The organism is Lysinibacillus sp. NPDC097279 (genome assembly GCF_044761745.1).
In the GTDB taxonomy this organism is placed as follows: domain Bacteria; phylum Bacillota; class Bacilli; order Bacillales_A; family Planococcaceae; genus Lysinibacillus.
Window position 1 is genome coordinate 567025 of the sequence record NZ_JBIWDA010000001.1, and the last position, 57671, is coordinate 624695.

65 protein-coding genes, 1 riboswitch and 1 other annotated feature (2 of these 67 only partly in view) are annotated in these 57671 nt (G+C 36.0%); of the genes, 47 read left to right on the forward strand and 18 right to left on the reverse strand.

Translation table 11 applies throughout. The features are described from left to right. From ACIQ1H_RS02675 to ACIQ1H_RS02700, 6 genes are all read left to right on the forward strand, one after another. Nucleotides 1-416: the 3' portion of a thioredoxin family protein gene (locus tag ACIQ1H_RS02675; protein ID WP_402886327.1), read on the forward strand. Its footprint begins 64 nt before the window's first position; 416 of the gene's 480 nt are visible here — the last part of the coding sequence; its start codon lies off the left edge, out of view; its stop codon occupies nt 414-416. A gap of 152 nt (nt 417-568) precedes the next feature. Continuing rightward, nucleotides 569-1270, forward strand: coding sequence for a tetratricopeptide repeat protein (locus ACIQ1H_RS02680; protein ID WP_402886329.1), 702 nt, complete (start codon nt 569-571; stop codon nt 1268-1270). Between the two features lie 283 nt (nt 1271-1553). Next, complete coding sequence (locus tag ACIQ1H_RS02685; protein ID WP_402886330.1) at nt 1554-3725, forward strand: bifunctional diguanylate cyclase/phosphodiesterase; 2172 nt, start codon at nt 1554-1556, stop codon at nt 3723-3725. A gap of 241 nt (nt 3726-3966) precedes the next feature. Then, complete coding sequence (locus tag ACIQ1H_RS02690; RefSeq protein WP_402886331.1) at nt 3967-5148, forward strand: NAD(P)-dependent malic enzyme; 1182 nt, start codon at nt 3967-3969, stop codon at nt 5146-5148. A 99-nt stretch (nt 5149-5247) separates the two neighbouring features. Continuing rightward, nucleotides 5248-5805: a hypothetical protein gene (locus ACIQ1H_RS02695; protein WP_402886333.1), complete on the forward strand. Its 558-nt coding sequence runs from the start codon at nt 5248-5250 to the stop codon at nt 5803-5805. A 258-nt stretch (nt 5806-6063) separates the two neighbouring features. Next, nucleotides 6064-6717, forward strand: a complete 654-nt coding sequence (locus ACIQ1H_RS02700) for an alpha/beta hydrolase (protein WP_402886335.1) — start codon at nt 6064-6066, stop codon at nt 6715-6717. A gap of 60 nt (nt 6718-6777) precedes the next feature. Here ACIQ1H_RS02700 and proC read toward each other — a convergent pair whose 3' ends face one another. Then, nucleotides 6778-7578 carry a pyrroline-5-carboxylate reductase gene (gene proC / locus ACIQ1H_RS02705; protein ID WP_402886337.1) on the reverse strand — a complete coding sequence of 267 codons (801 nt, stop codon included), beginning with the start codon at nt 7576-7578 and terminating at the stop codon, nt 6778-6780. Nucleotides 7579-7884: 306 nt separating this feature from the next. Between proC and cyoE the strand changes: the two genes are divergently transcribed. Then, nucleotides 7885-8835: a heme o synthase gene (gene cyoE / locus ACIQ1H_RS02710; RefSeq protein ID WP_172772025.1), complete on the forward strand. Its 951-nt coding sequence runs from the start codon at nt 7885-7887 to the stop codon at nt 8833-8835. Between the two features lie 38 nt (nt 8836-8873). Here cyoE and ACIQ1H_RS02715 read toward each other — a convergent pair whose 3' ends face one another. The 6 genes from ACIQ1H_RS02715 to ACIQ1H_RS02740 form a co-directional block, all read right to left on the reverse strand. Continuing rightward, complete coding sequence (locus tag ACIQ1H_RS02715) at nt 8874-9608, reverse strand: metallophosphoesterase (protein WP_402886339.1); 735 nt, start codon at nt 9606-9608, stop codon at nt 8874-8876. Between the two features lie 318 nt (nt 9609-9926). Beyond that, nucleotides 9927-10379, reverse strand: coding sequence for a helix-turn-helix transcriptional regulator (locus tag ACIQ1H_RS02720; protein ID WP_402886340.1), 453 nt, complete (start codon nt 10377-10379; stop codon nt 9927-9929). Between the two features lie 176 nt (nt 10380-10555). Further along, on the reverse strand, nt 10556-10960 hold the full coding sequence (locus tag ACIQ1H_RS02725; RefSeq protein ID WP_172772022.1) for a hypothetical protein: 405 nt from the start codon (nt 10958-10960) through the stop codon (nt 10556-10558). Nucleotides 10961-11120: 160 nt separating this feature from the next. Next, nucleotides 11121-12449: a hemolysin family protein gene (locus ACIQ1H_RS02730; RefSeq protein WP_402888528.1), complete on the reverse strand. Its 1329-nt coding sequence runs from the start codon at nt 12447-12449 to the stop codon at nt 11121-11123. Nucleotides 12450-12480: 31 nt separating this feature from the next. Continuing rightward, the gene (locus ACIQ1H_RS02735; RefSeq protein WP_402886342.1) at nt 12481-12900 is read right to left on the reverse strand and encodes a MerR family transcriptional regulator; all 420 of its coding nucleotides are present in this window, start codon (nt 12898-12900) and stop codon (nt 12481-12483) included. Nucleotides 12901-13083: 183 nt separating this feature from the next. Beyond that, nucleotides 13084-13569, reverse strand: coding sequence for a hypothetical protein (locus ACIQ1H_RS02740; RefSeq protein WP_402888529.1), 486 nt, complete (start codon nt 13567-13569; stop codon nt 13084-13086). Nucleotides 13570-13768: 199 nt separating this feature from the next. Here ACIQ1H_RS02740 and ACIQ1H_RS02745 point away from each other — a divergent pair, with 199 nt between their 5' ends. Continuing rightward, nucleotides 13769-13897: a hypothetical protein gene (locus tag ACIQ1H_RS02745; RefSeq protein WP_255313805.1), complete on the forward strand. Its 129-nt coding sequence runs from the start codon at nt 13769-13771 to the stop codon at nt 13895-13897. A gap of 120 nt (nt 13898-14017) precedes the next feature. Here the strand turns inward: ACIQ1H_RS02745 and ACIQ1H_RS02750 are convergent, their stop codons facing one another. The 4 genes from ACIQ1H_RS02750 to ACIQ1H_RS02765 all read right to left on the reverse strand — a co-directional run bounded on the left by ACIQ1H_RS02750 (nt 14018) and on the right by ACIQ1H_RS02765 (nt 16722). Beyond that, nucleotides 14018-14590, reverse strand: a complete 573-nt coding sequence (locus ACIQ1H_RS02750; RefSeq protein ID WP_402886344.1) for a 5' nucleotidase, NT5C type — start codon at nt 14588-14590, stop codon at nt 14018-14020. 12 nt (nt 14591-14602) lie between these two features. Then, nucleotides 14603-15718 (reverse strand): flavodoxin-dependent (E)-4-hydroxy-3-methylbut-2-enyl-diphosphate synthase, encoded by a 1116-nt coding sequence (gene ispG, locus ACIQ1H_RS02755; RefSeq protein WP_402886346.1) that lies wholly within the window; start codon nt 15716-15718, stop codon nt 14603-14605. Between the two features lie 96 nt (nt 15719-15814). Beyond that, a complete protein-coding gene (locus ACIQ1H_RS02760) occupies nt 15815-16159 on the reverse strand; it encodes a hypothetical protein (RefSeq protein WP_172772018.1) in 345 nt (114 codons plus the stop codon). Between the two features lie 53 nt (nt 16160-16212). After that, nucleotides 16213-16722 (reverse strand): DUF1189 family protein, encoded by a 510-nt coding sequence (locus tag ACIQ1H_RS02765; RefSeq protein WP_402886348.1) that lies wholly within the window; start codon nt 16720-16722, stop codon nt 16213-16215. Nucleotides 16723-16916: 194 nt separating this feature from the next. On the opposite strand from ACIQ1H_RS02765, the gene ACIQ1H_RS02770 reads away from it, so the two are divergent. The 4 genes from ACIQ1H_RS02770 (at nt 16917) to ACIQ1H_RS02785 (ending at nt 22523) form a co-directional block, all read left to right on the forward strand. Then, nucleotides 16917-18548: a Na/Pi cotransporter family protein gene (locus ACIQ1H_RS02770; RefSeq protein WP_402886350.1), complete on the forward strand. Its 1632-nt coding sequence runs from the start codon at nt 16917-16919 to the stop codon at nt 18546-18548. A 64-nt stretch (nt 18549-18612) separates the two neighbouring features. After that, a complete protein-coding gene (locus ACIQ1H_RS02775) occupies nt 18613-19092 on the forward strand; it encodes a DUF456 domain-containing protein (protein ID WP_173477646.1) in 480 nt (159 codons plus the stop codon). Nucleotides 19093-19288: 196 nt separating this feature from the next. Beyond that, entirely contained in the window at nt 19289-19894 is a 606-nt protein-coding gene (locus ACIQ1H_RS02780; protein ID WP_402886352.1) for a superoxide dismutase, read from the forward strand. 424 nt (nt 19895-20318) lie between these two features. Next, complete coding sequence (locus ACIQ1H_RS02785; RefSeq protein ID WP_402886353.1) at nt 20319-22523, forward strand: peptidoglycan D,D-transpeptidase FtsI family protein; 2205 nt, start codon at nt 20319-20321, stop codon at nt 22521-22523. Nucleotides 22524-22688: 165 nt separating this feature from the next. Here ACIQ1H_RS02785 and ACIQ1H_RS02790 read toward each other — a convergent pair whose 3' ends face one another. Next, entirely contained in the window at nt 22689-22883 is a 195-nt protein-coding gene (locus ACIQ1H_RS02790; RefSeq protein ID WP_217270153.1) for a hypothetical protein, read from the reverse strand. A gap of 232 nt (nt 22884-23115) precedes the next feature. On the opposite strand from ACIQ1H_RS02790, the gene ACIQ1H_RS02795 reads away from it, so the two are divergent. The 9 genes from ACIQ1H_RS02795 (at nt 23116) to ACIQ1H_RS02835 (ending at nt 32286) form a co-directional block, all read left to right on the forward strand. Next, nucleotides 23116-24093, forward strand: a complete 978-nt coding sequence (locus ACIQ1H_RS02795) for a PstS family phosphate ABC transporter substrate-binding protein (RefSeq protein ID WP_172772013.1) — start codon at nt 23116-23118, stop codon at nt 24091-24093. A 64-nt stretch (nt 24094-24157) separates the two neighbouring features. After that, a complete protein-coding gene (pstC, locus tag ACIQ1H_RS02800) occupies nt 24158-25105 on the forward strand; it encodes a phosphate ABC transporter permease subunit PstC (RefSeq protein WP_172772012.1) in 948 nt (315 codons plus the stop codon). 1 nt (nt 25106) lies between these two features. Next, nucleotides 25107-25985 (forward strand): phosphate ABC transporter permease PstA, encoded by an 879-nt coding sequence (gene pstA / locus ACIQ1H_RS02805; protein ID WP_172772011.1) that lies wholly within the window; start codon nt 25107-25109, stop codon nt 25983-25985. A 12-nt stretch (nt 25986-25997) separates the two neighbouring features. Further along, entirely contained in the window at nt 25998-26831 is an 834-nt protein-coding gene (gene pstB, locus ACIQ1H_RS02810) for a phosphate ABC transporter ATP-binding protein PstB (RefSeq protein WP_172772010.1), read from the forward strand. Nucleotides 26832-26849: 18 nt separating this feature from the next. Beyond that, complete coding sequence (gene phoU / locus ACIQ1H_RS02815; protein ID WP_402886357.1) at nt 26850-27509, forward strand: phosphate signaling complex protein PhoU; 660 nt, start codon at nt 26850-26852, stop codon at nt 27507-27509. 425 nt (nt 27510-27934) lie between these two features. Further along, nucleotides 27935-28807 carry a vWA domain-containing protein gene (locus ACIQ1H_RS02820; protein WP_172772008.1) on the forward strand — a complete coding sequence of 291 codons (873 nt, stop codon included), beginning with the start codon at nt 27935-27937 and terminating at the stop codon, nt 28805-28807. 116 nt (nt 28808-28923) lie between these two features. After that, the gene (locus ACIQ1H_RS02825; RefSeq protein ID WP_402886359.1) at nt 28924-29979 is read left to right on the forward strand and encodes a mechanosensitive ion channel family protein; all 1056 of its coding nucleotides are present in this window, start codon (nt 28924-28926) and stop codon (nt 29977-29979) included. 57 nt (nt 29980-30036) lie between these two features. Further along, nucleotides 30037-30248, forward strand: a binding site (T-box leader). A gap of 74 nt (nt 30249-30322) precedes the next feature. Then, nucleotides 30323-31708 carry an anthranilate synthase component I gene (trpE, locus tag ACIQ1H_RS02830; protein ID WP_402886361.1) on the forward strand — a complete coding sequence of 462 codons (1386 nt, stop codon included), beginning with the start codon at nt 30323-30325 and terminating at the stop codon, nt 31706-31708. Next, on the forward strand, nt 31705-32286 hold the full coding sequence (locus tag ACIQ1H_RS02835) for an anthranilate synthase component II (protein ID WP_402886363.1): 582 nt from the start codon (nt 31705-31707) through the stop codon (nt 32284-32286). The genes trpE and ACIQ1H_RS02835 overlap by 4 nt, the downstream gene beginning before the upstream one ends. Before the next feature lie 123 nt (nt 32287-32409). On the opposite strand, the gene ACIQ1H_RS02840 is transcribed toward ACIQ1H_RS02835, so the two are convergent. Beyond that, nucleotides 32410-32913, reverse strand: coding sequence for a hypothetical protein (locus tag ACIQ1H_RS02840; protein ID WP_402886365.1), 504 nt, complete (start codon nt 32911-32913; stop codon nt 32410-32412). Nucleotides 32914-32915: 2 nt separating this feature from the next. Then, entirely contained in the window at nt 32916-33368 is a 453-nt protein-coding gene (locus ACIQ1H_RS02845; RefSeq protein WP_228134114.1) for a hypothetical protein, read from the reverse strand. Between the two features lie 158 nt (nt 33369-33526). On the opposite strand from ACIQ1H_RS02845, the gene rpmG reads away from it, so the two are divergent. From rpmG to ACIQ1H_RS02865, 4 genes are all read left to right on the forward strand, one after another. Further along, nucleotides 33527-33676: a 50S ribosomal protein L33 gene (gene rpmG / locus ACIQ1H_RS02850; protein WP_008408521.1), complete on the forward strand. Its 150-nt coding sequence runs from the start codon at nt 33527-33529 to the stop codon at nt 33674-33676. A 65-nt stretch (nt 33677-33741) separates the two neighbouring features. Beyond that, the gene (locus ACIQ1H_RS02855; protein ID WP_402886368.1) at nt 33742-34326 is read left to right on the forward strand and encodes a 5-formyltetrahydrofolate cyclo-ligase; all 585 of its coding nucleotides are present in this window, start codon (nt 33742-33744) and stop codon (nt 34324-34326) included. Continuing rightward, nucleotides 34327-34536, forward strand: coding sequence for a YqgQ family protein (locus ACIQ1H_RS02860; RefSeq protein ID WP_172772002.1), 210 nt, complete (start codon nt 34327-34329; stop codon nt 34534-34536). It begins immediately after the preceding gene. A 290-nt stretch (nt 34537-34826) separates the two neighbouring features. Continuing rightward, nucleotides 34827-36722 (forward strand): LTA synthase family protein, encoded by a 1896-nt coding sequence (locus ACIQ1H_RS02865; RefSeq protein WP_172772001.1) that lies wholly within the window; start codon nt 34827-34829, stop codon nt 36720-36722. A gap of 517 nt (nt 36723-37239) precedes the next feature. Here ACIQ1H_RS02865 and ACIQ1H_RS02870 read toward each other — a convergent pair. Continuing rightward, complete coding sequence (locus ACIQ1H_RS02870) at nt 37240-37776, reverse strand: TlpA family protein disulfide reductase (protein WP_402886371.1); 537 nt, start codon at nt 37774-37776, stop codon at nt 37240-37242. Nucleotides 37777-37969: 193 nt separating this feature from the next. Continuing rightward, complete coding sequence (locus tag ACIQ1H_RS02875; protein WP_172771999.1) at nt 37970-38149, reverse strand: DUF2759 domain-containing protein; 180 nt, start codon at nt 38147-38149, stop codon at nt 37970-37972. A 168-nt stretch (nt 38150-38317) separates the two neighbouring features. Between ACIQ1H_RS02875 and ACIQ1H_RS02880 the strand changes: the two genes are divergently transcribed. Then, entirely contained in the window at nt 38318-38962 is a 645-nt protein-coding gene (locus ACIQ1H_RS02880; protein ID WP_402886373.1) for an MBL fold metallo-hydrolase, read from the forward strand. A gap of 114 nt (nt 38963-39076) precedes the next feature. Here the strand turns inward: ACIQ1H_RS02880 and ACIQ1H_RS02885 are convergent, their stop codons facing one another. Continuing rightward, nucleotides 39077-39319 (reverse strand): DUF2626 family protein, encoded by a 243-nt coding sequence (locus ACIQ1H_RS02885; RefSeq protein WP_024361272.1) that lies wholly within the window; start codon nt 39317-39319, stop codon nt 39077-39079. A gap of 118 nt (nt 39320-39437) precedes the next feature. Then, nucleotides 39438-40148, reverse strand: coding sequence for a helix-turn-helix transcriptional regulator (locus ACIQ1H_RS02890; protein ID WP_402886374.1), 711 nt, complete (start codon nt 40146-40148; stop codon nt 39438-39440). A gap of 325 nt (nt 40149-40473) precedes the next feature. On the opposite strand from ACIQ1H_RS02890, the gene comGA reads away from it, so the two are divergent. The 21 genes from comGA to ACIQ1H_RS02995 form a co-directional block, all read left to right on the forward strand. Continuing rightward, complete coding sequence (comGA, locus tag ACIQ1H_RS02895; RefSeq protein ID WP_402886376.1) at nt 40474-41496, forward strand: competence type IV pilus ATPase ComGA; 1023 nt, start codon at nt 40474-40476, stop codon at nt 41494-41496. Further along, a complete protein-coding gene (gene comGB, locus ACIQ1H_RS02900) occupies nt 41471-42550 on the forward strand; it encodes a competence type IV pilus assembly protein ComGB (RefSeq protein WP_402886378.1) in 1080 nt (359 codons plus the stop codon). Before comGA ends, comGB begins: the two co-directional genes overlap by 26 nt. Nucleotides 42551-42564: 14 nt before the next feature. Then, complete coding sequence (comGC, locus tag ACIQ1H_RS02905) at nt 42565-42906, forward strand: competence type IV pilus major pilin ComGC (protein WP_402886380.1); 342 nt, start codon at nt 42565-42567, stop codon at nt 42904-42906. Beyond that, complete coding sequence (gene comGD / locus ACIQ1H_RS02910; RefSeq protein ID WP_402886382.1) at nt 42903-43343, forward strand: competence type IV pilus minor pilin ComGD; 441 nt, start codon at nt 42903-42905, stop codon at nt 43341-43343. Before comGC ends, comGD begins: the two co-directional genes overlap by 4 nt. After that, the gene (locus tag ACIQ1H_RS02915; protein ID WP_402886384.1) at nt 43340-43654 is read left to right on the forward strand and encodes a hypothetical protein; all 315 of its coding nucleotides are present in this window, start codon (nt 43340-43342) and stop codon (nt 43652-43654) included. Before comGD ends, ACIQ1H_RS02915 begins: the two co-directional genes overlap by 4 nt. Further along, the gene (gene comGF / locus ACIQ1H_RS02920; RefSeq protein ID WP_402886386.1) at nt 43651-44076 is read left to right on the forward strand and encodes a competence type IV pilus minor pilin ComGF; all 426 of its coding nucleotides are present in this window, start codon (nt 43651-43653) and stop codon (nt 44074-44076) included. Before ACIQ1H_RS02915 ends, comGF begins: the two co-directional genes overlap by 4 nt. Then, complete coding sequence (locus tag ACIQ1H_RS02925; RefSeq protein WP_402886388.1) at nt 44054-44254, forward strand: hypothetical protein; 201 nt, start codon at nt 44054-44056, stop codon at nt 44252-44254. Before comGF ends, ACIQ1H_RS02925 begins: the two co-directional genes overlap by 23 nt. 16 nt (nt 44255-44270) lie before the next feature. After that, the gene (locus ACIQ1H_RS02930; RefSeq protein ID WP_172771989.1) at nt 44271-44789 is read left to right on the forward strand and encodes a shikimate kinase; all 519 of its coding nucleotides are present in this window, start codon (nt 44271-44273) and stop codon (nt 44787-44789) included. A gap of 142 nt (nt 44790-44931) precedes the next feature. Further along, a riboswitch (glycine riboswitch) is annotated at nt 44932-45024 on the forward strand. 280 nt (nt 45025-45304) lie between these two features. Beyond that, nucleotides 45305-46408, forward strand: coding sequence for a glycine cleavage system aminomethyltransferase GcvT (gcvT, locus tag ACIQ1H_RS02935; protein WP_402886389.1), 1104 nt, complete (start codon nt 45305-45307; stop codon nt 46406-46408). 25 nt (nt 46409-46433) lie between these two features. Further along, nucleotides 46434-47780: an aminomethyl-transferring glycine dehydrogenase subunit GcvPA gene (gcvPA, locus tag ACIQ1H_RS02940; RefSeq protein WP_402886391.1), complete on the forward strand. Its 1347-nt coding sequence runs from the start codon at nt 46434-46436 to the stop codon at nt 47778-47780. Next, nucleotides 47773-49236, forward strand: coding sequence for an aminomethyl-transferring glycine dehydrogenase subunit GcvPB (gcvPB, locus tag ACIQ1H_RS02945; protein ID WP_402886392.1), 1464 nt, complete (start codon nt 47773-47775; stop codon nt 49234-49236). The genes gcvPA and gcvPB overlap by 8 nt, the downstream gene beginning before the upstream one ends. Nucleotides 49237-49475: 239 nt before the next feature. Then, nucleotides 49476-50285 (forward strand): hypothetical protein, encoded by an 810-nt coding sequence (locus ACIQ1H_RS02950; protein WP_402886393.1) that lies wholly within the window; start codon nt 49476-49478, stop codon nt 50283-50285. Between the two features lie 17 nt (nt 50286-50302). Beyond that, nucleotides 50303-50779, forward strand: a complete 477-nt coding sequence (locus tag ACIQ1H_RS02955) for a hypothetical protein (RefSeq protein ID WP_402886395.1) — start codon at nt 50303-50305, stop codon at nt 50777-50779. Nucleotides 50780-50799: 20 nt separating this feature from the next. Continuing rightward, nucleotides 50800-51276: a hypothetical protein gene (locus tag ACIQ1H_RS02960; RefSeq protein ID WP_402886397.1), complete on the forward strand. Its 477-nt coding sequence runs from the start codon at nt 50800-50802 to the stop codon at nt 51274-51276. Nucleotides 51277-51335: 59 nt separating this feature from the next. Beyond that, the gene (locus ACIQ1H_RS02965; protein WP_402886399.1) at nt 51336-51824 is read left to right on the forward strand and encodes a hypothetical protein; all 489 of its coding nucleotides are present in this window, start codon (nt 51336-51338) and stop codon (nt 51822-51824) included. 276 nt (nt 51825-52100) lie between these two features. Continuing rightward, on the forward strand, nt 52101-53024 hold the full coding sequence (locus ACIQ1H_RS02970; protein ID WP_402886401.1) for a serine/threonine-protein kinase: 924 nt from the start codon (nt 52101-52103) through the stop codon (nt 53022-53024). A gap of 459 nt (nt 53025-53483) precedes the next feature. Continuing rightward, nucleotides 53484-55652, forward strand: a complete 2169-nt coding sequence (locus ACIQ1H_RS02975; protein WP_402888531.1) for a transcriptional regulator — start codon at nt 53484-53486, stop codon at nt 55650-55652. Nucleotides 55653-55892: 240 nt separating this feature from the next. Further along, nucleotides 55893-56318 (forward strand): hypothetical protein, encoded by a 426-nt coding sequence (locus ACIQ1H_RS02980; protein ID WP_025219974.1) that lies wholly within the window; start codon nt 55893-55895, stop codon nt 56316-56318. Nucleotides 56319-56410: 92 nt separating this feature from the next. Then, nucleotides 56411-56842 carry a DnaJ domain-containing protein gene (locus tag ACIQ1H_RS02985; protein ID WP_402886403.1) on the forward strand — a complete coding sequence of 144 codons (432 nt, stop codon included), beginning with the start codon at nt 56411-56413 and terminating at the stop codon, nt 56840-56842. A 27-nt stretch (nt 56843-56869) separates the two neighbouring features. Continuing rightward, on the forward strand, nt 56870-57448 hold the full coding sequence (locus tag ACIQ1H_RS02990) for an FHA domain-containing protein (RefSeq protein ID WP_337980822.1): 579 nt from the start codon (nt 56870-56872) through the stop codon (nt 57446-57448). Nucleotides 57449-57487: 39 nt separating this feature from the next. Then, nucleotides 57488-57671: the start of an FHA domain-containing protein gene (locus ACIQ1H_RS02995; RefSeq protein ID WP_172771983.1), read on the forward strand. Its footprint extends 341 nt past the window's final position; the window shows 184 of its 525 coding nt (coding positions 1-184); it begins with the start codon at nt 57488-57490; the stop codon falls past the right edge of the window.

Sequence of the window (57671 nt, forward strand, 5' to 3'; positions counted from 1 at the left end):
CAAATGTCTCGAACAAAAACAAACTTGCTAGTGCGAATAATCCGTATGGAGACAAAAAGCTAACACAAGAAACAATCGATCAATTAGATGATGAAAATTACCAAAATATTATGTTACCTGATGAGCTAGAAAAGAAAATTGAAGCAGGCGAAGATGTGAACGCATACTTCTTTAGTCCAGTTTGTGTGCACTGCCAAGCATTTACACCTGTATTAATGCCAATTGCAGATGAACTTGATGTAAACATCGCTCAATTAAACGTATATGAATATGCAGATTTATGGGATAAGTACGGTATTGAAGCAACACCAACTTTTATTCGTTTTGAAGGTGGTAAGGAAGTAGCACGCTTTGTAGGTGCTTTATCTAAACAAGATTTACGCTCTTTCTTAGATAAAGAAGTGTTAAAAAAATAAGCTTATAGGAGACAAGTCCAATGGGAATATTGGACAGTCTCTTTTTTTTGCATAAGATGAGCTCATTTTTTATAAAACATAGTTTGTTTACGATATGGAATATGTATAATGGATACTATAAAGACTGTAGGTTTAAACTGGAGGAAATTTGTATGACAATGGATGATTACTTTTATAATGGAGAGCTAATGAAATGTTATGAAGCAGCTTTGCAAGTAAAAGAAGGACCCGAAAAGGCGTTAGCTATTAAATATCTAACTTTGCTAGAAGAGTACGATTTTGCTACATTGCCAAAGCCAACACTTTTAGTAGAAACACAGCATGCTGAACGCGCGAATGAAAGTTACCCTGAATCCGATGCTGTTGCAGAAATACGTGCGCTAAAAGACGAAGCTGCATTCTCTAAGCGTGTTAAAGAGCTAGAGCACGTTGCTAGAACAGGAACAGCAGATGAAAAAGCACTATCATTTTTTACTCAGGGGGAGCTATTTTTATTTGCACATCATTATAATGAAAGTGTCCATTGCTTCAAACAAGCAGTTAAAGAAAATCCGAACAAGGCTGTATTCTGGGGGATAACAGGACAAACAATGCATCGTTTTGGTTGGATGCCTTTTGATGCACTTGCTTATTTGGAACAAGCGATTAATTTAGATCCAACAAATGCACGCTGGAAGTGGAATAAAGCACTTGTACTCATTCAACTTGCAAAAGATTTACAGATGGCTCCGTTTATGGCCAATGCGGCGATTGTATTAGAAGAAGCGATTGCTGCTTGCGGCGAGCAGCAGCATTCATTAAAAGAGGCTATTCAAAATACAATAGATAATATGGATAGTTATGTATTCTCATAAACGCATACTTAGAAATATTTATTTTAAGGCTGAAGACAACTCATAAAATTCGAGTTGTCTTCAGTTTTTCTGTTTTTATTGGAAAACTACTAATATTGAAGAGAATTTTAATAGGAATTTAGTAATTCTATAAATTTTTCATCCGTGCTCAATAAAGACTATAAACAAAATTTTCTTTTGATTGAAATTTAGGTATATCATGGTAATCTATTAGTAGAATATTAGCTTTAAATTATATATACATAATGAATTACTTATGGGCAAAGAGAAGGTAGGTGTCATCTTGTGGGAATTAAATAAACAATATTCTTTTGTGAGGCAAGGGATTCAATACATTATATACTCCATTGTTATTCTGCTAATTATCGGTTACTGGAGTGAAGAATTTTACGCGATTTTCGGAAAAAACAATTATGTTTCCATTCATTTGCTAATGGAAATTCTTATTATTGTAGTAACAATGACCATTGCCATACAGTCGTGGTTAACGACACCATATATTTTATCGAATAAGACTTTATACATTGGTGCTTTGTTTTTAACCTGTAGTTTTATTGAAGTAGCTCATGCACTTGCCTATAAAGGAATGCCATTTTTTATTACGGAGAGTTCTAGTTATGCCGCAACATGGTTTTATATGATTGGTAGATTAGTATTGTCCTGTGGAATCCTAGGCATTTTTTGTTTAAAGGAAAAACCTATTCAAAAAAATACATATCGATGGTTTATTTATAGTACACCATTATTTGTCATTGCTGCTTTACTTATGCTGATCTACGCGCCGAATCCTGTACTACCACCACTTGTTATTGATGGTGTTGGACCAACAACTTTGAAAACTTCATTGCAGTATGTCGCAATTGTTTGTCACCTCGTCATCATGTACATATTGATAACAAAAATTAACAATGCACCTAAAATCATTTTTTTATTACTAGGAAGTTCTATTTATTTAATCATTAGTGATATTCTTTTTACTATATATCGGGATGTCTACGATATAAAAAATTTTTTAGGGCATATTTTTCAATTAAGTTCATTTTATCTCCTTTTTAAAGCAGTGTATTTCTCCTCCATAGAAAAGCCGTTTCGGGAATTATTAGAAATGCAAAAACATCTGGAAAAATCCAGAGAAAAGATGCATCACATGGCTTATCATAATGAAGTGACAAACTTACCAAATGAACGCTTTTTAATGGAATCACTGCAAAAAAACTTATATAAAACTAAAGGCAATAAGGCTATTTTAGCTTTAGAAATCGAACGGTTTTCAGCGATTAAAGCTTCACTGGGCAGCTCATATGCAGATAAATTGCTTAGTATGGTGGCACAAAGGTTGAAGGATAGCTTACCTGAAAAATATTTACTAAGTATGCAACGAGAAGATTGTTTTATCGTTTTTCTTGATGAGGCGAAAAGTACACAACATATTATGCAGCTTTGTAAACAGCTACAGGTGGCTATGTTGGAGTCATTCCAAATCCAGCATTTTTCACTAAATGGGAATTTAAATATAGGAATATCTTTATTCCCAACAGATGCCTATAAGGAAGAGGAACTTGTAAGGTATGCTGTTTATGCAATGCATGAAGCTAGCAAAGTGCCTTCACGCATATTATTTTATGAAACGTCAATGTCGAGCGAAATTACAGAGAAACTTATTTTAGAAAATGATTTACATCATGCAATTGACAATAATGAATTATTGTTAGAATATCAGCCACAGGTTGATTTACAAACAGGGCAAATTCTCTCTGTCGAGGCATTGGTCCGTTGGCAACACCCTCGTAAGGGGATGATTTCACCAGGCGTCTTTATTCCAATTGCGGAGGAGTCAGGAATAATTATTCCGATTGGGCAATGGGTGTTAGAAACAGCATGTCAGCAAGTGAAGGAATGGGAGAGAGCTGGATTACCGCCCATTAAAGTAGCAGTCAATCTGTCATTAGGTCAACTGTTTCAGCAAAATATAGTTGAGATGATTCAGCATGTCCTTGAGCAAACAGAATTGGATCCTAAATATTTACAACTGGAAATTACAGAAAGTATGACAATCAATATAGATCATATGACGATGATTTTACATCAATTAAAGGCACTTGGTGTAACAATTGCTGTAGACGATTTTGGGACAGGTTACTCATCGTTATCCTATTTAAAGGATTTTCCAATTGATTGTTTAAAAATTGATCGTTCCTTCGTGCAAAAAATTCAAAGCGATGATACGGATAAGGCATTAGTTGATATGATATTATCGATGGCTAAGCATCTCCGTTTAAAGGTAGTTGCCGAAGGAATTGAGGAAGTAGAGCAGCTTAATTACTTATTGGCAGGTCATTGTGAAACAGTTCAAGGCTTTTTATTTAGTAAGCCATTACATCCATCTTCTTTACAAGAAAACTATCAAATGCTCCAGCATAATGCACAAAATATTTTAGAGCAATTACATGTCTAATTGTAATGGAACAAATGAAAAAGTGTTAGATTGATTGCAATTCAATCTAACACTTTTTTGTGCTGGTGATGTCCGCTAGACGCAAGCCTTCGCGAAACATCTACACTGTAAAGTATTCAAGAGCTAATAATACGTTTTGTATTAAATATGTAATTTTGGTTAGTACTATAACGTATGCTATTTGTCATTTTATAGGGGCGTATTTTTGTAGGATAAGGAATGAAAGATAGGAGTTTTGCCGATGGATATTATGCAAAAAGCAATAGAGCTGCACAAAGAAGCACGAGGGAAAATGGAGATTGTTGCAAAGGTGCCAGTACAGGATACATATGATTTAAGTCTTGCTTATTCACCTGGCGTTGCACAACCTTGTATTGAAATCCAAAAAAATCCGCAAGCAGTTTACGATTACACCATTAAAGGAAATTTAGTTGGCGTTGTTACGGATGGGACGGCAGTTCTCGGTTTAGGTGATATCGGCCCAGAAGCGGCATTACCTGTGATGGAAGGAAAGGCAATTTTGCTAAAGCGTTTTGCCAATGTTGATGCTTTTCCTATTTGTCTTGCAACACAGGATGTCGATGAAATTGTTAGAATCGTTAAGGCGATCGCTCCTACTTTTGGTGGTATTAATCTTGAAGATATATCAGCACCAAGATGCTTTGAAATCGAGAATCGTCTTCGTCAGGAATGTAATATTCCAGTATTCCATGACGATCAACATGGAACGGCGATAGTAGTAGGAGCTGGCTTAGTTAATGCAATGAAAATTGTTAACAAAAAGCCAGAGGACATGAAGGTAGTCATTAATGGAGCAGGTGCAGCGGGAATAGCGATTTTACGTATTTTACTACAATTGGGATATAAAAATGTTGTGATGTGTGATACTAAAGGGATTATTTATAGTGGTCGAAAGGAAGGGATGAATAGCATTAAAGACCAAATTGCAAAAATCTCTAACCCGCTAAATTTAAAAGGGACATTAGAGGATGCCATTGCACAAAGTGATGTGTTTATTGGTGTATCAGTTGCCAATTTATTAACAAAAGAGCATATTGAGTCAATGAATAAAAATCCGATTGTTTTTGCTCTAGCAAACCCTAATCCAGAAATCACCTATGACAATGCAAGAGCATGGGGCGTTCGTGTCATGGCAACAGGTCGTTCAGATTATCCTAATCAAGTAAATAACTTATTGGCGTTCCCAGGAATTTTTAGAGGTGCGTTGGATGTTCGCGCCACGGATATAAATGAGGCAATGAAGCTAGCAGCAATAGATGCCATTGCATCATTAGTATCTACCAAAGACTTATCTGAAGAATTCATTATCCCAAAATCGATGGATGAGCGTGTAGCAAACATTGTTGCAAAGGCTGTTGGAGATGCAGCAATTAAGTCAGGTGTATCCGAATTATTTCACTAACCTTATAGCCAAAGCTAAGCGCTGTCCATTTCTTTCTATTCAACAATCATGGTATGATAGGAAAGAAATGATTTGTTGAGATAAGGACGGGTTTTTATCATGGCACAAGAAGTAGCGAATAAATTTATAGAAAAAGTATGTAATCATTTAGTACGTAATATGAATATTGAAAAGGTTGAGCAGCACTTTAATCAGACGATTGCTATGCAACGCCAATCAGCATTATCTGAAACAGAATTTTGGGATATGTTGATGGTGAATATGCTGTATTTCACTGATAATGAGCAAGTTTGGGAAAAAGAACTTATTAATATGCTAGAGAAAAAACAATGGTTAACACCAGCAGTATTGGAAGAGGAATTACTTATGCATCAGATGCGCATTCGCCAGCAAGTAGCTGAACGAATGGAGATGGCGAAAGAGTTGTTCCATCAACAATACGAAACAGATGGCCTAGCAGAAGAAGATATTATTTATGATTATGCTTATAGCTCTGCTGGCCATTCAATGCGTATGGACTTACTGACAGTGCTTGTATCAACACCTGAGCAATCAAACGTATTATTTGAAGCTGACCCACAGGAAACGGTGCGCATCATCAACGGTTATATAGCCTACCATACAGACGGGTTAATTTCGAAAACAAACTTAAAATAGAGTGCCTGGCACCCAAACAATTCTGAATTTTATCCACTTTGAACTTGCGGGAACCCACGCAATGTAAGCTGCCCCAAGCCGCGCGTTCGCGATGGTTGCGGCTTACGTCGTGCCCACAACAAGCAAAGTGGATTTTCCTATCTAAGGGGAGTGCCAGTCACTCAAACAATTCAATGCTATATAAAAAACAACATCTGTGCAGGATAATCGCGCATTATGATAAAATAGGACTGAGTTTACTTGAAAGGAATTATGTCCATGAATACACCATTCACTTTTAAACATACACAGCCAACAAATATGGACCCAACTAAAAAATATCCAGCTATTTTCTTATTGCATGGAATGGGTAGTAATGAGGATGATCTACCGCAATTAGTACAAGAATTTCAAGGCCAATGTCATATAATTAGCTTAAGAGGTCCTATTACGCAAAAGCCTGGTTATGCGTTTTTCACTATTCAGGAAGTTGGAAAACCAGATCGAGCTATTTTTGACAAAGTGTTAATTGCTCTACAACGCTTTATGTTAGAAGCAATTGAAGAGTTCCAAATTGATCCTCACAAAGTTTATGTTCTTGGATTTAGTCAAGGTGCGGTTTTGGCACAGTCATTAGCTTTTGTGATGGGCAATTTAATTACAGGCATTGTCGCATTAAGTGGATACACGCCAAAATTTGTCACTGAGGAATATGCGATCCGTACAGTGAATCATTTACATGCCTTTATTTCTCATGGCGATTATGATTATGTCATTCCTTCGCAATGGGGTGTTGAAAGTAAGGAACTATTTGAGCAATTCGGTGCTTCTGTTACATTCAAACAATATCCAGATGGTCATGGTGTTACACCGGAAAACAGACAGGATTTAGTGATGTTTTTAACACAACAATTACAAGAGAACATTCAGTAAGGTTAGAAAATAAAAGGCATTGGGAAGAAACTTCTCAATGCCTTTTACTATTTTCTTTTATTATTTAGAAAGACTGCGATCCTTATCCGTTACAGCGGCAACTGCATCATGGATTGTCGTTTCGAAATGATTGCTTTGCAAGGAAGAAACACCTTGAATTGTTGTGCCGCCTGGAGAGCAAACTTGATCGACAAGTGCCCATGGGTGTTCTTTTGATTGTAAAATCATTTTCGCACTGCCCAGTACGGCATTCGCTGCAATGTCAAGTGCCATATTTTTAGGCATCCCTTCACGCACAGCTGCTCGCGCTAATGCATCTATATACATATAGGTGAAAGCGGGTGAAGCCCCTCCGATTGTCGTAAAGATGGAGAATAAGTGTTCAGGTACTTCAATAATCGTGCCAATTGTTTCAAATAATGTTGTAATGAGACGGAGTTGTGAATCTGTCACTTGCTCATTTGCAGTGTAGCAACTTGTTGAAGCACCGATTAGAGCATTAATATTTGGCATAACGCGAATAATTGGTGTGGACTCTGAAAGGTAGCCTTGGAAGTAGTTGAGATTTTTACCAGCAGCAATTGATACAATCATGTGCTTTTCTTGTAAATAATTTTTAACTTCTGGCAAAACATCAGGAAGCATTTGTGGTTTTACACCTAAAATAATGACATCACAATTCACCATGAGTTCCTCGATGGAAGTTGTCGGTTGTATGCCATAAGAGGTTGCAAGTTTAGTTGTTTTAGATTTTGTACGATTATAGCCATATATATAAGAGGAATCAAAATCACCGCTATTGCACATTCCTTTTATAATGGCTGTGGTCATATTACCTAGACCAATAAATCCATATTTCACGTGTTAGACACTCCTTCAATTAATTAGAACATACTTCATAGTATAGAGTAGATTGTTTTTCTTGAATAGTATTATGCAGGAAAGAAGGCAATTAGGTTCAAATTCATGCTAGTCGGTGGTATCATAGAAGAAGTTGTGATCTGGCTTAAACCTATTTCATTCATGAAATCATGTACTTTATGTGAACTTTGAGACATAGTCACCCTAAAAGAGGTAAAATAATAATTTGATATGTAGAATGCAAAAAATGTCTCTTTCTATCGAAGGACACATATAGAAATTATAATAGAAAAGGAATTAAGAGGAATGGAACAAAATCTAAAAACGGATCAAAATCCACAGACTGTAGAAAAGACAATAGAGAAACATTCACTCTCTAATGTTTTAGCACAAACAGTTAAAACAGGTATTATTAAATCCAATTTAATTCCTATGTGGGCTGGCTTAACGCTAGGGATGTATAAAAATAAAATGACGCTTTTGGACAATATACCAGAAATCATTTTTGCAACAATAGGTTCAGCGCTTGTAATCGGTGCTGCAGGTGCGTTTAATAATGTGTATGACCGTGATATTGATGCCATTATGCCACGTACGAAAAGTCGTCCTACAGTAACAGGTGAAATGTCAGCAAAAGCAACGTTAATTTTAGCAATTGCTATGCTAATTGTTGGAATAGGTGTACTAGCACTAGCATCACCACTAGCTGCATTATTTGGTTTTATTGGTGTCTTTTTATATGTTGTACCATATACAATGTGGACAAAACGTCGAACAATTTATAATACCGAAGTAGGGAGTATATCAGGCGCTGTACCACCTTTAATTGGTTGGGCGGCTGTATCTTCAGATATTACACACCCAGCTTTAATGGGTCTCTTTTTTGTTATGGTCATCTGGCAAATGCCACACTTTTATGCCATTGCCATTCGTAAGCATGCAGATTATGAAGCGGCCAATGTTCCGATGTTACCTGTCATTAAAGGGATGCGCCGTACTTATTACCAAACGAACTTTTATTTAATTTTGCTCATATTATCAAGCTTTTTATTTGGTTCGTTAAGTAAGGGTATTATGCTTGTAGCACTTATATTAAGTGTCGCATGGCTTGCAATGAGTATTTACGGTTATCATAGCAATAAAAATCAAGAGAAGTGGGCGACTAAAATGTTTGTTTTCTCACTATTGCATATGACGATTCTCTTCTCAACAGTAATTATTTATTCGCTAGCTGGGGTTATATTTAAACTATATTAACTGTAGCTATAGGTGAAATAAAGTGAAAAGCCAACAAGTTATTTTAAGCTTGTTGGCTTTTCACTTTTTACAGAAGTAATATGACGATACGGCCATTCGAGCGCGTGAAGCTTCCCTCCAAAAACAGCACCACCATCTATACCAATAATATTATTATCACCAAAATAAACATCGTAATTTGTTGGATCCTGATGCAACTTGTAGGTAGGGGTATGCCCAAAAATTACGGTTTTCTCTCCATTATAGCCTGTATGAAATTCTTCTCGAATCCAGATAAGTTGTAAAGGATCTGTGTCAGACAATGCTATCCCAGGCACAACACCGCCATGAACAAAAATGGCATCTTCTAACTCTATATACGTTTCAAAAGTTTCTATAAGTTGTAAATGTTCTTCCAGTTTCGGTAATGTTTGAATGTAATTAGGCAATGTATTACTTTCAATAGCGTCTTTGAAATCATCCAAATGATAGCCATAGCTGGCAAGTGTTGCATCTCCACCACAGAGCGATGTCCAATGATGCCAAGCCTTTGGTGTTCCTGAACGACAGGCTTTTAGCATAATAGCTTCATGATTCCCTAGTAGAGCCCTAGCCCCAGTCGCTTGTAGTTCAGCAACAATATTTAAAACGCCGCAAGAAGCTGGACCTCGATCAATATAATCACCAAGTAAAAATAGCTCATCTTCTGTTGCATCGAACTTTACTTTTATCAATAATTCTTCCAAAAGCTCTAGTTCCCCATGTATATCACTAATTGCTAGTATACGTGTCATAAAAAAGCATCCTTTCTAGTATAGCAGGCGTTACTTTTCATTATAGAGAAGAATCTTACAATATTCGACTTTTCTCATTTACTAATGACGGCAAAGGTACCTGAACCTTGTATTAGATAAGTAACTTATCGACATCTTTTATCTTATGTCAGAGCGTTAATGAGCATTTAATCGTTTGTCTATAAATTTGCAAGAAGTGAGGGGAGTTATTATAGTGAAAGCACTAGAGGAGCATAAAAGGAACGGTAGTTTTGTTGGGAAATATAGTATTTGAATATAAACCTCCTTGCCATTAGGGATTTATATTCAAATCAGAATTTAAGTGTTTTTGATTTTGTTCCATTCTTGCTCAGCAATGCTTTCCTCAAAGGTTGAAAGCAGGCGATAGTTGTCGGTATCTAAAATTCGATAATGCTGACTAATCATATTTTGTTGTAAACGATAGCCTTTCCACTCATTTACGTTTTTCCACCATATGTATCCGCCCATCGTTTTTTCCTTAGGTTGTAAAGTGCCATTGTTGGCAATTAGGTCAACAACCTCAAGGGGATCACCGCCTAGCTCATGCTGTAAAATTGAACTTTCACGACATAATGCGCATATTGCAACTGCAGTAGTCCAACCAGTTTGAATTCGACCTTTTTCAATTTGCACGAGTGTTTTTTTGGAAAGTCCTAATAGGTTGCTCATTTGATCTTGCGTTAATGATCTTTCTGTTCGAATTAATTTTAACTTCTCTGAAATGAGTAAAATTAGTTGTTCACGATTCATGCAAACATCCTTTCTATCTAGGTTGTTATGGTTCATTATACATGAAAGTCAAAATAGTAGGGCAAAGATTTGGAGAGCTAGCATACGATCGGTGAATGAATACGGAGCGACAGAAAAAGACTGCTCAAAGAAGATTCTTACTCATTGAACAGTCTGCTGCTTGTGATTATGGGTTATTAATATTCATATTTTTTTGTATCAGAAATAACCCTGAAATGAATTCCTTTAATTTGGGCACTTACTTTATGACGAAGTGTATCAAGATCCACAAGCTCGTCTCCATCATTTACACACTCAGCGATTTCTTGTAATAGTTTCGTAAATGCTTCTTTGAATAATGAACGCATATTATCAAAGTCAAGACTTCTGAAGCTTCCATCAATATCGAATGCTTCAACAGAATTTAACTGCTTAGAAGCCCCAGCAAAGCGGTCATCGTATACTGTATAGTTTTCGTCCGTTACAACGATAATATATAAAATTTCCCCAGTTATTGTTTTTAATTCGATATTTGTCTTGTGTTTTTTGACATCGGTAATAATGTGGATACCGTCAGAATGATATAGTTTAAAAAGTTTCATAGCATTGCCCCCTGAAAAGAATCATTTATATCTTCATTATATATAAATATGGCTAATAATGGAATGAGTCGAAAAGTATATAGAAATACTAGTAGAGCCATATTTATCTTAAGTTTTGATTGCCATTTGATACTTCAAATGAATAAGGAAAAGTGTCCAGTTAGCCTTCTGTTGTAACAGGGGCAGCTTTAACAAGGGGACGAACTTCGATATAGTGAAGCTGATGACCATGTTGTTCAAAGATGCTAAATACATACTGTGCTAGCTCAATATTTTTACTAGCCTTAATGCCATTATTGACAGTTAAGAACCAACCACCGAGTGTTTCAACATCATCTGTATCTAGTGAAATTTGTAGTAGGTTTTCTACATCTTCTACAAGCATTTTAGCATTCAAAATATAGTGATTATCGCCTAATTTTCGAATTTCAGCAACTTCATCATCGTCAAACTCATCACGAATCTCCCCAACGATTTCTTCTAAAATATCTTCAACCGTTACAAGTCCAGAAGTTCCACCGTATTCATCCATTAAAATAGCCATATGAATGCGTTCCTTTTGCATTCGTCCAAGTAATTGTTGAATAGGTGTCGTTTCAATAACTCGAATAACAGGGTTAATAAAATCTTCAAGCACAAATGATTCATCAGTTAATTGTTCTAGTAAACCATGGGTGAATAACTCTTTTGCATTAATAAAGCCCAAAATATTATCTCGGTCGCCATCATAAATAGGGTAGCGAGTATATTTTTCAGAGGCAATAAAATGAATAATATTGGTAAAGGTTTCGTTCTTTTCAATGCCTGCCATTTCTGTGCGGGGAACCATAATTTCACGAGCAATCCGCTCATCAAATTCAAAAACATTATTAACGAATTTTAACTCAGTTTTATTGATTTCACCGCTTTTAAAACTTTCAGATAGCAATGAGCGCAATTCTTCTTCTGTATGCGATATCTCGTGCTCATTTGCTGGCTTCATGCCGAAGAAGCCTAGAAGAATACGTGCTGATCCGTTCAAAAACCAAATGAATGGGTACATCAATTTATAGAAAGCGATAATCGGTTTAGCAAAAAGTAATGCAATCTTTTCCGTCTTTTGGATAGCTGCAGTTTTTGGTGCCAATTCTCCAACGACAACATGTAAAAAAGTAGCGATAGCGAAAGCGGTACCAATTGTGAAAATCGGTATATACTTATCAGAAATTCCGATTATTTCAAAAAATGGGTGCAGCATAAATTCAAAGGTTTTTTCTCCTACCATCCCGATGCCAAGTGCTGTTATCGTTATGCCAAGCTGACAGGCAGATAGGTATTCATCTAAGTGATTGACAACATGCTTCGCGGGAATAGCTTTCTTATTGCCCTCTGCGATTAATTGGTCAAGTCTAGAGGAACGCATTTTAACAATTGAAAATTCCGTTGCGACGAAAAACGCGGTTAACGCTAATAAAATCGTGAAAATTGATAAATTCAGTATGGTCTCCAAATAGTCGTTCTGCAAAACAGAACGTCACCTCCTAGGTATTAATAAGTAGTAATAAAGATTGCATAAGTGCAATGCTTTCAGGTGAAACATTTTTTTTTATTGATTGGATATTTTTATTGTCTTGATTGTTCATTTGTTCAAGTAAAGATGATACATCATGTTCTAAATCTTGCATTTTTAAACGTAGCATTTGAACATCGATTTCTTCATAACTAGGAATATTAAGTGCTTCTTGTATTTCTCCAAGTGAAAGCCCTTCTTGTTTACGCTGTTCAATAAAATAAAGTCGATCAATCATCGCATGGTCGTAATAGCGATAGTTTGATTCGGAACGCTCTGCCTCCAACAGGCCTAAATTTGTATAATAATCAATTGTTCTTTTTGTAATGCCTGTTTTTTGAGCAAGTTCACCAATTTTTAGTTTTTCTGTCCCAATGCAATGACCTCCCAACCGTCACGTGATACTTTGATTATAACGTGATGGTTTACGAGCATTCAAATAAAAAGCTTTAATATTTCTAAATTGTAAGATTACTTTGTGTCAAATGCCTTATTTGAGAGAATGACGTGCAAATGGAGTTACTCTACATAAAAATAGCTTTTCTAACGATAACTGTTAGAAAAGCTATAAAAATTATTTTTTGAAATATGTATCATATAGGTGACGAAGTGCCTCATCGCCACTTAATTGTAGTATCTTCTCTTGATTTAATATAAGCGTTATTTCCGTCTGCGAGCTATCTATTTGGTCATCCTCAATTACACATGTAACGCTTACTAAACCTGATTCAGCAAGCTGTTTTTGCATACGTTCATCCCAAGCCTGCTCAGAGAATAATGGTGCCTGCCATGTGCCTTGTACATGAAGCTCGTTTTTTTTACCGTCATATTCCCAGCGTATGTCACGTAAAATAGTTTTAAAAAGATCATTAATTGTAAAGGATTCGTCGTTGTAGTTAATTGTCAGTGCTCTAATTGCATGCACATCGCGGCTAACTGCGCTAGCTGCTGCATCAGCTGCTGAGTTAATGCCCGAAAAGGCATCTTTAATTTCAGTTAGTCGATCGCCACAGCCAGCAAGCAAAACAGACAGGCTTGTTACGAAAGCTAGTTTTGTCATCCATTTCACAAGGAGTACCCCCAGTTCCACTAGTTGTTACTACTATATTATCGAAAAGAAAATTATGAAGAAAGGGTATGTTAGAGGCAGATTGTGACGTTTTTTCAACGATACGACCTTTTCCAAAGTTTAGAGGATTGTAAAAGATAAATAGATTGAATGTTTAAATAATTGTTATTCGAAAGGGGAGCGTTTTAGGATGAAAATCAATGATGAAATACTCGACCGATTAGGAACATATTTTGTTTATCATGCAGTATATGATAATTATGGGATAACTTTCGAAAATTTTGTGGAGCGTTGGTTACGGGGGATTCTCGAAGTATAAAACGCATATCAAGCTTGTTGCCATAAATGATTTTTAGACAAGTTCTTTATTGTAACTAATAACAAAAGAGTCGTGTTCCATAAAGGAAACACGACTCTTTTGTTATTAATTTCACACAAATTATTTAAAGTAATTCGTAATAAATTGATTTGCTTCTTGCCAATTATAAACACGCACAACATTGTCAGGTACAGTAAGACGATTGTATGGTGTATCAAATAATACTACAGGAATTTTTAATTCTTCAGCGAGCATCACAGCATTATCATGTTTATCCTCAAAGAAAGCTGCTACACTATGCTTTTTCGCTGTAGCGAGTTTATCATGACTACCAATTAGCTCGATATGATCGAATGGGATAGCCTGTGATTTAAACCAGTTCATCGTAATATCTGATACATTTTGCCCGCGTGCAGAAATGTAATAAAGCTCATAAGTATTTTGCCAAGCACTTAAAATTTCTTTGGCATCTTTTGCGGCCTCAGAAACTTCATACATATAGGGCTCATTTTCCTTAAACCACGCGTTGAAAGCTGAGCGATCAACTGGATGGGGGAATGCTGATAAAAAATCATATTCACATACATCATCCAATGTAATATTCACATTATACTGCTTATTAATGTGAGGAATGAGTGTACTAGGACATGTGACTGTTCCATCTATATCGATTCCAAAACGGGGCTTTGTCATGCAAGCACCTCCTTAGGCGTTCGCTTTTGCTGCTTCTTCAGCCGCGCGTTTTTCTACCATTTCGGCAGCTAGCTTATCAATTTCTTTTTTCAACTCTTCTACCATTGTTTCTTCTGGCACTTTACGGACCGTTTTGCCTTTCATGAATAAAAGACCTTCACCTCGCGCACCAGCGATACCGATATCTGCTTCACGCGCTTCACCAGGGCCATTTACGGCACAGCCTAGAACAGCAACTTTTAAAGGAACATTCAATTTAGAAATGTATTCTTCAACTTCGTTTGCAATCGAAATAAGGTCGATTTCAATACGTCCACATGTAGGACATGAAATCAGTGTTGCCATATTTGACGCTAGGCCAAAAGATTTTAATAGCTCACGTGCAACTTTTATTTCCTCCACAGGATCGGCTGAAAGAGAAATACGTAGCGTATTACCAATGCCTTTTGACAAAATCGCGCCAAGCCCAGCAGCTGATTTTACAGTCCCTGCAAAAAGTGTACCTGATTCTGTAATCCCTAAATGTAGAGGATAATCAAATGCTTTTGCAGCTTTTTCGTATGCTTCAATCGCTAAATTGACGTCTGATGCTTTCATTGACACGATAATATCGTGGAAATCTAAGTCTTCCAAAATTTTAATATGGTGTAATGCAGATTCTACCATGCCATCTGCAGTTGGATAGCCGTATTTCTCAAGAATATGACGCTCTAATGAACCAGCATTTACACCAATACGAATAGGAATTCCTTTTGCTTTTGCTGCGGTAACAACCGCTTCAACTTTTTCTTTACGCCCAATGTTACCTGGGTTAATACGAACTTTATCAATACCATTTTCAATTGCTTTTAAAGCTAATTTATAGTCAAAGTGAATATCAGCTACTAATGGAATATGGATACGTTTCTTTATTTCTGCGATTGCATCAGCCGCACGTTCATCTGGGACTGCAACGCGAACGATTTGACAGCCTGCTTCTTCAAGTCGAAGAATTTCTGCTACTGTTGCTTCGACATCATGTGTTTTTGTTGTACACATACTTTGAATGAATAATTCATTACTACCACCAATTGTTAAATTACCGACACGTACTGGACGTGTTTTTGAACGGTGACAAATTTCACTCATTAACTTTCTCTCCTTTTCGGGCCACTACTTTCAGCCGTCACTGACACTTATTTTATCAGTGTAAGAAAATAAGGACAAGGAAGAAACGTTAACTTTTCATTTTCCACATTTATTTTCGAATGCAAAAGAGAGGGGAAGCTTAATATTTTCGCCTGGTACAAGTGCTTGTAATTGTAAATGTGGATTTAATTGATAAAAAAGCTCCAGTCGTTCTGGAAAGGTCATTGGCACTTTTGCAGGGTGTAGTGCAAATAAGCTATGTATCGTATCACCTTGAATAGTTTGTACACTAATGTAAGTAGGCTCGCGCTGGTCTTCACAAAGTGCATTTTGACTTTCTTTCGGATAGAAGGCAGCAAGAGATAGTGTTCCCTCTGTTAAATCTACTTTAACGATAAATGCGATAAGCACGATTGCGACAGTTAATAAGAATGCACGCAAAAAATCCCCTCCTTTTTCTACACTATATTGAGAAGAGAGGGGAATCATGCCTATTATTTTGAAATTGGTTGTTTCGGATATTTTGTAAAGGCTACGATTAATAGAGTTAAAGTTAAAAGCAATGACAAAATAGAGATAATCGTACCTACATTTGGAAGGTATTCTGCTAGCATGCTCAAAATAATGGCCCATGTAATTGCGAATGTTGTTGTGCGCCAAATATGACGGTATTCACCACGGCGTTTCATGATTTTTAATATAAATAATCCTGCTAATGCATAGAGCGCAATTTGTCCAAAAATCAACATGGTCGTCATTACAAACAGCATAATGAATGTAACAGGGTATAAGAGCCACTTTATTTGTTCTATGTATTCGGTTATACCGCTAATATCAATGGTATTGATAGACATATCAGCAGAAAAACGTCCAAAAGAAAATACAGTAACAATCGTAATTAATAGAAAGGTATATTGGATCACTTTTCCGATAGGTAGTAAACGATAGGCTGCTAGTTTTTTAGGGTGTATTAAACTATCGATGAATAATTGTGAGTGTTTCATTTATATCACCTCCAAACGTTATTCTAACATGTTCAGGAATGACTAGATATGGATCTGCGTAACTTTATCTGAGAATACGATGCTAAAATGTTAACATTGTGTAAAGAAGTTAAAGGTTTTCTTTACTTTTTGTACAATTTCATTTAATGATTAGGAATAGAGTAGTAGAGACGTAGGAATTGGAGCGAAAACCATTGACAATAGATTGGCAAAGCATATTATTTCAATTTTTAGGCGGATTAGGGGTCTTTTTATTTTCCATAAAATATATGGGGGAAGGTTTACAAAAATCGGCAGATGATAGACTTCGAGAATGGTTAAATCGATTTACGACAAATCCGCTAATGGGTGTGTTAGTTGGTATTATCGTAACGGTTTGTATCCAGTCGAGCTCAGCAACAACCGTGATTGCTGTTGGCCTAGTGAGTGCAGGCTTCTTAACACTACGTCAAGCGATTGGCGTTATTATGGGAGCTAATATTGGTACAACGATAACGGCATTTATTATTGGTATTAATATTGGTATTTATTTTTATCCACTACTTGCAATTGGTGCAGCGTGTTTGTTTTTCTTTAAAAAAGCAATCTACCATCATATTGGCCAAATATTATTTGGCTTTGGTGGTTTGTTTTTAGGGCTAGAGTTAATGAGTGCAAGTATGCAGTCGTTGCATCAATTAGCGGATTTCGAATCATTAACCATTCATCTAAGTAACCAGCCTGTAATTGGTATATTTCTAGGTACTATTTTTACGTTGCTCGTACAAAGCTCGACAGCGACAGTCGGGGTACTTCAAGGCTTATATGCTGAGAACTTAATTGGCTTAAATGGCGCACTACCGATTTTATTTGGCGAAAATATAGGAACGACAATAACGGCTGTTTTAGCTTCACTAGGTGCTTCAATCTATGCAAAGCGAGCTGCAGCAGCACATGTATTATTTAATGTATTTGGGACAGTTATTTTTATGTTGTTGTTTACGCCATTTATAAACTATGTACAATGGATAAGTGATCTGTTTCACTTGGAGCCTCGCATGCAAATAGCTGTAGCACATGGCTCATTTAATGTTTTTAATATGATGATTCAGCTACCATTTATTGCAGGGCTATCGTTACTAGTAACGAAAATATTACCTGGTCATGATGGCAATATTGATGTTACAACGAAGCATCTAGATCCAGCATTCATTGACTCTTCTCCTGCCATTGCGCTAGGGCAAGCAAAAGAGGAAGTGTTGCGGATGGGAGATCATGCACTTAGAGGCTTAGAAGAAACGTTCCTATACATGAAAACGGGAGAGTCAGCACATATTCCGACTGTATTACAATTAGAAGTTGCTCTCAATCACTTAGATAAAGAAATAACAAATTATTTAGTCATGGTATCAAAGCAGCCACTTTCTCATGCAGATTCGGTTCGGCATCATACGCTGCTAACCAATGTACGCGATATTGAGCGTATTGGGGATCACTTTGAAAATATATTAGAGCTTTTACAATATAAAGATCACCATGAGGTAAGTTTAAGTAAATCAGCGCGACAAGATTTAATCGGTATGTTCAGTCTCGCGATTGAAGCAGTACGTAAAAGCATTGAAGCACTTGATACAGCGAGTCTTAGTTTGGCACAAGAGGTAACAGAACTAGAGAGTTTAATTGATGATATGGAGGATAAACTAAGACAAAAACATATCGCACGTTTAAATACAAATGAATGTAGTGGCGCTGCAGGTATCGTTTATACAGATATTGTGAGTAACTTGGAAAGAATCGGAGATCATGCTGTTAATATTGCAGATTCTATATTAGGTATTCGTCATTAAGTATGAAACTTTTGAGATGATGTTTCGTATTAAAGGCAATGCACGACAAAAGGAGAGAATGTTTATGGAGGTCGTTGGCTGGATCGTAGTGATTGCCTGCTTTATCATTTCATTTGTAGGACTAGTGTATCCGATAATCCCTGGTGTTTTATTTTTACTCGGTGGGTTTTTACTGTACGGATTATTTTTCTCATTCGCCGATTTAAGCTGGTGGTTCTGGGCAATTGAAATTTTATTTGTTGTCCTACTATTTGGTGCGGATACAGTTGCAAATGCTTTTGGTATTAAAAAATTTGGCGGTTCAAATGCAGGAATGTGGGGAAGTACAATTGGGCTATTAATTGGTCCATTTGTTATTCCTGTTGCAGGGATATTAGTAGGTCCATTTTTAGGAGCGGTGATTGCAGAGCTTCTTGTGGAGCGAAGAACAGTTGGAGAAGCAGTAAAAAGTGGTGTTGGCTCCCTTATCGGCTTTTTAACATCAACGCTAGCGAAAGCGGTTATTCAAATTGTAATGATTGTCGTTTTCTTTATTGCCATATAATTTGTATGTGCATTTTTTGTGGGTGTAATTATAAAGTTTAACAAAATAAAGAAGTGGGTATGATAGACATTGGATTGTTTTTTCGGTCAAAAGGCTGAAATCTTTGATTTGAGGTATTTTTCATTGAATGGTTTGACCAATTTTGATAATCTAAGGATGTACTAATTATTTCTTTATTTTAGGGAGGAACTTAAAAATGGCTTACGAATTACCACAATTAACTTATGCATATGACGCATTAGAACCAAATATCGATGCAAAAACAATGGAAATTCACTATTCGAAACATCACAATACTTATGTAACAAATTTAAACGCAGCAGTAGAAGGTACTGAATTTGCTGAAAAAGACATTAACGACTTAATCGCAAACATCGATGCACTTCCTGCTGACAAACAAACTGCAGTTCGTAACAATGGTGGCGGACATGCTAACCACACACTATTCTGGGAATTAATCGCTCCAGGCGGTTCAAACACTCCAGTTGGTGAAGTAGCAAAAGCAATCGATGCTAAATTCGGTTCTTTCGATGCTTTCAAAGAAGAGTTTGCTAAAGCTGCAACAACTCGCTTCGGTTCAGGTTGGGCTTGGTTAATCGTTGATGGTGATTCTGTAGCAGTTACATCTACACCAAACCAAGACTCTCCAATTATGGAAGGTAAAACACCAATCTTAGGATTAGATGTTTGGGAGCACGCTTACTACTTAAACTACCAAAACCGTCGTCCAGATTACATCAGTGCTTTCTGGAACGTAGTAAACTGGGATGTAGTAGAAGCTAAATTCCAAGCTGCAAAATAATTATGTTTTGGCGAAGCTGACAACAGTGAAGCAAAACGATTAAAATTAAGTTCAAGTAAAGGGCTATGCGAAGGGTGAAAAATCACCTAGGCATAGCCCTTTTTAAATATATTAATCGCACTAAGAAAAACACCCCCTATAGTTATTAGATTTAAAAAATCAATAGGCATTGAAGGAAACTTTTCTTGCAAAGTACCGTCAAATAAAATGACGAGCATGCTAATGGAGTGAAAGGCAACGGAAAGCGTTTACTTCTAAAGCGTAATCATACGAATAATCCTATTCTATATTTTTTCAAGGATGGTTTGAATGATGAAAAGCAAATTATAAAATTGATTCAAGTGTATGCTTTTCTGACTCAGCTTCGAATGGTATACTAGGTATCGTGTATTTAAACAGTTATTAGATGAGGAGGGTAATACATATGCGCAAAGCACCGGGAAAAAATCGCGCAGCGAGTGTTAAAGCAAAGCATCACTCTAATTTAACATTTCGTATGAATGTCCTTTTCTTTGCTATATTTATCGTGTTTTCGATGTTAATTTTTAGGCTTGGTTATATGCAAATAGTAAAAGGTGAAGATTATGTTCGTATTTTAGAACGGACAGAGGAAGTACCTGTTAATACTAGTGTGCCTAGGGGTAGAATGTATGATCGTTACGGGCGAATTTTAGTTGATAATCAGCCAGAAAATGCAATTACATATACGAAAATGCAGACGACAAAAACTGAGGATATGCTTGCAATAGCAGAAAAGCTTGCGCAGCTAATAGATCAGCCGACAGATCGTGTCACATTACGTGATAAATATGATTTTTGGATTTTAAAAAATCATGATGCGGCATACGCAAAAATTTCTGATGCAGAGCAAACGAAAATTAAAACGCAAGAAAATATTACGACAAGTCAAGCAAATGCAGAGATTGATAAGGTTGTGCGTGAGCGCATTACCGACGAAGAATTAGCACAATTAACAGATGCTGATTTAGAAGTACTAGCCATTTATCGTGAGATGGTATCAGGCTATAATTTATCGCCACAAATCATTAAAAGTGAAAATGTAACTGCTGATGAATTTGCACGTGTTTCCGAACGTTTAACAGAGTTACCAGGTGTCAACACGACGACAGACTGGAAGCGTGTCAAGCTATCTTCACTTTCTGTGTTAGGACGGACAACAGTTCCAACAAAGGGTATACCGAAAGATAAGCTAAATTATTATTTAGCACGAGATTACTCACGTAATGACCGCGTAGGAGAAAGTTATATTGAAGCGCAATATGAGGAGCTTTTACAAGGGCAAAAAACAGTTGTCAAAAATATTACGAATAAAAAAGGGCAAGTAGTCGATACTGTCACAACCTATGAGGGTGAGCCTGGAAAAGATTTAGTATTAACTTTTGATAGTGAGTTACAAGCAGCGAATGAAAAAATTGTTGAGGAAGAATTGCTTAAATTAAAAGCAATGTCAGGCTCTAGTTTATTAGACCGAGCATTCTTAGTCATGATGGATCCGAACACGGGTGACATTTTATCAATGGTCGGTAAAAAAATCGAAAAAGATTCTGAAACAGGAAAAAATATCGTTGTGGATTATGCGTATGGATCATTCACAACAGCTTATGAGGCAGGGTCTGTAGTAAAAGCAGCCACTTTGCTGACAGGTTATAAACTAGGGGCCATTACGCCGAACACAGTATTGGGAGATGAACCGATCCATTTACTTGGTACACCAGTAAAAAAATCGATCTTTAACCATACTGGATATATTTCAATGGACGGCTTAAGTGCACTTGAGCAATCTTCGAACGTTTACATGTTTAAAACAGCAATGCTTATCAATGGCACACCATATAGTTATAACATGCCACTACGATTAAATGATAAGACATTCCCAAATATGCGAAATTCCTATGCACAGTTTGGCTTAGGCGTTAAAACAGGTATTGATTTACCGAATGAATTTAGTGGAGTAGAAGGTCCATCTGGCCCGACAATGGGTGGTAAAACGCTCGACTTAGCTATTGGGCAGTATGATACGTATACACCGCTTCAACTAGCACAATACATTTCAACGATAGCGAATGGTGGTTATCGTATTCAGCCCCATGTTGTGAAAGAAGTGCGTGATCCATCAAAAGATGGTCAGCAGCTAGGGCAATTAGTGACAGAAGTAGGACCAAGAATATTAAATCATATTGATAATACAGATGATGAAATTAATTATGTTAAACAAGGTTTGCGTCGTGTTTATACAGGTACTCGTGGTACAGCGCGTTCAGCATTTGCAAATGCGCCGTATACAGCTGCCGGAAAAACGGGTACAGCCGAAGTAGTTTACTATGGACCGTTACGTGAGCGTTATGGCACAAATACAACCAATTTGACGCATGTTGGTTTTGCGCCATATGAAAATCCTGAAATTGCGTATGCTGTTGTAATTCCATGGGTGTCAACGAACCTTGATCAACATATATCAAGTAATAACATTATTGCAAGACGTGCATTAGATAAGTATTATGAGCTAAAAGAAAAGTATGACACTACAAAAGTGACAGATAATAAAGTAGAGCAACCAATTTTACCTGCAATTACAGATGAAAAAATTGGTGAGGATGAACAAGAATAAAAAAACCGCTAGCGCATGTTACATGCCTAGCGGTTTTATTTTGTTTATAGTCAAAGCGTTTGGATTTCTATCGGCGATTATGTCTAGGTAAGCGGCGATGCTTGGGCATTTATCGGCGATTTTTGAGTGATTATCGGCGATTTCTACATATCTATCGGCGATTTACTATACAGAAAGTTGTTGTATTGCTAATTCAAACTGTTGCTTCGGTTTTTTTCCATACAGCTCTATATTATTAAAGAAATAAGATGACATCATAAAATCAATAGCCTCCTGTAAAGACAACTCTCGATGGTCCATGATAAGTGTTAAATATGTTTTAAAGTAATCGGCATTTTGTACTTTTGCATGATTAATCACAAAGTCAAACTCCTCTTATAGTATTTCTTGACACAAATGTTTATTATAGCATGTTCGCTAAAGGAAGCAAGTATTAAAGCGATTGTAAATGCTTCTTTACAATCGTTTACAAACCATTACATTCCTTTACGTGTCTTTTACGAACGATTTATACGAATTCAACAATAAGTCATTATAGTAAAGATTGTAAGGCAAACAACAAATAAAAAAGTTAGTGACGGAGGCAAATGAGATGAAAAAGTGGAAGTACTTAACGATGACAGCGGTAATGGGTTCAGCATTAATGCTAGGTGCATGTAGTGGAGACAACTCAGCGCAAAATGGTAACAATGCAGAAACGAATGCACCAGCGAACTCAGGACAAGAAGCTGCTGACGAAAAACTGCAAGGTTCAGTTGCTGGAGATGGTTCATCAACAGTGGCACCAATCATTGAAGCAGTTGTTGAAGAGTATGCAGGTGCACAACCGGATGTCAAAGTATCGGTAGGTGTTTCTGGTACTGGTGGCGGCTTTGAAAAATTCATCGCAGGTGAAACAGACTTTTCAAATGCATCTCGTTTTATAAAAACTGAAGAGAAAGAAAAACTAGAGCAAGCAGGAATTGCTTACACTGAGTTAGCTTTAGCATATGATGGTTTATCTATAGTGGTGAACCCTGAAAACGATTGGGCAAAGGATTTAACGATAGATCAATTAAAGAAAATTTGGACTGAAGATGGCACAGAGAAAAAATGGTCAGATATCGATCCATCTTGGCCAGCAGAGAAAATCGTATTCTATTCACCAGGTACTGACTCTGGTACGTATGACTACTTTGATGAAGTAGTTTTAGATGGTGCTGATCTAGTAAGTGCTGCAACATTATCAGAGGATGATAATATGCTAGTCCAAGGTGTTGCTGGAGACAAAAACGCAATTGGCTTCTTCGGTTTCGCTTACTACTTAGAAAATAAAGATAAATTAAACATTGTGAAAGTAAATGGTATTGAACCAACACATGACACAATTGAAGCAGGCGAATATACGCCACTTTCACGTCCATTATTCACATATGTGAAGAATAGTGCTATTAAAGATAATGCTGCAGCATATGATTTCATCAAATTCACACTTGAAAATGCAGGGGATATGGCAGAGGCTGTAGGTTATGTTAGTCTACCTGACGAAAAATATGCTGAAGGCTTAAAAACTTTAGAAGGTTTAAAATAAGCAGACATGCATAGAGGGAAAGAGATGTATGCTCTTTCCCTTGCTTAATGGAAAGGAGTACCCAATGGTTTCTCATAAAGAAAATAAGACATCATCTGTGCAACAATTAATTGCAAATTCGCGCAATCAAAAAACTAAGAAAATAGTGGAAAAAGCCATGCCAGCTTTATTATTTTCTGCAGCGCTTATCTCGATTTTGACGACATTTGGCATTGTTTTCACCCTTATTTTTGAAACGTTTGAGTTCTTTAAACGTGTTTCGATTACGGATTTTCTATTTGGTACACAGTGGCTACCGTTTTCTGGGAAGGAGCCTTTATTTGGGATATTACCACTTATCGCAGGGACACTGAAAGTTACATTCATTGCAGTTGCCGTCGCTGTACCATTTGGGATTGCTTCAGCAATATATTTGAGTGAATATGCAAGCGAAAAAATAAGACGTACGGTTAAACCGATATTAGAAGTGCTAGCAGGTGTGCCAACAATTGTCTACGGTTTCTTTGCATTGACGTTTGTCACGCCGTTGCTACAAGAAATCATCCCGCAACTTAAGCTGTTTAATGCACTTAGTCCAGGGATTGTAGTGGGCATTATGATTTTGCCAATGATTACATCACTATCTGAGGATGCGATGTCATCTGTACCTAACAGTATGCGTGAAGGGGCTTTAGCCCTAGGTGCAACAAAGTTTGAAGTTGCTATAAAAGTAGTGTTACCAGCAGCTTTATCGGGGATTATAGCATCAGTAGTACTCGCTATTTCCCGGGCAATAGGGGAGACGATGATTGTATCACTTGCTGGTGGATCAACTCCTAAATTTAATCTTGATGTTACAGATTCCATCCAAACAATGACAGCCTATATTGTACAAGTATCAACAGGTGATGCAGGCTATGGCACGACAATTTATTACTCCATTTATTCAGTTGGATTCACTTTATTTATCTTTACTTTAATGATGAATCTACTTGCTCATTATATTTCGAAACGCTTCAGGGAGGTTTACTAGCATGCGCTATATCGATGATACAGTCGTCAAGAAACGAATGACAAAGCGTATTACATTCAATAAAGTGTGGAAGTTCTTATTTTTCTTGGCAACTACATTTGCACTTGTGATGCTAGCTATTTTGCTCTACCGTATAGTGACGCAAGGAATAGGCTATTTAAACTTTGATTTTTTAACAAACTTTGCTTCTCGTTTCGCGAATAAGGCGGGCATTAAAGCAGCATTAGTTGGCTCGCTCTGGTTGATGGCGGTTGTAGCTCCAGTATCAATCATTCTAGGTGTAGGAACAGCAATTTATTTAGAAGAATATGCAAAGAAAAATAAACTAAACGATTTTATTCGTATGAATATTTCAAACTTAGCAGGTGTACCTTCCATTGTTTTTGGTTTACTTGGCTTAACAATTTTTGTTCGTATGATGGGTCTTGGAAAAAGTATTTTAGCTGCAGGATTAACAATGAGTTTGTTAATTTTACCTGTAATTATCGTGGCAGCCCAAGAAGCAATTCGTGCAGTACCGAATGAACAACGAGAAGCATCTTACGGTATGGGTGCGACAAAATGGCAAACCATTTTACGTGTCGTATTGCCAGCAGCTATACCAGGAATTTTAACAGGTAGTATTTTAGCGTTATCTCGTGCGATTGGTGAAACAGCTCCATTAGTAGTAATTGGGATTCCTGTAATTCTACAGTTTTTACCTAATGATTTATTAAGTCAGTTTACTGCATTACCAATGCAAATTTACGATTGGGCAAAACGTCCGCAAGAGGCATTTCAATATGTAGCGGCAGCGGGAATTTTAGTGCTGATGATTATGCTGTTATTAATGAATTCCATTGCCATCTTTATTCGAAATAAATTCCAAAAACGTTATTAATGAGGTGACCGTATGATACTAGATTATAAAGAGGAAAAAACAGTTGTTAAATCGATTAATATAAATGTAAAGCCTAGCGCTGAAGTTGCGAAAAAAGTAGTTTATGATACGCATAACTTAAATTTATGGTACGGAGATCATCATGGTTTAAAAGATATCAATTTAAGTATTTATGAAAATGAGGTAACAGCAATTATTGGCCCATCAGGTTGTGGTAAGTCAACTTATTTAAAAACGTTGAATAGAATGGTAGAGCTTGTACCATCTGTCCGTACTTCTGGCGAAATTTTGTATCGTGAGCGAAATATTTTAGATAAAAGCTATACGGTAGAGGAATTGCGTACGCGCGTAGGAATGGTTTTCCAAAAGCCTAACCCATTCCCAAAATCGATCTATGATAATATTGCTTATGGCCCTCGTATCCATGGTATAAAAAACAAAAAGATACTTGATGAAATTGTTGAGAAGTCTTTGCGTGGTGCGGCAATTTGGGATGAAGTAAAAGATCGTTTAAATCAAAATGCCTACGGTTTATCAGGTGGACAGCAACAGCGTATTTGTATCGCGCGCTGTTTAGCGATAGAGCCAGATGTTATTTTAATGGATGAGCCGACATCTGCACTTGACCCGATTTCTACATTAAAGGTAGAAGAGCTTGTTCAAGAGCTTAAAAAAGATTATTCAATCATTATTGTTACACATAACATGCAACAAGCGGCTCGAATTTCAGACCGTACAGCATTTTTCCTTAGCGGCGAAGTCATTGAATATGACAAAACAGATGTCATTTTCCAAACACCAGCTGATCAACGTACAGAAGATTATATTTCAGGACGATTCGGCTAAGCATAGGGGGAACGGTAGATGGCAGTACGTGAACGCTTTGAGCAAGAGCTTAAAGAAATACAAGAACAATTTGTAGAAATTGCAACAAGTAGTATTAATGCGTTAAAAACTTCATTTGAAGCATTACAAGAGCAAAATTTAGAAAAATCGTTAAAAATTTTAGAAGATGATTTAATTATTAATCGTCTAGAAGAAGAAATTAATGATCGAGTTATTTTAATGATTGCCAAGCAACAGCCCGTTGCGACAGATTTACGTCGTCTTATGGTGCTTGTAAAAGCGGCATCCGATATGGAAAGAGTGGGCGATTATGCTGTAAATATCGCTAAAGAGACAATACGTATAGGCAAGGAGCCACTAGTCTTTCCAACTACCAATTTACAAACAATGTGTAATAAAACAGTAGAAATGCTAGAGAGTATTATTACAGCATTTAAGGACGAAGATACAGTTCGAGCAAAAGAAATTGCTGAGTTGGACGATTACGTAGATGATCTATATGGAGCGACCGTTACATTATTGCTTCGTGCAGGGGCAGAAAACCCAGCGCATATTTCGCAAATAACACATTTAACGTTTGTTTGTCGCTATCTTGAACGCTCAGCAGATCATGCAACCAATATTGCTGAACATTTATTTTACTTAATTAAAGGTAAACATTATGAATTGAATAATTAAAAAATGGCTGCATTTTGTGGTCCTATAGATTATAGCAAACTCGAAAGACTTCGAATTTGCTATAGTCTTTTTTGTTTGAGTGCCTGTCACTCTTATGGTGTTTGGTAGATGTAAGACGAGTCTTTGCTAACACCTGAAATTTCCGTCATAAATCAAATTGTTTGAGTGCCTGTCACTCTTATGTTGTTCGGTAGATGTAAGACGAGTCTTTGCTAACACCTGAAATTTCCGTCATAAATCAAATTGTTTGAGTGCCTGTCACTTTTGGTGTCACTTTTGGTGTTTTTTTGCATTAAATAATGAAATTGCAACATTGCACTATAGGGATGCGTCAAATACTGGAGTGTTATTGTATTGTCAAAAAAATAATTTGGTTATACTATAGACATTATCCAAAAAAATAGGTGCGTAGGAGGTGCTGCTGCATGAAAGACAGTGTAGAATCACTTATTAAGAAATTTGGTCTAGAAATTTCAATAGAACAACGTAAATACTTAAGTTTTCTATATGAAAATTTACATCTAGAAGAGTTAAGTGATAAGGAACAACATTTTTTTATTGACTATTTTTACAAGAGTGAGACACTACGAAATATGGCAGCATTTGCACTTGAGCTAGCAGATGTCACACAGGAGATTCGTGAAAACGTTCCAACAATTGAACAGGCAGAGCAGCTAGCGAATGGGAAAGAACAACGGTTGTATTATGAACAAAAATGGCAAGAAGCTAGACGACAAAAACTAAAGCAGCAAACAACAAAAAGTGGAAATGTTTTATATGTTCCATTTGTTGATTACAAAGAAGAACAAGGCCCAATGATTATTTGTCTTGAACAAACATCTGGGATGGCAAGATATTCAGAGTTATGCAAAAGTATGATTTTGTCTTTATTTATGACTGCACATCAGGAACAACGCGATTTATATATCGTGCCTTACGATTGTCAAATTCATGTCCATTATCGATTTGAAAATGGACATTTAAATCTATCTGATTTTAAAGATTTTATTGAATATAAGGCAAAAGGGGAAGCGGCAATTTTGCCTGTTCTACAGTTTGTGAAAGGTTTGCTGCAAGAAAATCAACAATGTGCAGAAACAGATGTCCTTATTTTTACGGAAGGTAATCCTGTTGATGGGCAATATTTATTAGGGAAGCGTGCAAAGACGATTATCGAGGAAATGAAGCAACGATATCATGCTGAATTTTCGGTTATTGCAATGAATGAACAACGTTTTAATGAGCATCATTTTTGGTTTGCGAACAAGGCTATTTTTGCAGACGATGCGATACAATAAAATGTACAGCTGACCAGAAAGATTTTGGTCGGCTTATTTTTACTGAACGATCACATAGTTTATTAACAGTAAAAAATTTTACAAAAATGTACATAGGTAAGTAAAAGGAGAATTACATGGATTCAATGAAATGGTTATTACCGAACTTGACTGCGCCAACATGGATGGACATTACAATTGCAGTCGCGTTTTGTGTGTTTGGTTGGTTATTCCAGCATTTTGTACTGAAGAAAATAATTACGAGTAGTGTATCGTTTTTAAAAAAGAGACAACGTAATTTTCAAGCGACTGTGCTGGCACAATTTAATAACGCAATCCGCTATGCGTTTATGTCTGCAGTAGTTGTACTTAGTTTATCAAATTTACTCAAAATATTTTTATTTACACATTTTGCAACAAAAAATTTCGTATTATCTATCATGGTGTTTTTTGCATTTAAAGGCATATACGATGTTCTTCATTATTATACGAAGCAACCACTGCAGTTAAATAACGATGAAGAGCAAAATGTTCTTCTGCCTTTTTTCCTTCGTATCGGTAAAGTGCTCGTCATGATATTGGCCATGTTTACTATTGCTTCATTTTGGGACTTTAATATTAATGGCTTCTTAACAGGGATTGGCCTAACAGGAGTAGCAATTGCTTTTGGTATACGTGATACGTTGGCACATGTCTTTGGTGGGATGTCAGTGGCACTCGACAATCCTTTCCAAATTGGCGACTGGATTGCGACAGAGGATCAAAAAATAGAAGGCACAATTGAAGATATAAACCTTCGCAGTACGCTTATTCAAACAGGCGATAAAGGGCTTGTATATGTTCCAAACTCTTATTTAGTGAATCGTCCAATTTATAATTTATCGAAACGAGAAAAACGAAAATGTGAACTGTTTTTATATGTTGCGGCAGAAAATGAAGAGGAACAATTGCGCAGTGCTTTAAGTACAATTCATCAGCAAATTTATTTGCATGCAAATACTGAAAAAGAAATGATTCATGTTTATATTGATGAGTTTCATCAAACATCATATCGTGTTCTTGTTCGCTTCTTTGTTGCAACAAATGATACGGCAGTTATGCTAAGTGTCCGACAGGATGTTTTATTTGCTATCCGTCAGGTTGTAAGTGAGTATGACATTGTCCTTGCTGAGGAAACGGATGATGATTGTTGATGATATGGTAAAATATAATTTGAATTGTTTGATACTTTACATTACAATGTAAACTAGTAATCAGCTTAGATGAAGAGTAGTAACTATTATGATTTGTTCTAGAGAGCTAGCGGTTGGTGGAAGCTAGTACAAAGAAATAGTGAATGGACTTCGGAGCTCTAATTCAGAAAAGAGTAGTATGGATTAGCGTTTGCCTACGTTACAAGGCATTGAGAGGGTCTTAGTAGTAAGGCCAATGAAGGTGGCACCACGGCTTTTCCGTCCTTTTGTGATGGAAAGGCCTTTTTATATGGATTTTTGGTGTAGCAGAGCAGAGTAGAGTAGAGCGAAGGAGAGATTGAGTATGACAGTTGAGCTTAGCAGATTTGCCATGAAAGTATTACAAGGGGACATGATGACGCCCATATCAGTTTATCAAGCCCTTACAGGAAAGCATAAGATGTTATTTGAATCTTCAGCGAAGCATGAGGAAAGTGGCCGTTATTCCTTTATTGCTGTTAACCCAATAGCTGAATTAATTGGGGATCAAAATGGGTATCAATATTCAAAGGGTGGAGAGATTAATCAGTCTAGCGATAATGTGTTGAAAAAATTAAAAGAAGTCATGCCATTCCATCAAGCGGACTATCCATTTGCCTTTTTCGGGGGCGCAATTGGTTATTTTGGTTATGAGACTGCCTTTTATGCGGAGAAAATTGGAACGTATTTACATGATAATTTAGATATGCCAGACGTCCATGTTTTTTTCTATGATACATTTATTGTTTTCGATCATTTAAAACAAGAGATTACATTAGCAGCGATTGATTTATTTAATGAAGGACGTTCACTTGTCACGATGGAAGCTGATCTTGCTGAAATGGAAAATCAACTATGCGCAGGTACTACGTTCGGTTTCATGGAGGTAGATCCATTAGATTTCCAGCCGATGATACCGAAGGAAGTGTTTATTGCCATTGTGGAGCGTGCGAAACAGCATATTGTAAGGGGCGATATTTTTCAAATTGTATTATCGCAACGTTTTTCTTCCCCATTTGCAGGCAATCCATTTGCTTTGTATCGTCAGTTAAGAACATCCAATCCATCGCCATATATGTTTTATATGGATTTTGAGGCTTACACTATTTTAGGTACGTCACCAGAGAGTCTTGTAAAGGTTAAAAATCGGAAAGTCACTACTAATCCAATTGCAGGAACAAAGCCCCGTGGTACAACGCAACAGCAGGATGAGGCAATTGCCAAAAGCTTATTAACGGATGAGAAAGAAATTGCTGAGCATCGAATGTTAGTTGATTTAGGGCGGAATGATATTGGGCGAATTTCCAAGGTTGGCACAGTAAAGGTTTCTAAATATATGAACATTGAACGTTATAAGCATGTTATGCATATCGTTTCAGAGGTAATAGGGGAGCTTCGTGATGAGGTACATGTATTAGACGTCCTCAGTGCATGTTTGCCAGCGGGGACAGTATCTGGAGCACCAAAAATTCGAGCGATGCAGCTAATTAATGAGATGGAACCAGTAAAGCGAGGTGTGTACGCTGGTGCAGTAGGCTATATTTCAGCTACGGGAGATATGGACTTAGCGCTAGCGATTCGTACAATGGTTATAAAGGATGGGCATGCGCATGTGCAGGCAGGTGCAGGGGTCGTTTATGATTCAGTCCCATTATCAGAATATGAAGAAACACTTAATAAAGCTCGTGCGCTACTGGAGGTAAAAAAATGATTTTATTAATCGATAATTACGATTCGTTCACATATAATTTATTTCAGCAAATTAGTATGTTAGGTAAGGAAGTAAGAGTAGTACGCAATGATGACATAACAATTGAAGAAATAAAAGATATGGATCCAGAAGCGATTATTTTATCCCCAGGCCCAGGGACGCCGAATGAAGCTGGAATGACAGTTCAAATTGTTCAGGAACTCTATAAAAAGTACCCTATTTTAGGGATTTGCTTAGGGCATCAGTCGATAGGGCAAGCATTTGGGGGCTCCGTCGAACAAGCGAAAAATATTATGCACGGTAAACTATCAGCATTAAGCTACGAACAAACAGGCGTATTCACACAATTAGAAGGTGAAGTGGAAGTGATGCGCTACCATTCACTAATTATAGAACCAAATACATTACACGAGGATTTCATTATTACGGCAACTTCTAAAGATGACGGGGAAATAATGGCGATTCAACATAAGCATCATCCACTAGTCGGATTGCAATTCCATCCCGAGTCTATAGGCACTAAAGCAGGTAACAATATCGTGCAAGCCTTTCTAAATCTTTATAGTGCCTGTCACTAAAACAATTCTGATAATTTAAAGTGAAAAATCCACTTCGCCTCCTGCGGTTTACAATTTTCCGCGGGAGGCGAAGTGGATTACGAGTGCCAGTCACTCAAACAATTCTGCATTTTGCCAGTCTATTTATTGCTTTTTACCTGTAATTAACTTAGCGATCTCTTCTAATGTCATAGAAGAATTAACCTCATAGGAGCCAATTTGTAAGCTTCGAGCATATTTGGCATTGGCAAGAAGGAGTTCCATTTCAACACTATTGGGAATAATGCCTCCATCCTCTAGCTTTTGAGCTACTATATAAGGCGTTATTCCACTATATATTTGAAGCGTCATTGTTACTGCATCATCAGAAGCGGGTGTACTACTTTCAGCAGGCTCACTCTCGGCATGTCCGTCAGTTGTATTTGCTTCCTTAGTATTTTCAGTTACCGTTTCTTTAGTGGATTGTGCTTTTAATGAAGCTATTTCTTTTGTTGCCTGTTCAAGCTGTTGTTGTAGCTCCTCCACTTCCTTATCATTTTTAGAGGCAACTGTAGGCAGACCAATATTAAAATCAAAGCGGTCGGCAACCGATAGTAATGCGCCGACTAAGAAAAGGGCGATCCCAAATGCACGGATAGAGGATTTCATAATCACCGACCTCCGTTTGCAATCACTTGCTGTACTTGCTCTTCTGTTAAATTGGAGCGAATACTAATATCAGCAATTGAAAGGCCTTGTTTGTTCAATTCAAGCACTTGACTGATAATAATATCGTGAATTGGTTTAGGATTGTTAGGTATTGACTCGGATTTTTTTACTTGAGCTGCTTGTTGAACAGCCTGCATTACTTGTTGAACCTTTGGATTATGTAGCGTTGGATTTTTAGTCGCTGGTGACTTAATCTGAAATTCTGGTTCTAGTAATAGCTCTTCTTCTACAATTTTTAGTCGACGCTTTAAATTATTGGTTTCTTGAAAAATTGAGATAGATAATTCTTCGACATCTTGTTCGACTTTTTTCGCACTATTTTTGAAAAAGAACGATAGAACGATCAAAACGATACCGATAATCATAAGTATGATGGATAAATCCAATAGTTTCACCCCATTAAATTATGTAATTATAAGGTATTTTACCACATGCAAACTTATTATGAAATGAAGGTAGATTTTTTTTCAGTTTATGTTATAATAGGTTAGTCGTATAAATCATGCTCAAATTTAAAAATTTTAATTCTTGATATAGAGTGGGAGGGTTAATGATGCGCGTAAACATTACTTTAGCTTGCACAGATTGCGGCGAACGTAACTACATTTCTAAAAAGAACAAGCGTAACAATCCAGAGCGTCTTGAACTTAAAAAATATTGCTCTCGCGAGAAGAAATACACTCTTCACCGTGAAACGAAGTAATCGCTCATTAGGCCAAAACCACATGTGGTTTTGGCTTTCTACATTTTTATAGGAGGTAACTTATCGTGGATAAAACAACGTTACGAAACGAAGTACGTGAAGCGCTTGCGAATATGAGTGCAGCAAAGTATCGTGATCAGTCATTTGCTGTAGCAAAAAAAGTGCTACAGGAACCATATATAATAGAAGCAAATACGATTGGTATCACTATTTCCAATAAGCCAGAAGTAGACACAATTCATTTAATTGAAGCACTTTGGCAATTAGGTAAAAAGGTGGCTGTTCCTAAATGTAACGCAAAAACGAGAGAAATGTCATTTTATGCCATAGAATCGTTTGCACAGCTCGAAACTGTTTATATGCATTTGCGTGAACCAATTCCTACAGAGTGTGAGTTCGTTGACGCAAATGAAATGGATATCATACTCGTTCCAGGTGTTGTTTTTGATATAAAAGGTTACCGAATTGGTTACGGTGGTGGTTATTACGATCGCTATGTATCAAACTATAAAAAAGGTAAATTGATGTCTCTACTTTTTGATGAGCAACTTTATGAACAAGTGCCTATAGAGAATCATGATTGCCCAGTGGATTTTATTTTCACACCGACAAAACGTATTGATTGTGGAGCGCAACGAGGAGCGAAGTAAATGGATAAAATGTTAGATATTTATGAGTTATTAAAAACATATGGTACTTATATTTATACACGAGATCCAATTGGCGATTTGATGTTAATGGAGGATGAAATTCGTGAGCTGTATAAGGCGAATGTCCTGGACATTAAAGATTACCAAATGGCTTTATTGTTAATTCGACAAGAAGTGACAAGACTTCGGGTTGAACAAAATAAACAATAATGTTTTAATTGAGTATAATTTGGGTATCGTAAAAATATTGTAATATGTATGTAAAATTATCCAAAACAGTGGTTTTCCACTGTTTTTATGATTTTTGCGAAACTTTTTACAATCCAGAACGTATATATTAATGTTGAGTGTATAATTGGGTAGTCGTGATGACTTCCAAAAAAATATATCTGTTGATTATCTGTAAAAAAAGGATTAAGATATATTTTGTTTCAGTTACAAATTGTAACAGTTTGATAAATTTTATTATTTTTTTGTAAGGAATAGGGAGGATGTTAGGAATGAAATTAACAAAGTGGCCTAAACATTCATTTATGATACTAGCAATCGTAGCAACTTGGATAAAAACGGTCATTGTTTACCACACAAGCTTTGAGTTGAAGTTAGAAAATGCGATGCAACAATTCATATTGTTTATCAATCCATTAAGTTTTGTACTGTTTATTTATGGATTATCATTATTCTTTAAAACACCTAAAATACGGAATCGTTATATAATTACTATTAGTGTCTTATTATCAATTGTTTTATATGGAAATGTTGCGTTCTATCGATTCTACAATGACTTTATTACATTACCTGTATTATTCCAAACAAGTAACTTTAGTGATTTAGGAACTTCAGCTGCAGCTATTATCAACCCTTGGGATCTTTTATATTTTGCGGATGTATTTATATTAATTATTGCAAATAAATATTTACCAAGAATGAAAGAAGCAGTAAAAGTAAACGTTGAATTCCGACGTGCATTTTTCGTTTTAGCAATTGCAATGACATTTTTAAACTTGGGTTTAGCAGAAACTGAGCGTCCTCAATTGTTAACACGAAGCTTTGACCGTGAACTTCTTGTGAAAAATATTGGTACGTACAACTATCATTTATATGATATTTATATTCAGTCTAAATCATCTGCACAACGCGCATTAGCGGATGGCAGTGAATTAGTAGAAGTGAACAACTACATTCGTTCTAATCAAGCGGCAAGCGACGAAAATAAGTTTGGCAAATACAAAGATCGAAACTTAATTGTTGTTTCACTTGAATCATTACAAAACTTTGTAATTAATAATGACATGGACGGACACGAAATCACGCCGTTCTTAAATTCTTTAACAAAAGATTCGGATACGTATTATTTCAATAATTTCTACCATCAAACAGGTTTAGGAAAAACATCTGACTCAGAGTTTATTTTAGAAAACTCATTATTCGGTCTTGGTCGTGGTGCAGTATTCTTTACACATGGTGGTAATACGTACAATTCCATGGCAGAGCGCCTTGGGGAAAATGGATATTTTACAAACGTTATGCACCCGAACAATAAATCGTTCTGGAATCGTGACATGATGTATCAATCTTTAAAAATTAATAAATTCTATGATGTAGATTCATATACAGTAGAAGAAGGGCAAGCTGTCAACTGGGGAATGAAGGACATTCCATTCATGGAGCAATCTGCGGCGTTGATGAAAGACATGCCACAACCATTCTACTCTCGTTTAATTACATTAACGAACCACTATCCATTCACTTTGGACCCAGAAGACGTAATGATTCCTGAATACACATCAAATTCAGGCACATTAAATCGTTACTTCCAAACAGTTCGTTATATGGATGAAGCTTTAAAAGACTTCTTCCAAGATTTAAAAGATCAAGGTGTTTACGATAATTCAATTATCGTTATGTACGGTGACCATTACGGTATTTCTGAAAATCATAATAAAGCAATGGCACAATATTTAGGTAAAGATGGCATAACACCATATGATAATGCATTGTTACAAGAAGTACCTTTATTCATCCACATCCCTGGAGATGGGGAAGGAAAAGAAATGGAAGAGGTTTCTGGTCAAATAGATTTACGACCAACAATTTTACATTTACTAGGTATTGAAACGTCAAAAGATATGCAGCTTGGTGCAGATTTATTCTCACCAGAGCATGAAGATTTCGTTATTTTCCGTGACGGACGATTCATTACAGATAAATATGTTTATGCTGGTGAAGCATGCTATGACAAAGCAACAGGTGAACAAATTGATGTAGCGCCTTGCCAACCATATGCAGATCGTGCAACAACCGAATTGGAAAACTCCGATGCTATCATCAATGGGGACTTGCTCCGATTCTATGATGAAAAAACAGGTAATTTAAAACAAAATGCAGTGAAGTAAAACAATAAATGGTGTACTAGATTATTTCTAGTACACCATTTTTATGTGCCAGTCACCCAAACAATTCTGAAAATTCACCAATCGAGTAGACTCCTGCGGGAACATACAAAATGTAAGCCACAACAGGCCGCGCGACAGCGAGGGTTGTGGCTTACATTTGTACCCGCGGAAAGCGAAGTGGAATTTTACGATTTAGGAAGGTAACACAATGGGAGGAAAACGCCTAATGAAATTAAAAGTATCAAATATGCCGACACTGCCAATAGCAATCATTTATTCCTAAGTAAAAATCCACGTAGACTCCTGCGGGAACATACAAAATGTAAGCCACAACAGGCCGCGCGACAGCAAGGGTTGTGGCTTACATTTGTACCCGCGGAAAGCGAAGTGGAATTTTACGATTTAGAAAGGTAACACAATGGGAGGAAAACAACTCAAGAAAATTGTAAAATGCACCTGATACTGCTTTGCTAGATGATTTTCACAATGTGTAAGGGCGTACAGGATATTCACTAACTTAAAGATTCGATATTAATTGTTGTAAGTGTTCATGTGTCAGTTGCCCTTTAATTGTATGCTTTAAAACACCTTCCGTATCAATAATAAAGGTTGTAGGGTAGGCCAAAACTTCAAATGATTTACCAAGTGATCGATCGTTGTCTAAAAAAATGGGGAACTTCAAATCGTATAATTGCTGAAATTTAATAGCATTTTCACGACTGTCATTAGAAGTGGCATTAATCGCTAATAACTCAACATTAGCAGGCTTCTGCTCATAAAAAGTATTGAGGTCTGGCGCTTCTTCCTGACAAGGTCCACACCAAGATGCCCAAAAATTGATAACGAGAATTTTACCTTTATAATCATGGAGTGTCGTCGTTGATTCATCTAAACGAGTTAATGACGTATTAAAGTTAACTGACTTAGAACCGCTTTGTTTATCTGCAATCAATTTTGGTGATTCCTCTTTAAATAATTGGTTCTTCACTGTAATGCCTATTAGAGATAAGACTACTAATAATGAAATAACGATAAAAATGTTTTTCCGTTTCATGATAATCTCCTTTATGTATTTGTTAGGAATCTATAATTCATAAATTATTGTTCCATCTCTTCAAAATCCTTACTTATATCATAACGTAATTTTTTATAAGTTACCTCCTAATTTTAAACATTTATTTGTAGGTAATTTACGCCATAGAAAAAGAGCAGTCTCACATAGAGACTGCTCTTTTTCTGTCTAAATTTTAGTGTAACGTTGGTGGATATCCGCTATGAATGATTGTCATAATGACGAACCAGCCGAATACTCCAGCACTCGCTAAGTTGAAAACAATACTTAGTAAGTTCTTTTCTTTAATTGCTTGGAATGTACCAACGACAGCAAAAATCGCTACTAGACCAAAAATAACCATTAATAAGTTCATTAAAAAAGACACTCCTTTCGACATCAGAAAATGAATGTCGTAAACAATATTCCTCCTTAATTGTAAACGTTCTCCCTGTTTTTGTCGAGGACTATTATAGAGCAAAGTATGAACTTTTATCGTCAAATTGTGGCAAAGAATGTATAATATGAAGTTGAGGTGATAAGTATGATGAACGTACGAAGCTATTCCCTTGGACCAGTCCAAACGAATTGTTATATCGTATCGAATAAAGAGAAAGAATGTTTAATTTTTGATCCAGGAGAAGAAGCTGCAAAAATTATTAAAGCAATTCGCAGTAATGGACTGAAGCCAATAGGCATTTTTCTAACGCATGCCCATTTTGATCATATTGGTGCGGTGGATGAAGTAAGGGAGACTTTTAATATTCCGCTATGGATTCACGAAAAAGAGGTAAGCTGGCTAGGTGACCCGACGAAAAACGGCTCTAGTAAATATGCGGCATTACCAGATTATACAGTAGCAGCTCCTGCTGAGGAACATATAATTAAACAAGAACAGCTTTTTGAAATAAGTAATTTCGTTTTTAAGGCAGTATTTACACCTGGACATTCACCTGGTAGTATTTCATATATTTTCGAACAGGATGGATTTGCCATTGTTGGAGATACATTATTTGAGCAAGGAGTAGGACGTACAGATTTACTTGGTGGATCGACTAAACTATTACTTGCATCCATTCATGATAAATTATTATCATTACCCGAGGATACTATTGTTTACCCAGGTCATGGAAATTACACAACAATTGGTGCAGAGATGGAAACAAATCCATTTTTAAACGGATTTTAATTGTTATCGACATAGATAGGATGCGTGTTTTACAATAGTGTTAAAGTGAAATAAGTATGCATACAAAATAAAAAAAGCGTGTCTCAAAAATGTTGAGACACGCGATTTTTTGTATTAATGACCGCCGCCAGGTACGTGTATGAATGTTGTATAGTACGTGAAGCCAGCGAAGAATACAGTTAAATATGCTCCGAAAATGTACATGTACATACGCTCTGAAAGGTTTAAGAAGCCTAATAATAAGAATAAACCTGTATTACCTACGAATAATAGCGATACCTCGTTCATACCACCAAGGTAGAACATAACTGCAAAAATACCTGTCCAGAATGCCATAACTTTATACATATTATCCATGAAGATTTCCCCTCCTTTTGCCCACGACACAATAATCTCTTACTCATTATAAATGATATGAAAGGTGTCTGTAAACTGGAACTTCTGCTTCTTTGTGACAAACAAATGGATTTTTAATTTAGCTATCGATTTCTGTCACGTTAATTTCATATTTGCATAAATCGCAATTATGTACCATACTTTCGATTTGAACAAATTCATTATTGGAAAATAATGCGTTTAATTGCCCTTTCAAATAAGATTCATGTAAAGTACAAACAATCTCAGAATGGGTATTAAGCTGCTCTTGGAACGGGCAGTTAAAAATAGAAAAGATAACTTTTTTTCCATTTTCCGACTGCTGTATTTGTGGAATATAGCCAATTAATGCGGCATTATCTGTTAATAGCTGAAGCTTTTGTTCAAAGGATAGCATATTATTTAATTTTAATTCAGCGTTAACATAATTTTTCATTTGCTGATAACCATCTTGATAACTAATTTCCTGACATTTTGTTAGTGCGGTTGGACCTAATTCTTCCACTAGTTGAATTGTCCATTTTAATAAACGCTCTTCGTCACGTCTTGGGAAAGTTAGTGAAACACCTTTTTCAGATGCCTTATAAACACGACCAGGTCTTCCGCCTTTACCAGTTTTTGCGAAATCTGCAGAAATAATATTGATTTCAGATAGCTTTGTTAAGTGAAGGCGAGCAACGTTAGGATGTATGCTAAATTTATCAGCAATATTTTGTACTGTTACAGTTTTTTTCTCCTTCAAAATATACTCGTAAATGGAATATCTTGTTTCATCGGCTAATGTACTAGTAATTTTTAATGGATGGATCATTTACATCACCTCTATTTAATTTTTTGGAAAATTGTAGTTGGTCAAAAGCTAGGAAAAAAATCATGTTGATTCTATTATATTGTATTATTGGAAAAGTTACAGTTTCTTTAGGCATAATTATTATCTTTTTCGTATGTTTTGTTCATATTTTGTGAAAAAATGTATGTTATCCACAACTTTTTTTGAAAAATCTAGATTTCATAGTGAAATGGCTTTCAAGATTTTTTTTTAGGAAAAGGGCTTTTCTCGTAACACAGACACCTTTATACTAGGAAATAACGAATAGAGCGGTCATATTCGAATGAACTAGAAAGAGGGTGTCGATATGCAAACTTTTGAATCTGTTGTAGAACAAAAAAGTGAGCATCTTTTAGTAAAAGCCTATCATTTTGGTGCTTCCGATTTATTACTCATACCGGAAGAAAGTCGATATATCATCTATTTTCGTAAATATGATAAGTTGATACAGGCAGGGGAGCTCCCCAGCGAACTTGCTGAGCGAATCGTGTCCTATTATAAATATCTAGCGGCATTAGATATTAGTGAGCGCCGTAAACCTCAAAGCGGCTCATTTCAAAAAATAGTTGAGCAAAACCATTTTGCTTTTCGAGTTTCTACACTTCCTTCCGCGTATTTAAAAGAAAGCCTTATTATTCGGCTTCTACTTCAAAATCATGCATTTCCACTTACTTCGTTAAGTTATTCCGAATGTGCAGCACAAAAATTAACAAAACTTGTTGAAAATAAACAGGGAATTTTATTATTTTGCGGTGCAACGGGTTCTGGAAAAACTACGTCCCTGTACTCTTTAATTCACCATTGTACATCTGTCCTTCATCGCCATGTAATCTCATTAGAAGATCCAGTGGAGAACAATCAAGTTAACCTTCTTCAAATCCAAGTAAATGAACGAGCAGGTATAACATATGCCACAGGCTTAAAAGCGATTTTACGTCACTCCCCAGATGTAATTATGATTGGAGAAATTCGCGATCAAGAAACAGCAAAGATTGCAATCGAAGCGGCGTTAACTGGTCATTTGGTACTTTCTACAATCCATGCTAAAGATTCTGTAAGTTGTCTCTATCGGCTCATTGATTTGGGCGTTTCGCAAGAAGAACTTCGTCAAACCGTAATAGGAATCGTCGCTCAAATTCTTATACAAATACAACAACAGCAAGAGGGGCGAAAAGCGTTGTTTGAAATATTAAGTGATGACTATCTTGCTAAGGCCATAGATGCCCTTAAGCAAAATTCCGTATATGAATTGCCCTATCTTCTAACACTTGCTGGTCAAAAAGAAGAAATTATGAGGCAAAGCTATGCAAAAGCTCAGCACGTTTATTAACAGGCTTACATTGAATTATAAAAGAGCCACAAGATGGAGACTAAAGGAACAAGCTCAGTTTATTAGTCGTTTAAGTGTATTAATACAGGAAGGTTATTTGTTTCCACAAGCAGTTTCCATGCTATTGCCACATCACGTAGAAAAACATGAGGAGGTACAACTGTTTGTAGATGAAGCACTTAGGCAAGGGAAAGGAGTTATAGGTGTATTCGAAATATTACAACTACCGAAGCATTATTTAATAGCTATTGCTATTGCTGAAAATAATGGACATATGATTGAAGCATTAAAAGTTCTCGCAAATCAAATGGCAATGAGCCAAGAGACAAAGAGAAAATTTATCAAGCTACTTTTGTATCCAATCACACTCACTGTATTTTTGCTTCTATTGTTTTTAGTATTTCGAACAATTTTCTTTCCTAATATAGAAAAAATGGTTTTAAACCGTAACAGTGGAATAGGAGAAGAAACAAGTATTGCCTTCTCAAAATTTTTATTACATGTCCCTGATGGACTTGTAATAATTGGCATTGTCATGACATGTAGTAGTATTGTTTTTCAACGTTTGCTATTAAGACAGTCGATTGCGCGTAGGCTTTATGTCATATTGAAAATACCTTTTGTTAATCGTTATTTTCGATTAACGATAACAAGACAATTTTCTGCGTATTTAGGAAGCCTGCTTCATAGTGGTTTCTCTCTACAAGCTAGCCTGCAAATTTTAGAAGAGCAACAATTTCAACCATATGTTCAATATTTGGCAAGTCGTATAAAGGAAAGAGTTTCATATGGTGATTCGTTAACACAGGCTGTCGTTTTTATAACAGTATGGCAAAATGATTTTTCGACTTTTGTAGAACATGGTGAACTAAGTGGTTATTTAGGAAAAGAGTTAACGCTGTATAGTGAGTTATTGCTAGAAAAGCAAGAACTTCTTTTACAGAGAATGCTTGCTTTTGTACAACCTTCGTTTTTTGTTTTTATTGCGTTATGTATAGTTGCTGCCTATGTAAGTTTATTATTGCCGATATACCACATGATAGAACTAGTATAGGAGGAGTACCTACAATGAAACTTATTAAACAAGAAGCTGGATTTACACTAATTGAAATGTTAATCGTCTTGTTGATTATTTCAATCCTAATACTAATTTCAATTCCGAATGTATCTAAACATTTTGCTACAATTGATGAAAAGGGCTGCACTGCCTATATAGCTATGGTGCAAGGGCAAGTAGAGGCATATCGAGTAGATTTTATGGAATATCCCACTTTAGAAGATTTGATAGCAAAGGGTTATTTAAAAGAACAGGGAAAGACTTGTCCAAATAAAGAAGAAATCATTATTACCAATAAAGGGGAGGTTCGGTTAGCCAAACAGCCCTCTTTAACAGAGGCTGATGGTCAATGAACTATCAAAAAAATGAGCGCGGCTATACACTAGTCGAGATATTACTTGTGTTGTTTGTTGTAATGACGTTAACAGCTATTGTGACGAAATTTACGTTACAAGTAGTAGAAGCAAAAGAAATTGAACGCTTTTTTAGCCAAATTCAATTAGATCTTCAATATATACAAACGTACAGTATGCACGAAAAAGAGTATATATTTATGAAATTTGAAGGTTCATCAAATCGTTATAGTATAAAAAAGGACTTTTATACGAATGTTTATATTCGCCCATTTCCGAAGGGGGTTGAATTATTGTCTGATAGGAGTACTGTCCAAACGATACGATTTAATTTTAAAGGGAATGTCATGACACCAGGAACGGTGTATTTTAAAACACCGTTGGGGACTAAAAAGGTCGTCATAACTTTAGGGAGAGGGAGAGCAAGAGTTGAATGAATGAAAAAGGCTATTCGTTTGTCGAAACAATCTTATCTGTCTTTATTTTCATGTTACTCTGCACAACTTTAATTCCTATTAGCTATACGATGAAAACGAATTTATACAATCAAAAGCTTGAAGTCGTTGCAGCTGAAACAGCCTATGAAGGCTTGAAGCAGTATCAGTTTTTACAGCAAGTCGAAGGGGTAAGAACAATTGACGAGGTGAGCTACCACTGGTTGTTTGATGGACAGGGAATATGTGTAACGTTTCAAAACACGCGAGAGCTGCGTCAAAAGTGTATTCAACAAACAGGTGAAATTCGATGAAGGAAAAAGGCTATACATTACTGGAAGCGTTGTTTCAATTAATCGTATTTGTGCTAGCTTGTCATTTATTACTATTGGTTATCCTTTGGGCTGCTAATATGAAAACAATGATGCTAACAGATGAACAATCAAAGTGGGAGTTGTTTGTTTTCGACATGAATATGCATTTAGCAAATGCTTCGTCCATAACAATTAGGAGAGATCAAAGAAGAATCACTTTGCAAGCGTCAAATACTCTTCATCATTTTGATTGCTATCGCAATATGATTCGAGAACAGGTGAATGGCGGCCATGTCCCAATGCTTATTGGAATTAATAAATGTCAGTTCGACCTTAACGATAATGAACTCACAATAGCTGTCGAATTTCCAAGCGGGTTAAAAAAGGAGCGGACCTATTATGTACCAATTTTTGAAAAATGATAGAGGGGCTGTATTTTTAATCGCAATTGCATTATTATTTTTTGTAACTACTTTTGTTCTTGCGTATTGCATGTCTTATGAGATTCAGTTTCGAACATATGATGGACTAGAAAAGATGAATGTTCGAGCTACGATAAATTTATTAGGACAAATTTTGTCAGACAGTGTAGAATCGTAGTAAGAAGGTGATTCGAATGCGAAAAATATATTTAGTTGGCTTTATGGGCTGCGGGAAAAGTGCGTTAGGAAGAAGGTTAAGCTATTTATTAAAGTTACCGTACTATGATATGGATCATGAAATTGTCAGACAGCAGGGAATGACGATTCCACAGATTTTTGAGAAATATGGAGAGGCTCGTTTCCGTGAAATAGAAACGGAATTTTTGAAAAATTTCCGCGACGAGGCATGTATTATCTCTACAGGTGGCGGTGTAGCTGTAAATGGGGAAAATCGGAAAATTATGAAACGCAGTGGACTTGTATTCTTTTTAGATGCGACATTCGAAGATATTTATAAACGAATACAGCATGATCCAAATCGACCAATTGTACAAAGCTCAACAAAGGAACAGCTAGAAGAGCTGTATCATTACAGAAGAAAATTCTATCGTGAAGCAGGACATATTCAAGTTCTTACAGAAGGTAGAACAATTCGACACATTCTCGAGTATTTAGTATTTCAAGTAAAAAGATTGAAAAGCGAACGATGGTAAAAGTAAAAGACATTAATATTCGTCTTTTAAGTTAATTTAAAAAATGTTTGCCTTTTCAATACAATCAATGTTAGGATATAGACTAATAAGGTAACTTTTTGTACATTGAATACTAAATAGTACCAAGAGCAATCTTGGGCGGATGATTGTACGGGGAGAGCGCGTGTAGACGCCACCGAAGGAGCAAGTAGCAAAGGGCTATGAATCTCTCAGGTAAAAGGACTCGTACAAGACGCAACTCTGGAGAGAGCTGTAATACAACAGCCACCAAAGGGGAAAGCCTACTACCTGGCATTTTCGTTATGCGAGTTAGTTTGGTGTAACTTTCAGGTGCAAGGACAGAGAATCCCGAAAAGGGGTTCGTCTGTCTTTTTTTATGTCTAGACATTTGTCAAACGTACAATCGGCAAGTATGAATGCTTGCTACGTACATAGACTTATGCCCTTTAAGATGTCGAAAAAGCAGACGAACTACTACCAGTAAAAATGATACTAACAATAAGGAGGCAATAGTAATGACGAACGAATTAAAACGTACACCTCTATTTGACGAATATGCAAAGTATGGTGGTAAGACAATTGACTTCGGTGGATGGGAATTACCAGTACAATTCTCTTCTATTAAAGAAGAACATGATGCAGTGCGTAATCGTGCAGGCTTATTTGATGTGTCACACATGGGTGAAATTTTAGTAACTGGTTCTGAGGCTTTAGATTTTTTACAAAATCTGTTGTCAAATGACATTTCGAAAATTGCTACAGGTCAAGCGCAATACAATGCGATGTGCTATGAAGATGGTGGCGTTGTCGATGATTTATTAACTTATAAACTAGCAGACAATCATTATTTACTATGTGTCAATGCGGCAAATATAGAAAAAGATTATGACTGGATGATGGAAAACCAACATCAATATGATGTGACAGTTGACAATCAATCTAATTCATATGCTCAAATCGCTCTACAAGGGCCATTAGCTGAAGAGCTTCTTCAATCATTAACAGCAACGGATTTAAGTGCAATTAAATACTTCCGCTTCCAAGATGATGTAGAAATTGCAGGACATAAAGCATTAGTTTCTCGCAGTGGTTATACAGGAGAAGATGGCTTTGAACTTTATGGTGTTCCAGCAGACATTAAAGCATTGTGGGATATCATTTTAGAGGCTGGAAAAGACAAAGGCGTTGTGCCAGCAGGCTTAGGCTGCCGTGATACTCTACGCTTTGAAGCAGGACTGCCACTTTATGGGCAAGAACTATCTGCTACCATTTCACCACTTGAAGCGGGCATTGGCTTTGCTGTGAAATTAAATAAAGAAGACTTTATTGGTCATGATGCGTTAGTTGAGCAAAAAGAAAATGGATTAGCACGTAAAATTGTAGGTATTGAAATGATCGATAAAGGGATTCCACGTCATGGATACAAAGTGTTCAAAGATGGTAAAGAAATCGGTGAAGTGACAACAGGTACTCAGCTTCCTTCTTCTAAACGTAATGTTGGTAACGCATTAATTGACAGTCAATTCGCAACTATCGGAACTGAATTGGAAATTGAAATTCGTGGTAAGCACTTAAAAGTAGTGACAGTTGAAACACCGTTTTATAAGCGTTCAAAATAAAATTTGAAAAGAGGGACCTACATTTATGAAACATCGTTATTTACCAATGACGGAGCAAGACAAACAAGAAATGTTAGACGTAGTTGGTGTATCATCAGTCGATGAGTTATTCGAGGATATTCCAGAAAAAGTACGTTTCAAAGGCCTTTATGATATTAAAGAAGCAAAATCAGAATCTGCACTTTTAAAAGAATTAGCAGCCCTTGCTGCAAAAAATAATGATACGAATGCGAACGTATCATTCTTAGGCGCAGGTGTCTACAATCACTATAAACCGATTATTGTAGACCATGTCATTTCTCGTTCAGAGTTTTATACTGCGTACACACCATACCAACCTGAAATCTCACAAGGGGAATTACAAGCGATTTTTGAATTCCAAACAATGATTGCTGAGCTTACAGGAATGGATCTTGCAAACTCATCAATGTATGATGGCGGAACGGCACTAGCGGAAGCAGGTATGCTAGCTGCAGGACATACACGTCGTAAGAAAATTTTAGTATCTGAAACGGTTCACCCTGAATATCGTGATGTCGTTGCTACATATGCATACGGTCAATCAATTGACATCGTAACAATCCCTCATAAAGATGGTGTGACAGATGTTGAAGCTTTACAAGAGCTGATTGATGAAAATACAGCGGCTGTTATTGCACAATATCCAAACTTCTTTGGTCAAGTAGAGGATTTACAAGTAATCGGTGATATTGCACATGATGCAAAAAGTTTATTTGTTGTATCATCTAACCCACTAGCGCTTGGTATTTTAACACCTCCAGGTAAGCTTGGTGCAGATATTTGTGTTGGTGATGCACAAGTATTTGGTATTGCTGAAAGCTTCGGTGGTCCACACTGTGGTTACTTCGCGGTGACTACAAAATTAATGCGTAAAGTTCCTGGCCGACTTGTTGGTGAAACGGTAGATGGTGAAGGTCGCCGTGGTTATGTGTTAACGTTACAAGCACGTGAACAACATATCCGTCGTGATAAAGCTACATCTAACATTTGTTCAAACCAAGCACTTTTAGCACTTGCAGCTTCTGTTGCAATGACAGCTTTAGGAAAGCAAGGCGTTCGAGAAATGGCTACGCAAAATATTGCGAAAACACGCTACGCAAAAAATGCCTTTGAAGCGGCAGGCTTTACCGTTGCATTCCAAGGTGCGCACTTTAACGAAATCGTTGTGAAAACAAATAAATGCGTGAAAGAAATCAATAAAGGCTTAATTAAAAAAGGTATTATCGGCGGTTATCCATTAGGTCAAACTTACGATTCACTTAAACAACATGTACTAATCGCTGTAACAGAATTACGCACGAAGGAAGAAATTGATGCACTTGTTGCAGAAATGGGGGCTCTCAATGCATAACGAAAATCAATCACTCATTTTTGAAATTACAAAAGAAGGTCGCGTAGGGTATAGCCTAGAAGCTTTAGATGTACCAGAAGTTGATCTTGCAGATTTACTTCCTGCAAACCTAATTCGTGAAGAAGCAGCTGAGTTACCAGAAGTTGCGGAACTTGATATTATGCGTCACTATACTGCACTTTCTCGTCGTAATCACGGTGTAGACTCTGGTTTCTATCCACTTGGTTCATGTACGATGAAATATAACCCAAAAATTAATGAATCAGTTGCACGTTTTTCTGGTTTTGCTAATGTTCATCCATTACAAGATGAATCAACAGTACAAGGGGCAATGGAGCTTCTTTATGAACTTCAAACATCTTTAGTAGAAATTACAGGAATGGATGAAGTGACATTACAACCAGCTGCAGGTGCCCATGGCGAATGGACGGCATTAATGATGATTCGTGCTTTCCATGAAGCGAATGGAGAAGGACATCGTAATAAAGTTATCGTTCCTGATTCAGCTCATGGTACGAATCCTGCATCAGCAACAGTTGCAGGCTTTGAAACTATTACAGTAAAATCTGATGAAAATGGTTTAGTAGACATCGAAGATTTACGTAAAGTAGTAGGTTCAGATACAGCGGCATTAATGCTAACAAACCCAAATACGCTTGGTCTATTTGAAGAAAATATTATCGAAATGGCAGAGCTTATCCATGAAGTTGGCGGTAAAGTATACTATGACGGCGCTAACTTAAATGCGGTTATGAGTAAAGCACGTCCTGGCGATATGGGCTTTGACTGTGTACACTTAAACTTACACAAAACATTTACAGGTCCACACGGTGGTGGTGGACCAGGTTCAGGTCCAGTAGGTGTAAAAGCTGATTTGATTCCGTTCCTACCAAAACCAGTACTTGTCAGAACAGAAGAAGGTTCATACCATTTCGATTATGACCGTCCACAATCAATCGGTCGCGTAAAACCTTACTATGGTAACTTCGGTATTAACGTACGTGCATATACGTATATTCGTACAATGGGTCCAGATGGCTTAAAAGCTGTCACAGAATATGCGGTACTAAACGCAAACTACATGATGCGTCGCCTAGAGCCATTCTATGATTTACCATATAACCGTCACTGTAAGCATGAATTTGTGCTATCTGGTCGTCGTCAAAAGAAACTTGGCGTTCGTACATTAGATATTGCAAAACGTCTGTTAGACTTTGGCTACCATCCACCAACAACGTACTTCCCACTAAACGTGGAAGAGGCGTTAATGATCGAGCCTACAGAAACAGAATCAAAAGAAACATTAGATGCATTCTGCGACATTATGATTCAAATTGCGAAAGAAGCAGAAGAAAATCCTTCTATCGTACAAGAAGCACCACATACAACAGTCGTTACTCGTTTAGACGAAACACGCGCTGCTCGTACACCAGTGCTTCGCTATCAAAAAGCATAATAATACACAATGCCCGACCAGTATTTTACTATACTGATCGGGCATTTTTTTGTGTTTGAGGAAAATTGAAGTTACTAGAAAAAGAGAAAAATATTATTTCTATGAAACTTATTCTAGTAGAATATTTTGATAAAAATATCTCGGATGTAGTGAAATTTCGAAAAAAATTTATTATTTTATAGAAAAAAACACCATTGTATAATATACGTAAAATTTAATACTTTCATTGGGAGGTCTATATGTCAATTAATACTAACTTTAATCAGCAACATTCTACTCATGTATCTGTGAAAAGATTTAGTAGCACTAATCCATTAATTGCTACATCAAACCAAAACAATGATAAAAGCATTAAAAATTTTGCCATGCCACAGCGTGACACCGTTGCTATTTCCAGTGAAGCAAGAAATATGCTACTGGCAGTTCGTGCTTCTGCAAAACCTACCTCATGGGTGGATACAGCTTTGAACTGGGCAAAATCTACTGTTAGTTGGCTTAAAAGAGCTGGTCAATTTGCAGTAGATGCAGCTAAAGAAGGTATAGACTTTTTAGTACTGGATGATGTAAGAACGATTTTCAACCCGAATGCTGGTATTACAGAAAAAGGGATAGCTTTAGTTTCTCTCTTTCCAGCGGGGAAAGTGGTTAAATCAGGAAAATTATTCGCACTATTGAAGAAAGCAGGGAAATCCGCTGAAATTGATGCCTTTGCAGGTCTAGGTAAAATTCAAAAGTTTAATGCTAAAGGTATTTTATTAGATGGAGATAACCGTACAGGTTGGGAGCACATTTACAAAAGACATGTTGCAGGCACTACTGCAAATAGAGGTACAACATTATTCCCTAAAGCACTCGGAGATGCACAGATTAAAAATTTAATTATGGAATCATTAGAAAAAGGAACTTTAGAAAGTACTCATTTTGATGGTACAAAAATTTACAATTACCGTCCAAGAAAATATGGAATTTCTGAGATGACAACAATTGTCACGAAAGATAATATTATCAGAACATCGTATCCTAATCGTGGCACATCGGTAATAAAATAATAAAGGAGTGCTTAAATATGAAAATTAGATTTGATTTAGAAGAAGATGATGTATCGGTTCTAAAAAATAAAAATGTTCGTGCAGATTATTATCTTGATAGCTATTTAGAAGTATTTGCACTTGAAAATAATAAGAATATTTTTCTCTTCTCCACAACGTTGCATAGTACAATCATTATTACATTTAGTCGACAATTAATTGAGTTACATCGAACGAGTAAGAAACAGGTTCTTGATACTTTTGGAAATGCGAATGTCTATACCTTTAAAAAAGTAGGGAATTATATGGTGATCACAAATTTTGATGTCTTTTCTAATTCAGAAGAATGGGAATATACCTTTGATTTTAAGGCATTTGTGAAAGCTTATACGAAAGAATTACGACGACATTTGGGAAATTTGGTAGTAAAAGATGCGAATATTATAAAACGTCCAAACTTTGTTCTACTTAGACAAGGATTAAACGAACTAGACGCTATTCTACAAGAGAAATAAATTGGTGAGGTACTATTAAAATGAAAATTAGATTTGATCTAGAAGAAGATGATGTATCGGTTCTTCAAAATAAAACCGTCCATGCAGATTATTATCTCGACAGCTATTTAGAAGTATTTATAATTGAAAATAATAAAGAAATTTTACTCTTCTCCACAACAATACACAGTACAATTATTATTACATTCAGTCAACAATTATTAGAGTTATATCAAACAGGTAAGAAACTCATTCTTGATACTTTTGGAAATGCGAACGTCTATACCTTTAAAAAAGCTGGAAATAATGTCTTTATTACAAATTTTAGTGTATTTTCTAATTCTGAAGAATGGCAATATACCTTTGAGTTTAAAGCATTTTTGAAGGCTTATACGAAAGGGTTACGTCAACATTTACAAAATTTAATAGGAAAAGATGCGAATATTGTAAAACGCCCAGACTTTATCTTATTGAGGGAAAAATTAATGAACTTAGAAGAGGTTGTCCACAGGAAATAATATAGAGAGAATAATGAAAATTAGATATAAGAGAAATAATATGGAGAGGTACTCTAAACATGAAAATTAGATTTGATCTAGAAGAAGATGATGTATCGGTTCTTCAAAATAAAAATGTCCATGCAGATTTTTATCTCGACAGCTATTTAGAAGTATTTGTAATTGAAAATAATAAAGAAACTTTACTCTTCTCCACAACGTTGCACAGTACAATAGTGATTGAATTTAATCACCTATTGCTTGATTTATATCAAACGGGTGAGGAGCGAGTTCTTGATACTTTTGGTAATGCGAATGTCTATACTTATAAAAAAGAGGGGGAAAATATAGTCATTACAAATTTTGATGAGTTTTCGGATGCACAAGAATGGCAATATATATTTGATTTTATGGAATTTACGAAGGCTTATACAAAAGAGCTGAAACGATATTTACAGGCGATGGTAGCAAAAGAACCAAACAATATGAAACGTCCAAACTTTAAGTTATTGAGCCAAGGATTAGCCGCATTAGAAGCTATAGTTGGGCAAAATAATTTGAAGAGATAAGCAAACAAAGAAAATTAGATTCGATAGTGAAAATAATGAAATGAATAAACAGCGTCCGATTGTTACTTATCGGACGTTTTTTATTTTATAGGATAGAAAACGCATGTTATGGGGGTGGAAGTTTCACATCCAACGATTATTTATTAAAAGGTGTATTTTTATATAATTGCTTTAATTTGTATTTTAGTTAAAATAATTACATATTGAGATAGCGTTCTATTTTATGATTATTGTTTTAAGAGCAACAAAATTTGATGAAAGGGAGGAAAAATGAGAATGTCTGTGGCTCAATGTGAAGTAAGCTTACCTGTACATAGTATTCTTCATGATACATATCAAACAAAAGAAGTAATTGCTACTAGTAAATTATCTATTGTTTATTTGGCGGAAACAATCAATGAAGACAGGCAGGTAACGATTAAAGAGTTTTTCCCACAGGAACTTGCGTTACGGGATTTAGATAATAGAGCAGTGATAAATCGTTTGCCATCTACAAAAACAAAATTTGAGGATTTAAAAGCAACTTTTCTAAACGAAGCCATCATCATGAAGCAAATAAGTCATCGAAATATTGTCAATTTTATAGACTTTTTTGAGGAGAATGGAACGCTATATATCATAATGGATTATTATGAAGGCAAGTTATTAGATCATTATTTAAAAGATATTTCACTTAATAATAGGGAGCAATTATACACTAGTATTTTTCTGCCGTTAATTGATGCGTTAAGTTATCTACATAAACAAGGTATTCTACATCGAGACATTAAACCAAGTAATATTATGATCGATTTAGAGGGTAATCCATTTTTACTAGACTTTGGATCTGCGATTTTTTATAAAAATGCCAAAGAATATCAAATTTTTATAAGCCCTGGGTACACTCCTCTTGAGCAATATTCAAATGTCTCTGTACAAGGGGTCTATACAGATATGTATAGTTTAGCCGCAACTTTTTATTATTTAGTAACAAATATGGTTCCACCTGATATTTCACAGAGGCTAATTGAGGATAATATTGATCATATAAGAAAATATAATAAAAGGGTAACTATGCTTTTAGCCCATACGATCATGTGGGGAATGGCTTTACAGGTAAAAAAAAGATGCCCTTCTTTAAAAGTTATGAAATGCATTATTCTATTTGAAGAATTTGTCAATAGAATAAGGAACTATTTTAAGGTAAATAATACAAAATAACCAATAAAATGGGATGTATAATCCGATACTATCATTTTACAGTGTAACTAGGAACTAACTTAAACAGCTAAAGGCGTATTTAATATACACTTTAGGCTGTTTTTTTTAATAAAAAAAATGAATAATTACACTTTTTTTTGGAGAAATATCATAAAATTTATAATGTCGCATTTTTATCGAAAAACCATTAGTATCCTATAATTTACATAATATTCTATTGTAAATATTGACAATAAAATTAGATATTGTATAGTTACTTTGTGATACATAATGTCATTTGTGATGTAGATAAAATAGTAATAAAATTTCAACTTCAGTTTTAAGGAAACTGTATTTTATTTTACTTTAGTTAGTATTTTATTACTTAAAAGTAAATTAAAGTTTGTGTTCACTAATGATTATGCTTACTCGAATTTATTATAAAAAGGAGGGATGGCTGTAGGTTATACAGCCGAAAAAATGGAGATTATTAATCAAACAAACAGAACAATGCTCTTTGAGGAAATCAATCCGGAAAAGCTGGATTTGATTACATTAGTGGGGGACGTAAAAGGAATTGATAGTCTAAGCGATGAAAAAGTGAAAGAAATTAATCAATACCTTCTTGTCAAAAGCTTTGACGAATTTTTAGATAAGTTCTCTCCAACCGTCTATTCGTTCTACAATGCTGCAAATCAGAAAGTAATGTATACGCTGAAAAAACCTGAAGGCATTCAAGACGATTGTATTTCCGAAATCGCAATCGATCAAAACAATGATTTTTTAAAGATGCTATTTACCCTCATTGATACAAAACGAAGCCAAGGAATAACGAATGTAGACTTTAAATTTGAAAATTTACTAGATATGATTTCCCCTAAAAAGGTAATGGACGATATTCGCCAAGTAAGAAAAGAAATTCATTATTTATATGGCGAATATGACAAGTTAGACGAAGGCGATCCAAAAAAGCTGGATACAGGGGATAAGTTAAATCTTATGTTCGAAGTAGCTAGCCGAAATTATAACAATGTTATGGCCATGTTGCCGTTAGCAATTGAAGATATTAAAACAAGACTATTATTAGGGGCAAATCAAGAGGAAAACGAATCCGAAAAGCTGCAAATCGGAACCCTAACAATTGGTGATACGGGTGAACTTAAAATTATTGAGGCACCTCAAACGAATACTTCTGAGTTGATGGTTATTGAAGACAATAGTAACTATGGTTTGAGTACCGTATTTGAGGAAGACTATGAGGCGATAACAGAATCACCATCTTCCTACGTAAAGGATTTAGTCGTAAGAACATTCTCGCCATTGCCATCTGTAAGAGCAGAATTTGACGTTGAAACAGAGGTGCAAAATTACAATACATACTTAGAATTCTATAAGGATGCTAAGGATGAATTTGTAAAGACAGTGAAGCCATTAGTTGAAAAACTAATAGGTGTCAAAATGTATTTTGATCAATATGCGACAAAAAATAAAGGTATGCAACCTTCGTTATTAGTGACAAATGCAAAATTGGATATGCTCGTTAAGAGTAATAATTTACCAAGGTTGCGGACGTATTTAAATACAGTCAATTCAAAAAATGATTTCACAGATACTGTATGGTATGGCATCGTTCCAGCCATTGAACTTGAAGCATCTGGAAAAATGAAAGTTAGTAGATCTCGCTTTAAAGGAAATGAAAAGGTTGCAAAGCAAGAAGGTAACACGATGGAATCCTTATCTAGTCTTCTAGATACAGTAAAAGATTATAAAGTCCAAATATTCTTTAACTTTATGACGGAAGAAGAAACTACTTTCAACGGCATTGCAACAGCAGGCATTGATCGCCTTATCGATAAATGCTCGGTGCTCCTTCGAAAAGATTACAGTGAATTTGCGATTCCTTGCTTACCGAATTTTACAATTATTCCGAAAGACAAGTCTGGCGTAGTAATTGATACAAGGATGCAAACAACCGAAAATGGTGCGCGCCTATCGAAAGAAAAGGAAGATATACTCAAGCTTTGGATAGAAGGCGTATATGTAGGTGCTAGCTATGTGGCAGCAGGGATAGTGTCTGCTTATCAATGTCCTGAATATTTGAAGGAGTCATTCCGAAATGTGAAAAGAAGTTATCCAGGTGTACGCTTTGATATTGAAGCGGGTGATAACGCATTAAGAGCTGTCACAACAATGGCAAAAGAAATTTCTGGATTTACGAACAATATTAAAGATGCGATTAATAGCCGAAGCTTTGGTTTTGTATTTTCTTCAGAAAATGCACAGCTACAGGATAAAGATATTAAGCGTATTACAGTGTATAAAGCAAGAAGCTTAGCGATGGAAGAGGATGGATTTGATTCAATCTACAAAACACAAGTGAGTACGTATATTGAAAGAATTCTACGATTCCAATCAGGGGACTTTAAGCATGAAAACATTGTTCGATTCTTTAGTAATAATCCAAGCAGCCAAAAAAGTAAGTGGTTGAATGATAAAGGCTATGTAAACTCCGTTATCCATGATGGTGATGACATTGGCTACATTATTGATGAAAAAACAAGCTTATGCCAAATTGATCTCGTATTTAACGGCAATGTGAAAAATCTTGAAGTGATGATTACTAAAGGTACAAGTGCTGTGAAAGCTTAAAAATTACCATTACAGACTGCATACAACGATTTTAGAATTGTATGTTTAAGATTTGTTTTTAAATAAATCTTTTAACATAAATATGAATGATCTTGACGTACTGACTTGATGAAATATATACATATTTCTCGTTGAAATTCTTTCAAAATTTATGCGAGAAATGAAGTCAGCTAGAAACATGGTCATTTTATCAAGTTCAGTAAACGAGTACATTCAAAAAATATTAGGAGGGAAATAAGAATGGGTTTTGTATTAAAAGTAGAAGGATCAGAAGCAATTGAATTAGGTTTAGAAAGCATTATGACAGTGGAGTATGAAACAGATACTCCAAATGACTCGAACGCTCGTTCAACAGATGTTGGAGCAACGTTAAAAGTTAAGGGGAAAATCCTTACTGCGACAGACGGCGATAATTCAGATGATACGATGAAATTAGGATTATGGTCATTAGTCCCTGCTGAAAAGGCAGACTGTTACCGTAAAGTAACACTAGAAGTTATTTCAGCTGATCAAGTAGTAAGAAAAATCCATTTCCCAAATGCCTTTGTTGTTGACTATTCAGAAAGATATGGCGACACAGAAGGGATCGGAGAATTCTACTTATTCATTAAGCAGAAGAAAGATAAAACAGATCTTGCGAAAATCGAAGGCGGCTACGCTGTTTAAGTAGAAGTTTGATAGGTTACAACACATTATCTAAGGGACTATATAGTTCCTTAGATAATTTTGAATAATCCTAATACAGGGGATGAAAAATAGTGAAAAATCATTATGAAATTTTAGGTGTTAGCAGACAAGCAACACAAGACCAAATTAAGCTCGCATATAGGAAATTATCGAAAAAACATCATCCTGACGTAAGTGGAGGCAATAAAGAGTCGGAGCAAATCTTTTTAGACGTACAGGAGGCCTATAAAGTATTAAAGGATACGTCGTCTAGAGAAGCATATGATGTACGTCTTGATGGTGCAGCGCAAAGCGGTGGGCAAACATTCGAACAGGCAACGAAAACGAAAGATCGAACAACTACCCATAAGCAAGAGTTTAATATGAACGATATCGAGAAAAACTTTGAGCATTTTTTTGGTTTTAATCCAAAAACGAAGGAAACGTCGTCAACACTTCATAAAACAGCAAAGAAAAACCCTCTAGATACAACGGAATTATTCGAACGATTTTTTAACAAGTAAAACCTTAGCGTGGAGGAGCGTGCTTTCGTGAATGACATAAAAAATGCAATGGAAGTAAATACACACAATGCCAATAACCAAATGATAATAAAAATTATCGATATTATCATTGTGATCATTGCCTTCTTTTTTATTTTATATGTATTTGTTATGAATCAAAATTTTCTTTTGAAAACAATCATTGGCACGATGATGGTCATCATTGTCCTTGTTTATGGATTAATAAAATATGAAGCAAAAGAGACAATCTATGAATTTACAGATACGAACATTCAGAAAATTGTATTACTGAACGAACGTGGAGCAGAAATTGAAGAGTGGCTGTTAGAAGGAAAAACCTCATTGCTCATTGGGAAGAGCTCAACTGAACGAGAGGTAGATATAGATTTAAATGGCACAGAATACGAATCGCTCATAAATTACGAGCATGCTGTTTTAAATTGTGTATCCGATATGTGGTACATAGAAGATATTGACTCTGTGAACGGAGTAGGTATTAAAAAAGCGCATAAGCGTGTGAAAAGTAGTTTAAAACAGGAAAGCCCTTATCGATTAAATAGTGGAGATATTATATACATAGCAAATACTAGAATTTTAGCAAAATAAAGAAAAGCTAGATTCGTAACGAAGATGGAGGATAACAATATGAGTTTGATTAGATGCACGAATGGTCACATGTTTAGTTCAAGAAGACATAGAAATGTTTGTCCTTATTGCAATGTCATGGTAGAGCAAGAACCAAGAGTAACGACGGCTACGGCTGTTGCAGAAGTGGATGATAAAACGATGCCCTATCTTGGCGAAATGGATGGGATTGACCCTGTCACAG

What these genes read in the sequence shown, in the direction of transcription:
- ACIQ1H_RS02680 (WP_402886329.1), top strand. Translation starts at nt 569, where the DNA reads ATGACAATGGATGATTACTTTTATAATGGAGAGCTAATGAAATGTTAT.
- ACIQ1H_RS02690 (WP_402886331.1), top strand. Translation starts at nt 3,967, where the DNA reads ATGGATATTATGCAAAAAGCAATAGAGCTGCACAAAGAAGCACGAGGG.
- ACIQ1H_RS02695 (WP_402886333.1), top strand. Translation starts at nt 5,248, where the DNA reads ATGGCACAAGAAGTAGCGAATAAATTTATAGAAAAAGTATGTAATCAT.
- ACIQ1H_RS02700 (WP_402886335.1), top strand. Translation starts at nt 6,064, where the DNA reads ATGAATACACCATTCACTTTTAAACATACACAGCCAACAAATATGGAC.
- cyoE (WP_172772025.1), top strand. Translation starts at nt 7,885, where the DNA reads ATGGAACAAAATCTAAAAACGGATCAAAATCCACAGACTGTAGAAAAG.
- ACIQ1H_RS02715 (WP_402886339.1), bottom strand. Translation starts at nt 9,608, where the DNA reads ATGACACGTATACTAGCAATTAGTGATATACATGGGGAACTAGAGCTT.
- ACIQ1H_RS02720 (WP_402886340.1), bottom strand. Translation starts at nt 10,379, where the DNA reads ATGAATCGTGAACAACTAATTTTACTCATTTCAGAGAAGTTAAAATTA.
- ACIQ1H_RS02725 (WP_172772022.1), bottom strand. Translation starts at nt 10,960, where the DNA reads ATGAAACTTTTTAAACTATATCATTCTGACGGTATCCACATTATTACC.
- ACIQ1H_RS02740 (WP_402888529.1), bottom strand. Translation starts at nt 13,569, where the DNA reads ATGACAAAACTAGCTTTCGTAACAAGCCTGTCTGTTTTGCTTGCTGGC.
- ACIQ1H_RS02745 (WP_255313805.1), top strand. Translation starts at nt 13,769, where the DNA reads ATGAAAATCAATGATGAAATACTCGACCGATTAGGAACATATTTTGTT.
- ACIQ1H_RS02750 (WP_402886344.1), bottom strand. Translation starts at nt 14,590, where the DNA reads ATGACAAAGCCCCGTTTTGGAATCGATATAGATGGAACAGTCACATGT.
- ispG (WP_402886346.1), bottom strand. Translation starts at nt 15,718, where the DNA reads ATGAGTGAAATTTGTCACCGTTCAAAAACACGTCCAGTACGTGTCGGT.
- ACIQ1H_RS02765 (WP_402886348.1), bottom strand. Translation starts at nt 16,722, where the DNA reads ATGAAACACTCACAATTATTCATCGATAGTTTAATACACCCTAAAAAA.
- ACIQ1H_RS02775 (WP_173477646.1), top strand. Translation starts at nt 18,613, where the DNA reads ATGGAGGTCGTTGGCTGGATCGTAGTGATTGCCTGCTTTATCATTTCA.
- ACIQ1H_RS02780 (WP_402886352.1), top strand. Translation starts at nt 19,289, where the DNA reads ATGGCTTACGAATTACCACAATTAACTTATGCATATGACGCATTAGAA.
- ACIQ1H_RS02785 (WP_402886353.1), top strand. Translation starts at nt 20,319, where the DNA reads ATGCGCAAAGCACCGGGAAAAAATCGCGCAGCGAGTGTTAAAGCAAAG.
- ACIQ1H_RS02795 (WP_172772013.1), top strand. Translation starts at nt 23,116, where the DNA reads ATGAAAAAGTGGAAGTACTTAACGATGACAGCGGTAATGGGTTCAGCA.
- pstC (WP_172772012.1), top strand. Translation starts at nt 24,158, where the DNA reads ATGGTTTCTCATAAAGAAAATAAGACATCATCTGTGCAACAATTAATT.
- pstA (WP_172772011.1), top strand. Translation starts at nt 25,107, where the DNA reads ATGCGCTATATCGATGATACAGTCGTCAAGAAACGAATGACAAAGCGT.
- pstB (WP_172772010.1), top strand. Translation starts at nt 25,998, where the DNA reads ATGATACTAGATTATAAAGAGGAAAAAACAGTTGTTAAATCGATTAAT.
- phoU (WP_402886357.1), top strand. Translation starts at nt 26,850, where the DNA reads ATGGCAGTACGTGAACGCTTTGAGCAAGAGCTTAAAGAAATACAAGAA.
- ACIQ1H_RS02820 (WP_172772008.1), top strand. Translation starts at nt 27,935, where the DNA reads ATGAAAGACAGTGTAGAATCACTTATTAAGAAATTTGGTCTAGAAATT.
- ACIQ1H_RS02825 (WP_402886359.1), top strand. Translation starts at nt 28,924, where the DNA reads ATGGATTCAATGAAATGGTTATTACCGAACTTGACTGCGCCAACATGG.
- trpE (WP_402886361.1), top strand. Translation starts at nt 30,323, where the DNA reads ATGACAGTTGAGCTTAGCAGATTTGCCATGAAAGTATTACAAGGGGAC.
- ACIQ1H_RS02835 (WP_402886363.1), top strand. Translation starts at nt 31,705, where the DNA reads ATGATTTTATTAATCGATAATTACGATTCGTTCACATATAATTTATTT.
- ACIQ1H_RS02840 (WP_402886365.1), bottom strand. Translation starts at nt 32,913, where the DNA reads ATGAAATCCTCTATCCGTGCATTTGGGATCGCCCTTTTCTTAGTCGGC.
- rpmG (WP_008408521.1), top strand. Translation starts at nt 33,527, where the DNA reads ATGCGCGTAAACATTACTTTAGCTTGCACAGATTGCGGCGAACGTAAC.
- ACIQ1H_RS02860 (WP_172772002.1), top strand. Translation starts at nt 34,327, where the DNA reads ATGGATAAAATGTTAGATATTTATGAGTTATTAAAAACATATGGTACT.
- ACIQ1H_RS02865 (WP_172772001.1), top strand. Translation starts at nt 34,827, where the DNA reads ATGAAATTAACAAAGTGGCCTAAACATTCATTTATGATACTAGCAATC.
- ACIQ1H_RS02870 (WP_402886371.1), bottom strand. Translation starts at nt 37,776, where the DNA reads ATGAAACGGAAAAACATTTTTATCGTTATTTCATTATTAGTAGTCTTA.
- ACIQ1H_RS02875 (WP_172771999.1), bottom strand. Translation starts at nt 38,149, where the DNA reads ATGAACTTATTAATGGTTATTTTTGGTCTAGTAGCGATTTTTGCTGTC.
- ACIQ1H_RS02880 (WP_402886373.1), top strand. Translation starts at nt 38,318, where the DNA reads ATGATGAACGTACGAAGCTATTCCCTTGGACCAGTCCAAACGAATTGT.
- ACIQ1H_RS02885 (WP_024361272.1), bottom strand. Translation starts at nt 39,319, where the DNA reads ATGGATAATATGTATAAAGTTATGGCATTCTGGACAGGTATTTTTGCA.
- ACIQ1H_RS02890 (WP_402886374.1), bottom strand. Translation starts at nt 40,148, where the DNA reads ATGATCCATCCATTAAAAATTACTAGTACATTAGCCGATGAAACAAGA.
- comGA (WP_402886376.1), top strand. Translation starts at nt 40,474, where the DNA reads ATGCAAACTTTTGAATCTGTTGTAGAACAAAAAAGTGAGCATCTTTTA.
- comGB (WP_402886378.1), top strand. Translation starts at nt 41,471, where the DNA reads ATGCAAAAGCTCAGCACGTTTATTAACAGGCTTACATTGAATTATAAA.
- comGC (WP_402886380.1), top strand. Translation starts at nt 42,565, where the DNA reads ATGAAACTTATTAAACAAGAAGCTGGATTTACACTAATTGAAATGTTA.
- comGD (WP_402886382.1), top strand. Translation starts at nt 42,903, where the DNA reads ATGAACTATCAAAAAAATGAGCGCGGCTATACACTAGTCGAGATATTA.
- ACIQ1H_RS02915 (WP_402886384.1), top strand. Translation starts at nt 43,340, where the DNA reads ATGAATGAAAAAGGCTATTCGTTTGTCGAAACAATCTTATCTGTCTTT.
- comGF (WP_402886386.1), top strand. Translation starts at nt 43,651, where the DNA reads ATGAAGGAAAAAGGCTATACATTACTGGAAGCGTTGTTTCAATTAATC.
- ACIQ1H_RS02925 (WP_402886388.1), top strand. Translation starts at nt 44,054, where the DNA reads ATGTACCAATTTTTGAAAAATGATAGAGGGGCTGTATTTTTAATCGCA.
- ACIQ1H_RS02930 (WP_172771989.1), top strand. Translation starts at nt 44,271, where the DNA reads ATGCGAAAAATATATTTAGTTGGCTTTATGGGCTGCGGGAAAAGTGCG.
- gcvT (WP_402886389.1), top strand. Translation starts at nt 45,305, where the DNA reads ATGACGAACGAATTAAAACGTACACCTCTATTTGACGAATATGCAAAG.
- gcvPA (WP_402886391.1), top strand. Translation starts at nt 46,434, where the DNA reads ATGAAACATCGTTATTTACCAATGACGGAGCAAGACAAACAAGAAATG.
- gcvPB (WP_402886392.1), top strand. Translation starts at nt 47,773, where the DNA reads ATGCATAACGAAAATCAATCACTCATTTTTGAAATTACAAAAGAAGGT.
- ACIQ1H_RS02950 (WP_402886393.1), top strand. Translation starts at nt 49,476, where the DNA reads ATGTCAATTAATACTAACTTTAATCAGCAACATTCTACTCATGTATCT.
- ACIQ1H_RS02955 (WP_402886395.1), top strand. Translation starts at nt 50,303, where the DNA reads ATGAAAATTAGATTTGATTTAGAAGAAGATGATGTATCGGTTCTAAAA.
- ACIQ1H_RS02960 (WP_402886397.1), top strand. Translation starts at nt 50,800, where the DNA reads ATGAAAATTAGATTTGATCTAGAAGAAGATGATGTATCGGTTCTTCAA.
- ACIQ1H_RS02965 (WP_402886399.1), top strand. Translation starts at nt 51,336, where the DNA reads ATGAAAATTAGATTTGATCTAGAAGAAGATGATGTATCGGTTCTTCAA.
- ACIQ1H_RS02970 (WP_402886401.1), top strand. Translation starts at nt 52,101, where the DNA reads ATGTCTGTGGCTCAATGTGAAGTAAGCTTACCTGTACATAGTATTCTT.
- ACIQ1H_RS02975 (WP_402888531.1), top strand. Translation starts at nt 53,484, where the DNA reads ATGGAGATTATTAATCAAACAAACAGAACAATGCTCTTTGAGGAAATC.
- ACIQ1H_RS02980 (WP_025219974.1), top strand. Translation starts at nt 55,893, where the DNA reads ATGGGTTTTGTATTAAAAGTAGAAGGATCAGAAGCAATTGAATTAGGT.